Source organism: Reyranella sp., assembly GCF_044224635.1.
Taxonomy (GTDB): Bacteria; Pseudomonadota; Alphaproteobacteria; order Reyranellales; family Reyranellaceae; genus Reyranella.
Window position 1 is genome coordinate 56,708 of the sequence record NZ_JBGAKA010000027.1, and the last position, 50,518, is coordinate 107,225.

49 protein-coding genes (1 of these 49 only partly in view) are annotated in these 50,518 nt (G+C 66.7%); 23 read left to right on the forward strand and 26 right to left on the reverse strand.

The genetic code is table 11. The features are described 5' to 3' along the window. The 4 genes in view from ACILR9_RS22320 to boxC are tightly spaced (at most 52 nt apart) and all read right to left on the reverse strand, a layout consistent with a single transcriptional unit that may run on beyond the window. On the reverse strand, positions 1 to 13 hold the beginning of the coding sequence (locus ACILR9_RS22320; RefSeq protein WP_395712158.1) for a Bug family tripartite tricarboxylate transporter substrate binding protein. Its footprint begins 959 nt before the window's first position; only the first 13 of its 972 coding nucleotides appear in the window; the start codon lies at positions 11 to 13; its stop codon lies beyond the left edge, outside the window. A 52-nt stretch (positions 14 to 65) separates the two neighbouring features. Continuing rightward, a complete protein-coding gene (locus ACILR9_RS22325) occupies positions 66 to 422 on the reverse strand; it encodes a hydroxyisourate hydrolase (RefSeq protein WP_395712159.1) in 357 nt (118 codons plus the stop codon). 7 nt (positions 423 to 429) lie between these two features. Continuing rightward, complete coding sequence (gene boxB / locus ACILR9_RS22330; protein ID WP_395712160.1) at positions 430 to 1,848, reverse strand: benzoyl-CoA 2,3-epoxidase subunit BoxB; 1,419 nt, start codon at positions 1,846 to 1,848, stop codon at positions 430 to 432. A 10-nt stretch (positions 1,849 to 1,858) separates the two neighbouring features. Then, on the reverse strand, positions 1,859 to 3,520 hold the full coding sequence (boxC, locus tag ACILR9_RS22335; RefSeq protein ID WP_395712161.1) for a 2,3-epoxybenzoyl-CoA dihydrolase: 1,662 nt from the start codon (positions 3,518 to 3,520) through the stop codon (positions 1,859 to 1,861). Positions 3,521 to 3,601: 81 nt separating this feature from the next. On the opposite strand from boxC, the gene ACILR9_RS22340 reads away from it, so the two are divergent. From ACILR9_RS22340 to ACILR9_RS22355, 4 genes are read left to right on the forward strand one after another with little or no spacing between them, the layout of a single operon-like run. Next, positions 3,602 to 4,039 (forward strand): GNAT family N-acetyltransferase, encoded by a 438-nt coding sequence (locus tag ACILR9_RS22340; protein ID WP_395712162.1) that lies wholly within the window; start codon positions 3,602 to 3,604, stop codon positions 4,037 to 4,039. A gap of 24 nt (positions 4,040 to 4,063) precedes the next feature. Beyond that, positions 4,064 to 4,459: an Rrf2 family transcriptional regulator gene (locus ACILR9_RS22345; RefSeq protein WP_395712163.1), complete on the forward strand. Its 396-nt coding sequence runs from the start codon at positions 4,064 to 4,066 to the stop codon at positions 4,457 to 4,459. Then, a complete protein-coding gene (locus ACILR9_RS22350) occupies positions 4,459 to 5,121 on the forward strand; it encodes a hypothetical protein (protein ID WP_395712164.1) in 663 nt (220 codons plus the stop codon). Before ACILR9_RS22345 ends, ACILR9_RS22350 begins: the two co-directional genes overlap by 1 nt. Further along, positions 5,118 to 5,561: a hypothetical protein gene (locus tag ACILR9_RS22355; protein ID WP_395712165.1), complete on the forward strand. Its 444-nt coding sequence runs from the start codon at positions 5,118 to 5,120 to the stop codon at positions 5,559 to 5,561. Before ACILR9_RS22350 ends, ACILR9_RS22355 begins: the two co-directional genes overlap by 4 nt. Positions 5,562 to 5,731: 170 nt before the next feature. On the opposite strand, the gene acdA is transcribed toward ACILR9_RS22355, so the two are convergent. From acdA to ACILR9_RS22395, 8 genes are all read right to left on the reverse strand, one after another. Next, complete coding sequence (gene acdA, locus ACILR9_RS22360) at positions 5,732 to 6,928, reverse strand: 3-sulfinopropanoyl-CoA desulfinase (protein ID WP_395712166.1); 1,197 nt, start codon at positions 6,926 to 6,928, stop codon at positions 5,732 to 5,734. Continuing rightward, a complete protein-coding gene (locus ACILR9_RS22365) occupies positions 6,925 to 8,439 on the reverse strand; it encodes an adenylate/guanylate cyclase domain-containing protein (protein WP_395712167.1) in 1,515 nt (504 codons plus the stop codon). Before ACILR9_RS22365 ends, acdA begins: the two co-directional genes overlap by 4 nt. Positions 8,440 to 8,556: 117 nt before the next feature. Further along, the gene (locus ACILR9_RS22370) at positions 8,557 to 9,645 is read right to left on the reverse strand and encodes a transglutaminase family protein (RefSeq protein WP_395712168.1); all 1,089 of its coding nucleotides are present in this window, start codon (positions 9,643 to 9,645) and stop codon (positions 8,557 to 8,559) included. Positions 9,646 to 10,118: 473 nt separating this feature from the next. Then, a complete protein-coding gene (locus tag ACILR9_RS22375) occupies positions 10,119 to 10,835 on the reverse strand; it encodes an ABC transporter ATP-binding protein (RefSeq protein ID WP_395712169.1) in 717 nt (238 codons plus the stop codon). Next, positions 10,832 to 11,563, reverse strand: a complete 732-nt coding sequence (locus ACILR9_RS22380; RefSeq protein WP_395712170.1) for an ABC transporter ATP-binding protein — start codon at positions 11,561 to 11,563, stop codon at positions 10,832 to 10,834. The genes ACILR9_RS22375 and ACILR9_RS22380 overlap by 4 nt, the downstream gene beginning before the upstream one ends. Next, the gene (locus tag ACILR9_RS22385) at positions 11,560 to 12,561 is read right to left on the reverse strand and encodes a branched-chain amino acid ABC transporter permease (protein ID WP_395712171.1); all 1,002 of its coding nucleotides are present in this window, start codon (positions 12,559 to 12,561) and stop codon (positions 11,560 to 11,562) included. The genes ACILR9_RS22380 and ACILR9_RS22385 overlap by 4 nt, the downstream gene beginning before the upstream one ends. After that, on the reverse strand, positions 12,558 to 13,439 hold the full coding sequence (locus tag ACILR9_RS22390; RefSeq protein ID WP_395712172.1) for a branched-chain amino acid ABC transporter permease: 882 nt from the start codon (positions 13,437 to 13,439) through the stop codon (positions 12,558 to 12,560). Before ACILR9_RS22390 ends, ACILR9_RS22385 begins: the two co-directional genes overlap by 4 nt. A gap of 140 nt (positions 13,440 to 13,579) precedes the next feature. Further along, entirely contained in the window at positions 13,580 to 14,830 is a 1,251-nt protein-coding gene (locus ACILR9_RS22395) for an ABC transporter substrate-binding protein (RefSeq protein WP_395712173.1), read from the reverse strand. 66 nt (positions 14,831 to 14,896) lie between these two features. Here ACILR9_RS22395 and uraD point away from each other — a divergent pair, with 66 nt between their 5' ends. Then, positions 14,897 to 15,778, forward strand: a complete 882-nt coding sequence (gene uraD, locus ACILR9_RS22400; protein WP_395712174.1) for a 2-oxo-4-hydroxy-4-carboxy-5-ureidoimidazoline decarboxylase — start codon at positions 14,897 to 14,899, stop codon at positions 15,776 to 15,778. A gap of 32 nt (positions 15,779 to 15,810) precedes the next feature. Further along, a complete protein-coding gene (locus ACILR9_RS22405; RefSeq protein ID WP_395712175.1) occupies positions 15,811 to 17,247 on the forward strand; it encodes an NAD-dependent succinate-semialdehyde dehydrogenase in 1,437 nt (478 codons plus the stop codon). 144 nt (positions 17,248 to 17,391) lie between these two features. Here the strand turns inward: ACILR9_RS22405 and ACILR9_RS22410 are convergent, their stop codons facing one another. Together ACILR9_RS22410 and ACILR9_RS22415 are read right to left on the reverse strand one after the other, a co-directional pair. Continuing rightward, on the reverse strand, positions 17,392 to 18,387 hold the full coding sequence (locus tag ACILR9_RS22410) for a Bug family tripartite tricarboxylate transporter substrate binding protein (RefSeq protein WP_395712176.1): 996 nt from the start codon (positions 18,385 to 18,387) through the stop codon (positions 17,392 to 17,394). 148 nt (positions 18,388 to 18,535) lie between these two features. Further along, on the reverse strand, positions 18,536 to 18,994 hold the full coding sequence (locus tag ACILR9_RS22415) for a serine hydrolase (protein ID WP_395712177.1): 459 nt from the start codon (positions 18,992 to 18,994) through the stop codon (positions 18,536 to 18,538). Between the two features lie 112 nt (positions 18,995 to 19,106). Here ACILR9_RS22415 and ACILR9_RS22420 point away from each other — a divergent pair, with 112 nt between their 5' ends. From ACILR9_RS22420 to ACILR9_RS22440, 5 genes are all read left to right on the forward strand, one after another. Continuing rightward, positions 19,107 to 20,924: a CocE/NonD family hydrolase gene (locus tag ACILR9_RS22420; RefSeq protein ID WP_395712178.1), complete on the forward strand. Its 1,818-nt coding sequence runs from the start codon at positions 19,107 to 19,109 to the stop codon at positions 20,922 to 20,924. Between the two features lie 200 nt (positions 20,925 to 21,124). Next, complete coding sequence (locus tag ACILR9_RS22425; RefSeq protein WP_395712179.1) at positions 21,125 to 21,682, forward strand: TRAP transporter small permease subunit; 558 nt, start codon at positions 21,125 to 21,127, stop codon at positions 21,680 to 21,682. After that, positions 21,679 to 22,983, forward strand: coding sequence for a TRAP transporter large permease (locus ACILR9_RS22430; protein WP_395712180.1), 1,305 nt, complete (start codon positions 21,679 to 21,681; stop codon positions 22,981 to 22,983). The genes ACILR9_RS22425 and ACILR9_RS22430 overlap by 4 nt, the downstream gene beginning before the upstream one ends. A 72-nt stretch (positions 22,984 to 23,055) precedes the next feature. Continuing rightward, on the forward strand, positions 23,056 to 23,415 hold the full coding sequence (locus ACILR9_RS22435; protein ID WP_395712181.1) for a response regulator: 360 nt from the start codon (positions 23,056 to 23,058) through the stop codon (positions 23,413 to 23,415). A gap of 95 nt (positions 23,416 to 23,510) precedes the next feature. Beyond that, the gene (locus tag ACILR9_RS22440) at positions 23,511 to 25,445 is read left to right on the forward strand and encodes a sensor histidine kinase (protein WP_395712182.1); all 1,935 of its coding nucleotides are present in this window, start codon (positions 23,511 to 23,513) and stop codon (positions 25,443 to 25,445) included. A 263-nt stretch (positions 25,446 to 25,708) separates the two neighbouring features. On the opposite strand, the gene dctP is transcribed toward ACILR9_RS22440, so the two are convergent. Then, entirely contained in the window at positions 25,709 to 26,758 is a 1,050-nt protein-coding gene (gene dctP, locus ACILR9_RS22445; protein ID WP_395712183.1) for a TRAP transporter substrate-binding protein DctP, read from the reverse strand. A 160-nt stretch (positions 26,759 to 26,918) separates the two neighbouring features. On the opposite strand from dctP, the gene ACILR9_RS22450 reads away from it, so the two are divergent. Genes ACILR9_RS22450 through ACILR9_RS22460 form a run of 3 tightly spaced genes read left to right on the forward strand, consistent with a single transcriptional unit; the run spans position 26,919 to position 29,428 of the window. Continuing rightward, positions 26,919 to 27,905: a Bug family tripartite tricarboxylate transporter substrate binding protein gene (locus ACILR9_RS22450; RefSeq protein ID WP_395712184.1), complete on the forward strand. Its 987-nt coding sequence runs from the start codon at positions 26,919 to 26,921 to the stop codon at positions 27,903 to 27,905. Between the two features lie 3 nt (positions 27,906 to 27,908). Continuing rightward, entirely contained in the window at positions 27,909 to 28,886 is a 978-nt protein-coding gene (locus ACILR9_RS22455; protein WP_395712185.1) for a Bug family tripartite tricarboxylate transporter substrate binding protein, read from the forward strand. A gap of 38 nt (positions 28,887 to 28,924) precedes the next feature. After that, the gene (locus tag ACILR9_RS22460) at positions 28,925 to 29,428 is read left to right on the forward strand and encodes a flavin reductase family protein (RefSeq protein ID WP_395712186.1); all 504 of its coding nucleotides are present in this window, start codon (positions 28,925 to 28,927) and stop codon (positions 29,426 to 29,428) included. Between the two features lie 86 nt (positions 29,429 to 29,514). On the opposite strand, the gene ACILR9_RS22465 is transcribed toward ACILR9_RS22460, so the two are convergent. The 3 genes from ACILR9_RS22465 to ACILR9_RS22475 form a co-directional block, all read right to left on the reverse strand. Next, on the reverse strand, positions 29,515 to 30,264 hold the full coding sequence (locus ACILR9_RS22465; protein WP_395712187.1) for an SDR family NAD(P)-dependent oxidoreductase: 750 nt from the start codon (positions 30,262 to 30,264) through the stop codon (positions 29,515 to 29,517). Next, a complete protein-coding gene (locus ACILR9_RS22470) occupies positions 30,264 to 31,472 on the reverse strand; it encodes a CaiB/BaiF CoA transferase family protein (protein WP_395712188.1) in 1,209 nt (402 codons plus the stop codon). The genes ACILR9_RS22465 and ACILR9_RS22470 overlap by 1 nt, the downstream gene beginning before the upstream one ends. A 146-nt stretch (positions 31,473 to 31,618) precedes the next feature. Further along, positions 31,619 to 32,407, reverse strand: coding sequence for an enoyl-CoA hydratase (locus tag ACILR9_RS22475; protein ID WP_395712189.1), 789 nt, complete (start codon positions 32,405 to 32,407; stop codon positions 31,619 to 31,621). A 78-nt stretch (positions 32,408 to 32,485) separates the two neighbouring features. On the opposite strand from ACILR9_RS22475, the gene ACILR9_RS22480 reads away from it, so the two are divergent. From ACILR9_RS22480 to ACILR9_RS22495, 4 genes are all read left to right on the forward strand, one after another. Beyond that, the gene (locus tag ACILR9_RS22480; protein WP_395712190.1) at positions 32,486 to 33,553 is read left to right on the forward strand and encodes an ABC transporter ATP-binding protein; all 1,068 of its coding nucleotides are present in this window, start codon (positions 32,486 to 32,488) and stop codon (positions 33,551 to 33,553) included. Between the two features lies 1 nt (position 33,554). Further along, on the forward strand, positions 33,555 to 34,616 hold the full coding sequence (locus tag ACILR9_RS22485) for an extracellular solute-binding protein (protein ID WP_395712191.1): 1,062 nt from the start codon (positions 33,555 to 33,557) through the stop codon (positions 34,614 to 34,616). Positions 34,617 to 34,618: 2 nt separating this feature from the next. Further along, positions 34,619 to 35,659 (forward strand): ABC transporter substrate-binding protein, encoded by a 1,041-nt coding sequence (locus tag ACILR9_RS22490; protein ID WP_395712192.1) that lies wholly within the window; start codon positions 34,619 to 34,621, stop codon positions 35,657 to 35,659. Between the two features lie 196 nt (positions 35,660 to 35,855). Beyond that, complete coding sequence (locus ACILR9_RS22495) at positions 35,856 to 37,538, forward strand: ABC transporter permease (protein WP_395712193.1); 1,683 nt, start codon at positions 35,856 to 35,858, stop codon at positions 37,536 to 37,538. Between the two features lie 116 nt (positions 37,539 to 37,654). Here ACILR9_RS22495 and ACILR9_RS22500 read toward each other — a convergent pair whose 3' ends face one another. Beyond that, complete coding sequence (locus ACILR9_RS22500; protein WP_395712194.1) at positions 37,655 to 38,638, reverse strand: ABC transporter substrate-binding protein; 984 nt, start codon at positions 38,636 to 38,638, stop codon at positions 37,655 to 37,657. A gap of 14 nt (positions 38,639 to 38,652) precedes the next feature. Continuing rightward, positions 38,653 to 40,248: a hypothetical protein gene (locus tag ACILR9_RS22505; protein WP_395712195.1), complete on the reverse strand. Its 1,596-nt coding sequence runs from the start codon at positions 40,246 to 40,248 to the stop codon at positions 38,653 to 38,655. 210 nt (positions 40,249 to 40,458) lie between these two features. Between ACILR9_RS22505 and ACILR9_RS22510 the strand changes: the two genes are divergently transcribed. Both ACILR9_RS22510 and ACILR9_RS22515 read left to right on the forward strand, forming a co-directional pair. Then, positions 40,459 to 40,965: a tetratricopeptide repeat protein gene (locus ACILR9_RS22510; protein WP_395712196.1), complete on the forward strand. Its 507-nt coding sequence runs from the start codon at positions 40,459 to 40,461 to the stop codon at positions 40,963 to 40,965. Between the two features lie 81 nt (positions 40,966 to 41,046). Then, positions 41,047 to 42,252, forward strand: a complete 1,206-nt coding sequence (locus tag ACILR9_RS22515; RefSeq protein ID WP_395712197.1) for a M23 family metallopeptidase — start codon at positions 41,047 to 41,049, stop codon at positions 42,250 to 42,252. Here the strand turns inward: ACILR9_RS22515 and ACILR9_RS22520 are convergent. The 4 genes from ACILR9_RS22520 to grrA form a co-directional block, all read right to left on the reverse strand. Then, positions 42,238 to 42,372 carry a hypothetical protein gene (locus ACILR9_RS22520; protein ID WP_395712198.1) on the reverse strand — a complete coding sequence of 45 codons (135 nt, stop codon included), beginning with the start codon at positions 42,370 to 42,372 and terminating at the stop codon, positions 42,238 to 42,240. The two genes, ACILR9_RS22515 and ACILR9_RS22520, sit on opposite strands and share 15 nt — an antisense overlap. A gap of 56 nt (positions 42,373 to 42,428) precedes the next feature. Next, complete coding sequence (locus tag ACILR9_RS22525) at positions 42,429 to 43,166, reverse strand: hypothetical protein (protein WP_395712199.1); 738 nt, start codon at positions 43,164 to 43,166, stop codon at positions 42,429 to 42,431. After that, positions 43,163 to 44,362 (reverse strand): cyclophane-forming radical SAM/SPASM peptide maturase GrrM/OscB, encoded by a 1,200-nt coding sequence (gene grrM / locus ACILR9_RS22530; protein WP_395712200.1) that lies wholly within the window; start codon positions 44,360 to 44,362, stop codon positions 43,163 to 43,165. Before grrM ends, ACILR9_RS22525 begins: the two co-directional genes overlap by 4 nt. A gap of 112 nt (positions 44,363 to 44,474) precedes the next feature. Beyond that, positions 44,475 to 44,885, reverse strand: coding sequence for a GrrA/OscA1 family cyclophane-containing rSAM-modified RiPP (grrA, locus tag ACILR9_RS22535; RefSeq protein WP_395712201.1), 411 nt, complete (start codon positions 44,883 to 44,885; stop codon positions 44,475 to 44,477). An 83-nt stretch (positions 44,886 to 44,968) separates the two neighbouring features. On the opposite strand from grrA, the gene ACILR9_RS22540 reads away from it, so the two are divergent. Beyond that, complete coding sequence (locus ACILR9_RS22540; protein ID WP_395712202.1) at positions 44,969 to 45,172, forward strand: hypothetical protein; 204 nt, start codon at positions 44,969 to 44,971, stop codon at positions 45,170 to 45,172. Positions 45,173 to 45,261: 89 nt separating this feature from the next. On the opposite strand, the gene ACILR9_RS22545 is transcribed toward ACILR9_RS22540, so the two are convergent. After that, the gene (locus tag ACILR9_RS22545; RefSeq protein WP_395712203.1) at positions 45,262 to 46,713 is read right to left on the reverse strand and encodes a multicopper oxidase family protein; all 1,452 of its coding nucleotides are present in this window, start codon (positions 46,711 to 46,713) and stop codon (positions 45,262 to 45,264) included. Between the two features lie 46 nt (positions 46,714 to 46,759). After that, positions 46,760 to 47,692: a hypothetical protein gene (locus ACILR9_RS22550; protein WP_395712204.1), complete on the reverse strand. Its 933-nt coding sequence runs from the start codon at positions 47,690 to 47,692 to the stop codon at positions 46,760 to 46,762. 385 nt (positions 47,693 to 48,077) lie between these two features. Between ACILR9_RS22550 and ACILR9_RS22555 the strand changes: the two genes are divergently transcribed. Both ACILR9_RS22555 and ACILR9_RS22560 read left to right on the forward strand, forming a co-directional pair. Beyond that, a complete protein-coding gene (locus tag ACILR9_RS22555; RefSeq protein WP_395712205.1) occupies positions 48,078 to 49,181 on the forward strand; it encodes an ABC transporter ATP-binding protein in 1,104 nt (367 codons plus the stop codon). Continuing rightward, complete coding sequence (locus ACILR9_RS22560) at positions 49,178 to 50,248, forward strand: ABC transporter substrate-binding protein (protein ID WP_395712206.1); 1,071 nt, start codon at positions 49,178 to 49,180, stop codon at positions 50,246 to 50,248. The genes ACILR9_RS22555 and ACILR9_RS22560 overlap by 4 nt, the downstream gene beginning before the upstream one ends. Positions 50,249 to 50,518: the final 270 nt, after the last annotated feature.

Below are 50,518 nucleotides of genomic sequence, written 5' to 3' on the forward strand. Positions count from 1 at the left end.
TGCGTGCGATCATGCGTTCCCCCATCGGTTCCATGCCGCAAGCAAAGCAATCGGCATGCCCGAGGTCACGCGCCGCCACGAAAAAGTGAAAAGCCCCACGGCGTCATCTTGAGCGGCAGGTGGTAGTGCTGCCCCAGATCGGCGATGCCGAAGCGGTAAGGGACGATTTCGAGAAAGGCCGGTATCGGCAGCACCACGCCCTGGCTGCGATACCAGGCGCCGATGTGGAAGAGTGCCTCGTACAGCCCGGTCTCGCGCAAGCCTTCGCCGCGCACCGTCGGATGATCGAAAGCGCCGGTCGCGCCGACGGTGCCGGCGGCGAGCGTGGCGCCGTCCGGCCCTTTCAGCTCGACCTGCAGGCCGGCTGCCGGAACGCCGCGCGAGACGTCATAGACATGAATGGAAATGCCGCCGGCCATCATCTGGCTGTCAGTTGAACCGCACGTACTCGAAGTCCGTCGGCTGGCCGTTGATGCCGCGGGCCGGCGGGGCGATCCAGTTGGCGTACTTGCCGGGCTCGACCACCGCGCCGCCCATCAGCGAGATCACGAAGGCGCGGTCCTCGTCGGTCGGCAGCCACCTGGCCTCGTTGGCCTGCCAGTCGGCCTCGCTCAGCACCTTGCCGTCGGGCGAGACGCGCAGGCCGGCGAAGGCGCCGATGCGGCGGTTGAAGGCGCGGTGCGGCAGCTTCATCTCGAAATCGATGCCGGCCTTCTCGATCATCTTGTTCCAGCGCAGCACGCCGCGCGCACAATCCTCGATGTAGTCCTGGCGCAGCCGCTCGTTCAGCGCCTGCAGCGCCGGCACGGTCTTCCGCACGATGCGGCCATCCGCGACGCTGTCGATCTCGAAGGTCGCGCTGGTCAGCAGGTGATCGTCGTCGATGCGGGTCTCGAGGAAGCGGCCCTTGACGCCCATCGTGTAATAGTTGGCGGCGTTGGTCGACGCTTCCTGGCCGAACAGGTCGAGCGACACCGAGTAGTGGAAGTTCAGATACTTCTGGATGGTCGCGAGATCGATGCCCCCCAGGCTGCGGACGTCGTCGGTCTTGTGCTCCGTCATGAGCTCGCAGGTACGCTGGATGATGCGGCCGACGCCGGTCTCGCCCACGAACATGTGATGCGCTTCCTCGGTCAGCATGAAGCGGCAGGAGCGCGACAGCGGGTCGAAGCCCGATTCGGCCAGCGAGGCGAGCTGGTACTTGCCGTCGCGGTCGGTGAAGTAGGTGAACATGAAGAACGACAGCCAGTCCGGCGTCTTCTCGTTGAAGGCGCCGAGGATACGCGGCTTGTCGGGATCGCCGGAATGGCGCTCCAGCATCGCTTCGGCTTCTTCGCGGCCGTCGCGGCCGAAATAGGCGTGCAGCAGGTAGACCATCGCCCACAGGTGACGGCCTTCCTCGACATTGACCTGGAAGAGGTTGCGCAGGTCGTAGAGCGAGGGCGCGGTCTTGCCGAGCAGGCGCTGCTGCTCGACCGAGGCCGGCTCGGTGTCGCCCTGGGTCACGATCAGGCGGCGCAGGGTCGAGCGCAGCTCGCCCGGCACGTCCTGCCACACCGGCTTGCCCTTGTTGTCGCCGTAGGCGATCACGCGGTTGGGGTCCTGCTCGGCCAGGAAGATGCCCCAGCGATACTCCGGCATCTTGACGTAGCCGAAATTGGCCCAGCCGTTGGCGTCGGTCGACACGGCGGTGCGCAGATAGACGTCGAAGGCGCTGGTGCCGTCCGGCCCCATGTCCTTCCACCAGTCGAGGAAGCGCGGCTGCCAGTTCTCCAGAGCGCGCTGCAGGCGTCGGTCGCTCGCGAGATCGACGTTGTTGGGAATCAGCTGGCTGTAGTCGATGGCCATTGTTGCCTCCTCAGGCCCGCTTGCGGTCGAACTTGCTCTGCTTGCCGGTGCCGTACAGTTTCAGCGCACCCTCCGCACCGGTGGCGTTGGGACGCTGGAAGATCCAGTTCTGCCACGCCGAGAGGCGGGCGAAGATCTTGGTCTCCATCGTCTCGGGACCGGCGAAGCGCAGGTTGGCCTCCATGCCGATCAACCCGTCGGGCGAGAAGCCGGCGCGCTCCTCGATGGCGAGGCGCACCTCGTCCTCCCAGTCGATGTCGTCGGGCGTGAAGGTAACCAGGCCGAGCTCGTCGGCCGCCTCGGCATCGAGTGCCTCGCCGATCTCGTCCTTCAGCGTGTCGAGGTGCTTGGGCACGGCGAGAAAGCGCGTCGCCAGCCGGGTCAGGCCGTTGCCCATCGGATAGGGACCGAAATTCATCGCCGTCAGCGCGACGGTGGCGGCCGGCAGGTTTGAGCCGTCGAAGGTGCCGTCGAGCATGTAGGAACGGTCGGCCGCCAGTACCAGCTCGAACAGCGTGCCGGCGAAGCATGAGCCTGGCTCGACCAGGGCGATCAGGCTGCGTGAGCTCACATCGAGGCGTTTCAGGACGCGCTTCCAGTAAAGCATGATCTCGCGCACCAGCCAGTTGACGCTCTCGCGCGCCAGCAGGTCGTCATAGGCCTCGACCAGCGCGGCATCGCCCTGGCTCTGCAGCACCCAGGTACCGATCTCGGTCTCGTTAAGACGCAGATGCATCATCGCGTCGTCGAGGTCGCGGGCCAGCGCCAACGGCCAGAAGGCGGCGCCTTGGGCATGGATCGCCGCCGCATCGGCCGGCGGCGCGGCGGCCGGGCCATTGACCCGCAGGCGCGCGGCACGGCGCTCGCGGTCGATCTCGACGGTGAGCATGCCGTAGCGGATCGTGTCGCCGTCGATACGGCGGTCGATCGGAGCGAGGGCGATGCCCTTGGCATCGGCCGGCCGCCGCGACTTGCCCGCGACCTCTTGGGCGATCCTGCGCGTCTCGTCGGCGAGCTTGCTGGGCGGGATCAGCTTGTCGACCAGGCGCCAGTCGCGCGCCCGCTTGCCGCGAACCCCCTCGGCGGTGGTGCAGAAGAAATCGGCGTGGTCGCGCCGCACCAGGCGCTTGTCGACCAGGCGTGTCAGCCCGCCGGTGCCCGGCAGCACGGCGAGCAGCGGCAGCTCGGGCAGGGACACCGCGCTCGAGCCATCGTCGGCCAGCAGGATGTGCTCGCAGGCCAGCGCCAGCTCGTAGCCGCCGCCGGCGGCGATGCCGTTGATCGAGCAGATGTAGGACTGTCCCGAATGCTCCGTTGCATCCTCGATGGCCAGACGCGTCTCGTTGGTGAACTTGCAGAAATTCACCTTGTGATCGTGGCTGCTGAGACCCAGCATGTTGATGTTGGCACCGGAGCAGAAGATGCGCTCGCGTTGGGAGCGAATGACCACGGCGCCGATCTCGGGATGCTCGAAGCGCAGGCGCTGCACGGCATCAGCCAGCTCGATGTCGACGCCGAGATCGTAGGAGTTGAGCTTGAGCTTGTAGCCTGGCTTGAGCCCGCCATCCTCGTTCACGTCCATGGTGAGGTAGGCGACGCCGCCTTCGAACGCGAGCTTCCAGTGGCGGTAGCGGTCGGGCGAGGTGCGGAAATCGACGGTTGGCTCGGCCATTGGCGATCCCTGTTTAAATCCGTAATTCGGTACTGAAATACCTATTTACTTTTCCCGTGGCAAGCTCATTCTTGGCCAGCGATGCCCCTCGTCAGACCCGCCGAACCCGTCGACCTGCCGGCGATTTCCGCCCTCGATGCCCGTCTGACCGGCGAGGCCAAGGCGGCCTACTGGCAATCAATGCTGGAGCGCTACGCCGGTGGCCCGCCGGACCGGCATTTTCTCGTGGCCGAGAGCGAGCGCGGCGCGCTGGCGGGGTTCATCGTCGGCGAGGTCCGTGCCTGGGAGTTCGGCCAGCCGGCTGCCGGCTGGGTGTTCGCCATCCAGGTCGATCCCAGGCTCCGCCTGAAGGGCACCGGCAGCGCCCTGTTCGAGACTCTGGTCGGCCGCTTCAAGGCCCAGGGGGTGACGCGGGTCCGTACCCTGGTCGACCGCCGGGACAATCTCATCCTGTCGTTCTTCCGCGCCCAGGGCATGGTGGCGGGACCCTCGCTGCAGCTCGACATGGAGCTAGCGTGAGGGAGCTAGCGTGAGGGAGCTTCCGTGAAGCTGCAGACGGCAACCAGGCTTGGCCTCTACGCCACGCTCGAGCTGGCGCGCGCGCCCGAGCGCATGCTCTCCGCCGCCGATCTCGCCGAGCGCTTCGGCGTGTCGGCGCACCACCTTGCCAAGGTCCTGCGCACCCTGGCAACGGCGGGGCTGGTGCGTGCCGAGCGCGGCGCCGCCGGCGGCTATCGCTTCATCGCCAACCGCCGCCGCACCACCTTGATGGATATCGTCGCCCTGTTCGAGCCGGCCCCCGGGCAGCGCGCCGGCGAGCCCGGCGAGGACACCGACATCGGCCGCGCCCTGCAACGCGTGTTCAGCGAGATCGACGAGATCGCCGAAGCCACCTTGCGTTCGATCAGCCTGGAGACCATGCTGAAATCGAGGCGGTGATGCGCACCCTCGTGGTCATGTTGTCGGTCGTGGTCAGCCTGCTGGCGTCGGCGGCGGGCGCGCAGACGGCCTGTGTGCCGGGCGATCGTCCGATCGATCGCCACTATGAGAGCGATACCGCCGATGAATGGCCACGCGAGGCGCGGCGCATCAAGGCCAACGAGCAGTTGGTGTCGCGCGAGCACGACCGGCTGCGGCTGGCGCTCGATGGCGGCAAGTCGATCGAGCTGGTCGACTGTCCCTACGGCGACGACGGCTACCATTATCTCTACGAGCGTTACGATCAGGCGGGACGGTTCTACGTCGTGCGCCAGTCGGCGCCCGACAAATTCTCCTACGCGCTGGTGATGCTGCCGACCGGCCGACTGTTCCCGGTCGACGGCGCGCCGGTGTGGGCCTCGGAAAAGTCGAGGTTCCTCACCATCGGCTGCTCGCTCCAGCCGCCGCGCGGCACCCTGGTCATCCACGCGCCGGACGGCGTGGAAGTCGCGAAGGAAGCCGAGTTCGAGCTGCCGTGCGACAGTGAAAGCTGCGCGGCGCGTTGGGATCACCAGTCGTGGATCTCGGTCAGCTGCACGCCGCGCGACGGTGGTGGCAAGAAGGGCAAGGAGTTCGTGCTGATGCGCTCCAACAACGGTTCCTGGAGCAGGTTCGGGCGATGAAATCGAAGGTGTTCGTCCTTGCCGCACTCTTGCTCGCGGGGCCGTCCGCGATCGCGCAGAGCTCCGGCAGCATAGAGATCCTCGACGCAATGGCTCCGGGCGAACGTCGTCGCGTGACCCCCGACTGGGCAGCGATCAACGCCGAGCCGCTCGGCTCGGCGGGCAATCCGGTGCGGGTCCACCAGCCGGCCGGACAGCGCGCCTACCTGCAGAGCCTGGTCTGCGCCGACGGACTGCGCCCGGCCTTCCGGCGCATCGGCAATGTCGGACCAGGCCCCTACGGCTCGATCGTCGACGCCTACGAGGTGCGCTGCGAGACCGCCTCTTGCCGGGTCATGCTCGACATGTACCACCCTGGCTACGTCGAACGCCGCGCCGTGCCGGGCTTCACCCTGCGGCCTCCGACCAAGGAAGAGCAGTTCATCCGCCGGTCGCAGTAGGGCTCGGGCGACAAAGCCGCCTCATCCCGAGCGAGTCCCCTGTGGCGTCGTCCTGAGCGCAGAGAAGGACCTCATCGCCGCCTGCTGCGGGAGTGCTTGTAACTTCTGGCGATGAGATCCTTCGCTGCGCTCAGGATGACAGAAGAGACGCCGTACAGGTTCCACGTGTATCACGCTTTCGCTGCCCACCCGTCGCGCGTCTGCGGCAGCTTCTTCTTCAGGAGTGCGCCCGCCACGACGTTGCGCAGCACCTCGGCGGTGCCGCCGCCGATGGTGAACATGCGGACGTCGCGCGCCATGCGCTCAAGCGGCAGCTCGCGCGAGTAGCCGCGGGCGCCGAAGAATTGCAGCGCATCGTTGACGATCTGGATGGCGCTTTCCGAGGTGAACACCTTGGCCTGGGCAGCGAGCAGCATGTCGGGGAAGCCGCCTTCGCCCGAGCGTGCCGCGCCGTAGACCAGCGCCTGTGCCGCGGCGAGCTTGATCGACATGTCGGCGAGCTTCCATTGCAGGCCCTGGAATTCGTTGATCGGCCGGCCGAATTGGTGACGTTCCTCCGACCAGTCGAGCGCCAGCTTGTAGGCGCCCTCGGCGATGCCCAGCGCCACCGTCGCCGCGCCGACGCGCTGGCTGTTGTAGGCGTTCATCAGGTCGGCAAATCCCTTCTTCAGGCCGCGCGGCGGGATGACCAGTGCCGACGGCGGCAGCTCCATGTCCTCGAAATCGATCACCGCCTCGGGAATGCCGCGCAGGCCCATGGTCGGCTCGCGCTTGGTGATCTTCAGCCCTTGCGTCTCGTCGCGAATGGCGAGAAAGCCGCCGATGCCTTCCTCGTTGCCGCGCTCGTCGTAGACCTTGGCGAAGATCAGGTGCAGGCGCGAGACGCCGCCGCCGGTGATCCAGTGCTTGCGGCCGTTGACGACGTAGCGGTTGCCCTTCCTGTCGGCCCGAGTGGTCATGCCGTTGGCGTCCGATCCGGCGTCGGGCTCGGTGATGCAGATTGCCGGCTTGTCGCCCGCCAGCACCATGTCGGCGGCGAGCTTCTTCTGCTCTTCCGAGCCGTAGGCCATGACCGCGCTGATCGCGCCCATGTTGGTCTCCACGGCGATGCGGCCGGTGACGGCGCAGGCCGACGACAGCGCCTCGATGACCAGCACGGCGTCGAGCCAAGTCCTGCCCTGTCCGCCGTACTGGCGAGGGATCGTCATGCCGACCAGCTTGGCGTCCTTCAGGAGATCGACATTGTCCCACGGGTATTGCTCGGTGCGGTCGACCTCGGCGGCGCGTTTGGTCACCGGGCCGGCGGCGAGCTCGCGGGCGCGCGCCTGCAGGCCGGCCTGATCGGTCGTGAGTCGGTTTGCATTCATGATTTCCTGTCCTGGCCGTGAGGGTCGATGCTGAAGACGGTGACTTTGTCGCTACGGCCGCGCACTGCGACATTGCCCAAGGCGGCGTACACGAATGCATCGCCACAGGCCTCGCGCGTGCTCTGCGAGACCAGAATGCGCGTGCCGTGTTCCTTGTTCAACTCCTCGAGCCGGGCGGCGAGATTCACGGTGTCGCCCAGCAAGGTGAAGGTCAGGCGCTGGCCGGCGCCCACCGAACCGCCGATCACGTTGCCCGTCGAGATGCCGATGCGGGTGGCGAAGGCGATGCCGGGATCGCCGAAGGTCCTGCTGCCGACGGCGCGCTGGATATCGATGGCGGCGCGCACCGCCGCGACGGCATGGCCGTCGCAGGAAAGCGGCATGTTGAAGGAGGCGAACAGGCCATCGCCGATGAAGGTGTTGACGACGCCGCCATGCGCCCGAATCGGTTCCAGGACAGTCTCCAGGTACTCGTTCAGCGCCGTCACCAGCTCGTGCGGGGCGAGATATTCGGCGATGGTGGTGAAACCGGCGATGTCGGTGAACAGGATCGTCGCATCGCCGGTCTCGCCCGCCAGCGCGCCGTCGCCCTGCCGCCGCAGGATGGTCGACGCCACGCTCTCGTCGACGTAGCGCCCGAACGTCTCGCGGATCTGCTCGCGCTCGCGCAGGCCTTCGACCATCTTGTTGAACTGGCCGGTGAGGGCGCCGATCTCGTCGTTGGACGTCACCGGCGCGCGCACCGTGAGGTTGCCGCCTGCCACCTTGCCCATGGCGAGCGAGATGATGCGGATCGGCCGCAGCAGGGAGCGGCCGATGAAGAAAGCCGACACGGCGATGCCCATCAGCGCCACCACGACGTCGTTGACGATCTCGAGGCGCAGGCGATCGCCTTCGTAGGAAAACAGATCGACGACGATTGCGGCGAGGGGCGCCAGCGAGATCACCACCAGGGCAACGGTCAGCTTCGACGTGTAGGTGCCGAAGAACAGCTCGAGGTTACGACCGTGATGACGGTAGATGAAGCCCAGGAGCCCACCCAGGTAGTCGCTGACCACGAAGTAGGTGTAGGTGAAGTAGAAGACCGGCAGGATGATGCAGAGCGTCACGAGGTCGGGCAGCGTGACGGGCGGCAGGTCGGTATTGAGATTGCCGGTGACGAGGCGAAAGACGATCAACACAGCCGCGAGGATGGCGACATTGCGGGCGGTCAGGATGGGAAGCTGGGTGATGCGGCGTTGCGTCTCTTCGAACCTCGCATTGCCTGCAAGATAACGCTCGATCGGCGCAAATAGTCGGCTGGACAGGAAGTAGTTCACGCCGAGAAAGACCAGCAGCCCGGTGCCAATGGAGCGGGGTGCCGAGCTCCAGACACCATTCAAGGCGTAGAACACCAGGGAAAAAGCCACGTCGATGCCTGCGCACGACGTCGCCATGAGAAGATAGCGGCGGCGAATTGCGGCGACTGCCGTGGCGCTGGCCAGCTCGCGTCGGGTCTTCGGATCGCTCATCGGGCGGCGCTTTCCTCATTGACCGCCACGATACCTTGATAGCCGCAGATTTCCACGCCGTGCGGGGGCGAGGGAGATCGGCTCGCCCCCAACGGTGCCGTGCAATGATCGGTTGTCTCAGGCCGTCAGCTCGCGCGCGGTGATGCGGTACTTGAACTTGTCCGGATCGAGCGAATCGAGAAAGCCGCTCTTGGTCTCGCCCTGCGGATACATCAGGAAGCCGATGGCCGGTTCCTTCGAGCCCGGCAGCTTGACGTCGTGGGCGGTGTTGAAGGCAAGCCAGTTGCCTTCCCAGGAACCGAACAGCGCCTGGCGCGCCGCCACCACCTTCGGGTCCGTCAGGGCGAGCTTGCCCGGCGGCTCCTCGAGCACGACCTTGCGCACGTCGGCCGGGTCGACCGGCGTCCAGCCGCTGCCGGGCAGCCACACTTCGGCGCGGCAGTGCTGTGCCTTGGTGACGTTCTCGGAGCCCGCGCCAAGCGCCTTGAAGCCGAATTGCGAGGGCACCACCCGGATGCCGTAGACGTCGCGCGCCGGCAGGCCGACCGAACGCGACAGGCCGACGAACAGCGCATTGAGGTCGGCGCACTTGCCGTTCAGGTTGCCGGTGCGGATCATCGTGGTGATGTCGCCGACGCCGCAGCCTAGCGTCGCCGGGTTGCGGAACGTGTTGTCGACCACCCATTCGTAGATCGCGCGCGCCTTGGCGAGGTCGTCCTTCTGGCCCTTGACGATGCCCTCGGCGGTTTCCTTCACCAGCCCGTCGGTCGGCAGCAGCTCGGTGGCGGCAAGATTGAGCTTGCGCTCGGCGTCGCTGAGCGGCGCGGCGCTGCCCCGGCCGGGCTGCAGCGCGCGATCCTGCGTCTGGACCTGGGTGACGACCTCGATCACCGGCGACTGCTGGTCGGCTGCCCATTCGACCTTGAGCATCTCCGCCCCGTACTTGGGATCGCGCACCCGCTCGGCCACCGTGGCGTTGCCGGTCCACGACACGTTGCCCGGCCGCTGCCAGTCGGCCGCCTCGAAGGTCGGCAGCGGAATCCACACCAGGGTGGCGCCGTTGGCCGGCTCGATGCGGGTGGTCAACTGGTAGGTGCGCCAGCCCTTTGGCATTGGTGTGTAGGTGGCTTGTGCCGATGCCAGGCGCGGCGCAAAACCGAGAGCGCCGGCCGCCAGGCCGGCCTTGAGCATGTCGCGACGGTTCATGTTTTTCCTTCCACACCGGAAAGACCGGACATCCCGACGACGGCAGTCCCAAGTCCTCCCGGACCAAAATCGCACCGCACGCGGCAGCGGCCTTCCGTGAAGGTCGGTAGAGTTGCAGGCGGGACGCGAAGCCGTCAACTGTTCGGCTTGTTCGATCTCGTTTCTCCCGGGCAGCTGGCACAGGGTTCCGGCCGAAGGGCGCAGTCCGGGGAACGCCGAGCACATGAAGTCGATACTGGTCACGGAGTTCGACGCCTTTGGACACACGCCCGTCAATCCGGCCGAGCTGGTGGCGCGGCGTCGCGACGGCTGGAAGGTCGACGGGCGCGACGATCGTGGCGCGGGTCGTTCCGAACTCCTTCTTCATGTGCATCGGACGTCGTCCGCGCGATGGCCGGGAGCGCGCCACTTGACCCCTTGTGTCGCCGTAAGACGGCGACACCTCCCCACGCGCGGCGCGGGGAGGGGAGCCCCTACAGCCCCAGATACGCCTGCCGCACCCGGTCGTTGCCCAAGAGCTCGGTGCCGCTGCCGGCGAGCTCGATGCGGCCGTTTTCCAGGACGTAGCCTCGATGGGCGAGCTTCAGGGAGGCCATGACGTTCTGCTCGACCAGCAGGATGGTGATGCCTTCGTCGTTGAGCAGACGGACGATGCGAAAGACTTCCTGGACGATGGCCGGGGCGAGGCCGAGCGAGGGCTCGTCGAACATGATCAGTCGTGGCTGGCCCATCAGGCAGCGGCCGATCGCCAGCATCTGCTGCTCGCCACCCGACAGGGTGCCGGCGGCCTGGCGGCGCCGCTCGGCGAGGCGGGGGAACAGCTCGAACACGCGCGCCAGCGTTTGCTTCTCGGCAGACCGGGCGCGGCGCGGCGTGGCGCCCATCTCGAGATTGTCGAGCACCGACAGGTTGGGGAACACCTGCCGGCCCTCGGCGACGTGGCCGATGCCGGCCTCGCAGACCCGGTAAGACGGCCATCCGGTGATGTCGACGCCGTCGAAGCGCACGGTACCGCGCGCCAGCCTCTCGATGCCGTGGATGGCGCGAATGAGGGAACTCTTGCCGGCGCCGTTGGCGCCGACGATGGCCACGATCTCGCAACAGGCGATGTCGAGCGCGACCCGGCTGAGCGCCTGGGCGTCGCCGTAGAAGAGATCGAGATCGCGGACCTCGAGCAGCGGCGCGGTCATGAGGCTTCCGGCTCGCCGAGATAGACGTCGAGCACGGCGCGATGGCGCGTGATCTCCTGCGGCGTGCCCTGGGCGATCGTCTCGCCCGAGCTCACCACCACGACCTCGGCGGCGAGCGCCATGACCGCGCGCATGACGTGCTCGATCAGCAGGATGGTGAGGCCGGTCGCCGCGTTGAGCTCGCGCAGGAACGCCACCATGACGTCGACCTCGGTCGGCCGCAGCCCCGCCATGACCTCGTCGAGCAGCAGGAGCTTGGGCTCGGTCGCCAGCGCGCGCGCCACCTCGAGCCGCTTGCGGTCGGGCAGGGTCAGGCTCTCGGCGAGCTGATGGCGGCGGTCGTGCAGGCCGAGCTGGTCGAGGATGCGCGCGGCAACGTCGCGCGCTTCGGCGAGCTCGCGGTGGCGATGCAGGGCCCCCACCGTGACGTTCTCCAGCACGCTCAGCCCCTTGAACGGCTTGACCAGCTGGAAGGTGCGGCCGACGCCGGCATCGCACACATGGTCGGGACGAAGGCCGGAGATCGTGCGGCCGTCGAGCCGGACCGCCCCGGCGTCGGGCGCGAAGACGCCGGCGATCATGTTGAAGATCGTGGTCTTGCCGGCACCGTTGGGGCCTATCAGGGCATGGATGGCACCGGCCGGCACGGCGAAGCTCACCTGGTGCACGGCGCGCAGGCCGCGAAAGCGCTTGCCCAGGCGATTGATCTCGAGACGGGCGCCGCTCACGGGTGCCGCTCCGAGAAGCCGAGCCTGGCCGCCAGCCAGGGCCACACGCCGGCCGGGCGGTACATCACGATCACCAGCAGGGCGAGGCCGTAGAAGATCTGCTTGATGCCGGGGATGCCGAGCGCGTCGCCCGCATCGGTAAAGGCCTCGCCCAGCCCGGTGAGAACCACGGCGCCGACGATCGGCCCGAACAGCGTGCCCAGCCCGCCGATGATCGGCGCCAGGGTGATCTCGATCGAGCGGCCCATCGCGAAGGCGGTCTCGGGAAACAGGTTGTTGTAGTAGAACGCATTCCACACGCCGGCCAGCGCGGTCAGCGCGGCAGAGATCACGATGGCGATCATCTTGCAGCGCAGGACCGGCACGCCGACCGCCTGGGCGGCCTCGGCGTCCTCGCGGATCGCCAGCCAGTAGCGGCCGAGCCGGCTTTCCAGCAGGGCGCGGCAGAGAAGGAAGGCGCCGACCGCGAGGGCCAGGATTACATAGTAGAAGAGAACGGCGCCGCCGCGCAGGTTGGCGATGTCGGTGCCGGCTTCGACCTTGAGGAACAGTCCGCCCGAGCCGCCGGCCCACGGCCAATGGTCGAAGGCGACGCGGGTGAACTCGCCGAAGGCGATGGTGAGCAGCGCGAAGTAGACGCCGGCGAGCGAGAAGCGGAAGCCGAGATAGCCGACGATCGCGCCGGCGAGGGCCGCTGCTGCGACGGCCGCGAACAGGCCGGCCCACGGCCCGATGCCGTAGTGGAAGAACAGCCCTGCCGCGATGTAGCCGCCCAACCCGGCATAGAGTGCATGGCCGAGCGAGAGCTGGCCGGCGAACCCCATCAGGATGTTCCACGCCTGGCCGACATAGGCGAAGTAGAGCACCAGGATCAACACCGAGAGCCAGTACTTGCCGAGCATCGCCGGTGCGGCGAGCAGCAGGACGAGCAGCACGCCCAGGCTCCACAAGGTGCGCGGCGCCGCCGCGCCGACCAGGCGGCGCATCAGGCCGGTCACGGATTGCCCTTGCCGAACAGTCCCTGGGGCCGCAGCAACAGCACCAGGATCAGGAGGCCGAAGCTCACCATGCTCTTGAGCGACGGCTGCACCAGCAGGCCGGCGACGGCCTCGCTGACGCCGATCAGCAGGCCGCCCAGCAGGGCGCCGGTCATGCTGCCCAGCCCGCCAACGATCACGATCACGAAGGCGAGCAGGGTGTACTCGGCGGCGAGGAAGGGCGTTACTGGGATGATGGTGATCATCAGGGCGCCGGCCGCGCCGACGCAGGCGGCGCCGACGCCGAAGGTGAGGGCGTAGAGGCGGCGCACGTCGAGGCCAACCACCAGCGCGCCCATGTTGTTGTCGGCGGCGGCGCGGATCGATTTGCCGGTGCGTGTCCGGGTGAAGAACAGCCAGAGCAGGAGGGCAATGGCGACGGCGATCAGCGCGGCATGAAGCCGAACGGCGTCGAGCACCAGCGGCCCCAGCTCGTAGGAATCGAACTGCGAGTCCATCTGCACGCCGCGCGAGTCGGGGCCGGCGATGGCGAGGCAGCCATTGACCAGCAGGATCGCAACGGCCAGCAGCAGCAGGAACTGCTGATGCTCGGGCCGGCCGATGAAGGGCGATATCAGCCCGCGCTGCAGGATGTAGCCCGCGCCGAAGAACAGGGCGGCGATCACCGGCAGGCTGAGGACCGGCGAGAGGTTCAAATAGTCGAAGCCCATCCAGGCGAGATACATGCCGACGACCATCATCTCGCCGTGCGCGAAGTTGACGACTCGCATGACGCCGAAGATCACCGACAGCCCGAGCGCCATCAGCCCGTACACCATGCCGGTCAGCAGCCCCTTGGTGATGGCCTGCGCGAGCGCGAGGAGGAAGTCGGAGGTCACCACTGCTCCTCCCCAGCTTTGCTGGGGAGGTGTCGCCGTCTTACGGCGACGGAGGGGTCATGAGCCATGGCCCCGCTGCTGCCTTCCGTGACTCATGACCCCTCCGCCCCGTATGATGGGGAAGGAAAATGAATCGCCCATCACGTCCGGCGCTTGTCGTTCCAACCGGGCATCGGGAAGACGAGGGGCGCGCCGGCGGAGTTGAGCGGCAGCACGACGGTGGGCTTGCGCTTGAAGTTCTCGACCGCGGCCGCCTTGATGTCGACGTTCTGGCCCTTGGCGTCGAACTGGATCGGGCCACCCACCATGACGTGCTGCTCGATCTTGATTCTGCGCAAGGCGTCCAGCAGGTCGCCGGGCTTGGTCGACTTGGCGGCCAGCCAGGCATGGGCCGCAATCAGCATGCCCTCGAAGGTGAAGCCGCCATTGAGGTCGAGCTGGTCGTTGGGAAACCTGGCCAGGTGGCGCTTCTCCAGCGCCTTGGTCATGTCGGTTCGCGGATCGAGCCACGGCACGTTGGAGATCAGGAAATCGCTGTACTTGCCCATGGTCTTGAGGAAGTCCTGCTCGTACAGGCCGGGCGCCCCGGGATTCATGACGCCCATCGGTTCCCAGCGCTGCTTGACCATCTCCTGCACCAGGAGCTTGGCGTCGTTGAGCCGGCTGACCGGCAGCAGCAGCTCGGCTTTGGTGGCCTTGGCCTTGGCGACCTCGACCGACAGGTCCTTGGCCGCCGGGTCGTAGGTGATGGTGTCGAGCAGCTCGTAGGGCATGTCGAGCTTGGGGAACAGCGCCTTGATGCCGTTCACCATCGAGGTGCCGAACGTGTCGTTGACGCTCATCAGCACCGCCGTCTTGGGCGTCGTGCCCGAGGCCTTGAACACTTCCTTGTGCAGCGCCAGCGCACCGGTGATCAGCATCGGCGCGGTCGGGAAGTTGCGGACGACGAACTTGTAGCCCTGCTCGGTGATCTGCGGCGCCGCGGCGATGTTGACGATCAGCGGAATGCCGCGCTGCTCGGCAACCTGGGCGATCGCGATGGTCTGGCCGGAATCGAAGGCGCCGACCAGCAGGTGGGCGCCGGCATCGATCGCCTTCTCGGCCTGGGTACGCGCGACGTCGGGCTTGGTCTCGGTGTCGTAATTTACGATGTCGAGCTTCACACCCATCTTCATGTCGGCGAACACGTCGTTGGCGACCTCGGCGCCGCGCCGGCAGGCCTGGCCGATCTGAGCCTGCAGGCCGGAGGTCGGCAGCAGCAGCGCGACCTTGAGGTTGGCGGGTGCCTGCGCCGCCGCGTGGCGCAGCGGCAGCGGCGCGCCGAGCAGCGCGGTGCCGGCAAGTGCTGCCGTGCCGAGACGGCGGCGGGTGACGCGATCGTCGCGGGTCATGCGAACCTCCCTGAAAATCCGGGCGGACTATAGAGACGGTGCTCCGGCCGTGCTAGGTCGGCCGCCATGACGCTGGCCCTGTCCGAGCTGAACAAGATGAGCGCTGCGGCCTTTGGTGCCGCGGTGGGCGACACTTTCGAGCACGCCCCTTGGGTGGCAGAGGCTGCCGCGACCAAACGTCCTTTCGCCACGGTAACCGCCCTTCACGACGCGATGATGGGCGCGGTCCGTGCGGCGCCGCGCCCACAGCAGCTCGCCTTCCTGAACGGCCATCCCGATCTCGCCGGCAAGGCGGCGCGCGCCGGCGCGATCACCGACGACTCCCGGAGCGAGCAGGCGAGCGTCGGCCTGGATACCTTGAGCGACGAGGAGTTCGATCGCTTCCATCGCCTGAACGACGCCTACAAGGCCAAGTTCGGCTTTCCCTTCATGATCTGCGTGCGCCGCCACACCCGGGATTCGATCCTGACACGTTTCGAGCGCCGGCTCGCCAACGCCGCCGCCGGCGAATTCGCCGCCGCCCTGCAGGAAGTCTTTTACATTACGCGGCTTCGGATCGCCGCCAAGGTGACGGGCGAGGGCATGCCGCAGGTCAACGGGCGGCTCAGCACCCACGTGCTCGACACCCATGCCGGCCGGCCGGCCGTCGGCATCGCGGTCGAGCTTTGCGAGTTGGCTGGCGGCCGCGCTCATCGCATCGCCAGCGCCGTCACCAATGCGGATGGCCGCACCGCCAGTCCCTTGATCGGCGGCCGTCCATTGCCAATTGGTCGTTACGAGCTGCGCTTCGCGATCGGCAACCACTTCCGCAGCAGGGGCATCGACAGCGGCGATCCGCCGTTCCTCGACATCGTCCCTTTGCGCTTTTCCATTGCCGAGCCCGAGGGGCATTATCACGTGCCGCTGCTTTGCACGCCCTGGAGCTACTCGACGTATCGCGGTAGCTGACGGCAACACTCTTGGAGGAGAAGGAGAATTCAATGACCTACAGCGACGTCTCCCTGATGATTGATGGCGCCTGGACCAAGGGCGCCAACGGCCGGACCATCCCGGTTATCAATCCGGCGACCGAGGAAGTCATCGGCCAGGTGGCGCACGCCGAGAAGAGCGATCTCGATCGCGCGCTCGCCGCCGCCGACAAGGGCTTCAAGCAGTGGCGCAAGGTCTCGGCCTACGAGCGCTACAAGATCATGCGCAAGGCAGCCGACCTGATGCGCCAGCGTCTCGACGAGATCGCCACCATGATGACCACGGAGCAGGGCAAGCCGCTCTACGAGGCCAAGATCGAGACCAACCTCGCCGCCGACATCATCGACTGGATGGCCGAGGAAGGCCGGCGCACCTACGGCCGCCTCGTGCCGGCGCGCGCCGAGAACGTGTACCAGATGGTGATCAAGGAGCCGGTCGGCCCGGTCGCCGCCTTCACGCCATGGAATTTCCCGATCAACCAGGTGGTGCGCAAGGCCTCGGCGGCGCTCGCCACCGGCTGCTCGATCATCGTCAAGGGACCGGAGGATACGCCGGGTTCGTGCGCCCAGCTCATCAAGGCGTTCGTCGATGCCGGCGTGCCGGCCGGCGTCATCCAGCTGGTCTATGGCGTGCCGTCGGAGATCAGCGAGTACCTGATCCCCCATCCGGTCATCAAGAAGGTGACCTTCACCGGCTCGACTCCCGTCGGCAAGCAGCTCGCGGCGCTGGCCGGCGCGCATATGAAGCGCGTCACCATGGAGCTGGGCGGCCACGCGCCGGCGATCGTGTTCGAGGACGCCGACCTCGAGCAGGCGGTGAACGTGCTGGGCGCCAACAAATTCCGCAATGCCGGCCAGGTCTGCGTCGCGCCGACGCGCTTCCTGGTGCACGAGAAGGTCTATCCCGAGTTCGTCGAGCGCTTCACCGCCTTCGCGAAGAACATGAAGGTGGGCAACGGCCTCGAGGTCGAGACCAAGATGGGCCCGCTGGTCGCCGAGCGCCGCCTGCACGCCATGGACTCGTTCGTCAGCGACGCCATCGCCAAGGGCGCCAAGATCCAGACCGGCGGCCAGCGCAAGGGCAACAAGGGCTACTTCTACGAGCCGACCGTCATGACCGACGTGCCGCTCAATGCCAGGATCATGAACGACGAGCCGTTCGGCCCGCTGGCGCCGATCACGCCGTTCAAGGATTTCGACGGCGTGGTCAAGGAAGCCAACCGGCTGGCCTGGGGCCTCGCCGCCTACGCCTACACCAGGAACACCAAGACCGCGGCGCAAATCGGCGCGGCCTTCGAGAGCGGCATGGTGTCGATCAACCACCACGGCCTGGCCCTGCCGGAAGTGCCGTTCGGCGGCGTCAAGGATTCGGGCTACGGCTCGGAAGGCGGCGTCGAGGCGCTCGAGGGCTACCTCAACACCAAGTTCGTCAGCCAGCTCGGGATGTGACGAGCGGCGCAGCCGCTCGTCATCCTGAGCGAAACGAAGGATCTCTTCATCCTCCTCCTCCCCAGCGTCGTCGCTGGGGACGTGCATGGGAGGCGGGACACGAGATCCCTCGCTGCGCTCGGGATGGATTGATCGCGGGCGCGATCAATCCACCTTCGCGCCCGATGTCTTGATGATCGGCGCCAGCATCGCTTCCTCGGAGCGGCGGAAGGCCACGGTCTCGGCCGGGGTCTTGTAGAACGTCGTCCCGCCGTGCGTGAGGAATGCCGCCTTGAGAGCCTTGCTCTCCAAGGCCTGCCTCACCAGCGCGGACGCTTTCTCGACCATCGCCGGCGGCAAGCCTGCCGGGCCACACAGGCCGCCCCACGACGTCATCTGGAAACCGGGCATGTATTCCGACATCGTCGGTACCTCGGGCGCGATCGGGCTGCGCTCGCTCGTCGTGACGGCGAGTGCGCGCACCTTGCCGGCGCGGACTTGCACGATCGGTCCCGGGATGTTGTCGAACATCATGTCGATCTGGCCCGCCAGCATGTCCTGCATCGCCGGCGCGCCGCCGCGATAGGGCACGTGGAACATGTTGAGTCCGGCGCGCTGCTTGAACATCTCGCCGCAGATGTGGGGGCTCGTGCCCGAGCCGCCCGACGCGAACGAGTACTTGCTGGGGTTGGCCTTCACCAGCGCGATCAGCTCGGGGACCGTGGTGGCCGGAATGTCGAGCTTGACGACCAGAAGGTTCGGCACCGCCCAGAACATGCTGATTGGCGTGAAATCCTTCTCGGGGTCGAACGGCAGCCTGGAATAGAGCGTCGGCGCGATGGCATGCGGCGCGATGCTGAACAGGCCGACCGTGTAGCCGTCGGGAGCCGACTTGGCGATGGCGTCGGCCCCGGCATTGCCGCCCGAGCCGCCCTTGTTCTCGACGATGAATTGCTGGCCGGTCAGCTCGCTCAGCTCCTGGCAGACGATGCGCGACATGACGTCGGTGGCGCCGCCCGCGGGGAACAGGTTGATGTAGCGGACCGACTTGGTGGGCCAGTTGGCCTGCGCCCGGGCGATGCCCGAGGCGATCATTGGACTGCTGAGCGCCCCCGCCATGCCGGCAAGCGCCCGGCGACGGGGCAAAATACGCCTGATCATTCAAAAGCCTCCCTGATACCTTTTCTTGATTGACGGCATCCCGGGCTGTCAGGCGGTCTCGCTGGCCTCCTGCTCGATTGGTACGCGAACGGAGCCTTGACCACCGGAACATGCCGAGGACACGCACGCACGCGACGCGACGCTTACTCTACATCACTTTCGCCGCGCTGAACGGCGCGACGCGCGGGCTTTGCCGCCGAATCGTCGCTCGACCTCGGCGACAGCGACCGCCTTGGCGACCATGCGATCGGCGCCGACCGATCTCCCGCCGGCTGGCGACCGACAGCACGCTCTTGGCCGTATCGGGCGAGAGCTGATTGAAGAAGCGCGCCGTGGCGGCCGCGGTGCTGACGAAGCCGCCGGCCGAGGCGAGCGCACCCAGGCTGTCATCGCGCCAGCAAGTGCGCACTGTCGGGATAGGGCGGAAGCGATGGCGCGGCGTCAGGGCGGCGCCGGTGCCGAGATCGGCCTGACCGAACGCTGTTTCCAGCACCACCTTGCCGCGATGCACGATGGCGAGCAGGCAGCCCGGCTGCTGCCGCTGAGTCACCTGATGGTCGAGCCAGGTGGGTATGTAGTCGAGCGCGGCGTTCAGCCAGCGGTCCATGCTGCTGCCTCCCTTTGCCCTGTGTCGAGGGCGCGCGAGCTTATCAGCGCGCTTGATCGCTGCACGGCGAATCGCGAGACTTGATCGACATTGCCAGAAGAAAGGACCGATCATGCCGGATCGTGACGACCTCGGTTCGGCCTGGAAGGTGCCGCCCAGCCGTTACCTCGCAAGCCGGCCCGCCGAGCACCGGGTGCCGACGCCGAGCTCGGTCTACGTGACCATGCCCGACGGCTGCCGGCTCGCCGTCGATGTTCATCTGCCCGACGGCGATGCATCGAGGCGCTGGCCGACGGTGCTGATCCTCACGCCCTATGTCCGGCGCTTCGCCGTGACCGCCGGCAGCAACGTCGAGCCGTCGCCCAACAGCTTCAAGTATCGCGACATGTTCGTGCCGCGCGGCTATGCCGTGGTGGTGGTCGATGCACGCGGTACGGGAGCGAGCTTCGGCACGCGCGATTCCTTCCGCTCGCCGCGCGAGCGCGCCGACTATCGCGCCATCGCCGACTGGATCGTGGCGCAGGCCTGGAGCGACGGCAGGATCGGCGCCACCGGCATCTCCTATCTCGGCGCGGCCTGCGATTTCCTGGCCAGCACCGGCCATCCCGCGGTCAGGGCGATCGCGCCCCTGTTCGCCGTCTGGGACACCTGGGCCGACAACTATTATCCCGGCGGCATGCTGATCAAGCGCCTGGCGCTGGTCTACGACGAGCTGATGCTGGCGCTCGACCATGACCGGCGCGATCTGCGGGCGAAGTTCGGCTACTTCGCCGATCCGGCGCTGCTCGGACCGATACCGGTGGATGACGACAAGGACGGTGCGTTGGCGCGCGAGGCGGTGAAGGGCCATCTCGCCAATTTTCGCATGCCCGACTTCATCGGCGAGTTCAAATTCCGCGACGACACGCTGCCCTACGATCCGGCCTTCAACGGCACGTCGTTCAGCCCGTGCACCTATCTCGACGAGATTCCCAAGGATGTCGCGGTGTACGCGATCTCGGGCTGGATGGACGGCGCAGGCTACGCCAACGGCACGCTGTCGCGTTTCCTGACGCTGCCCAATAGCGAACGGCGCGTCATGCTGGGCCCGTGGGACCATGGCGCGCGCGTCAACGCCTCGCCGTGGCGGGCGCGGGTCGAGCCCGAGCTGCCGGTGCTGGGCGAGGTGCTGCGCTTCTTCGACCAGCATCTTGCGGGCCGGGAAACCGGGCTCGCGGCGGAAGACCCGATCCACTATTTCACGGTGCATGCCGAGGAATGGCGGGCCGCCAAGGCGTGGCCACCCGTCGGTGGCAACCGGCAGTTCTTCACCGCGGCCGGCCGCGACCTTGTCGCCGATCGACCGGTGCAGGCGACGTCGGACTCGATCCAGTCCGACTATTCGCTCGGCACCGGCGGCGCGACGCGCTACGAACGCATCGCCGGCATCGACGCGACGTCCTACTATGCCGACTGGACCGAGCGCGAGGGCAGGCTCGCGGGCTTCACGAGCGCACCTCTCGCCGCACCGGTCGAGATCGCCGGTCATCCCGTGGTGACCTTGTGGCTGGCGTCGAGCGAGCCGGATGCCGCACTGTTCGTCTATCTCGCCGAGGTCGAGGCTGACGGCACCTCGCGCTATGTCACCGAAGGCGTGCTGCGCGCCATCCACCGCGCCGAGCAGCCGGCGCCGCGCAATTACAAGACCACCTGGCCGTGGCGCAGCTATGCCCGCAAGGATGCGCGGCCGATGCCGGTCGGCGAGCCTCAGATCGTGCGCTTCGCCCTGTTGCCGACCGCGTGGCGCTTCGCTGAGGGCAGCCGTATCCGCCTGTCGATCGCCGGCAGCGACGCCGACCATTTCGTCCAGACCCCGCACGGCCGCCCGCCGCTGCTGACGCTGCTGAGCGGTGGCGATCGCGCGACCATGCTGGAACTGCCGACGGGGTGACTCGTATCCTCCTCTCCAACGAAGTTGGGGAGGAGGAGAACAAGCGTGCCCGGCTACGATTGAACCTAGGCCTCACCGGCGGTAGCCTCCCGTCAAAGCCGGCGACGCATACGACCGGGTGTCTGGGAGGCAAGATGCAGGGAGACGGCACCGCCGCGATCGCGGCAGCGCATCGGCTTTGGTCGCGTCTGGAAGACGGCATGAATCTCGTCGCCGCGGCGGCGATCTTCTTCCTGATGTTCGTCGGCGTGTTCCAGGTGATCGGGCGCACGGCCTTCAACACGGCCATTCACGGCTACATCGACTACATGGAGCAGGCCAGCGCGCTGTTCGCCTTCCTGGGCATCTCCTACGCCCAGCGCGTCGGCGCCCATATCCGCATGGACCTGCTGCTGCGCGGCTTCTCGATGCGCTTCATGTGGGCGATGGAGCTGTTTGCCGTGCTGGTCGCCCTGGTGGCGATCACGGTGCTGGTCGAGACGACATGGGAGAACTTTCTGCGCGCCTGGCAGCTCGGCGATTCGACCATCGACATCAAGCTGCCGATCTGGCCGACCAAGCTGCTGGTGCCGCTGGTTCTCGCCGTCCTCTGGGTGCGGCTGGTCATCCAGTCGATCGACTACCTCAGGCTGATCCGCCATCCCGATGCCGTCCCGATCGCCGTGCCGGTCATCGAGACCATCGAGGTGCAGGCACAGAACGAGATCGAGGAGGCCCTCGGACGTGAAGAGGGCGGCCGCGAGGAGAAGCGGCCATGAGCATCGAACCGCTGACCCTCGGCATCATCGGCTGCGGCCTCCTGATTCTGCTCTGCGTGCTGGGCGTGCGGATCGCCTATGCCGCAGCGATCATCGGTGCCTTCGGGCTTGCCGTTCTGTCGGGCTTCGGTCCCGGCCTGCGCACTGCCGGCGTCGTGCCCCATGCCTCGGTGGTGAACTACACGCTGAGCGTGCTGCCGATGTTCATCCTGATCGGCTATCTCGCCTATTACGCCGGCATCACGCAGGCCGCCTTCGAGGCGGCGCGGCGCTGGCTCGGCTGGCTGCCGGGCGGGCTGGCGATCGCCACCGTCTATGCCGTCGCGGGCTTTTCCGCCGTGTCGGGCGCTAACACCGCGGCAGCGGCCGTGTTCGCCAAGGTGGCCATCCCCGAGATGCTGAAGGCGGGCTACAACAGGCGCCTGGCGGCCGGCGTCGTCGCCGCCGGGGCCACGCTCGATTCGCTGATCCCGCCCAGCGCCCTGCTGGTGGTCTACGGCATCATTACCGAGCAATCGGTCGGCAAGCTGCTGGTGGCGGGCTTCGCACCGGGAATTTTCTCGGCTTTCGTCTACACCGCCATCATCCTCGTCATGTGCTGGCGCAACCCCGAGTATGGCAAGCCGATTCGCGGCTACACTTGGCCGCAACGCTTCCAGTCGTTGCCGGGCACGCTGCCGATCGTGCTGGTGATTGCCATCATCTTCTACAGCATGCTGTTCGGCTGGGCGACACCGACCGAGGCCGGTGCGCTGGGCGCACTCTGCGTCTTCGTCATCGCCCTCGCCCATCGCATGAAATGGGCCGAGCTGCGCGGCGCGCTGCTCGAGACGGCGCGTCTCACCGCGGTGATCTTCACCGTGGTGTGGGGAGTGCTGATCTTCGTACGCTTCCTCGGCTTCGCCGGCCTGCCCGAGCAGCTCGCGGAATGGGTGACGTCGCTCAAGGTGCCTCCGCTTGCCATCCTGCTGGCGATCTATGCGATCTATCTGATCCTGGGCACCATCCTGGAAGGCGTCGGCATGTTCCTGCTGACCCTGCCAGTGGTATTCCCGGTGGTCGAGGCGCTGGGCTACGATCCGATCTGGTTCGGCATCATCCTGGTCAAGCTGAACGGTATCGCCACCCTCTCGCCGCCGGTCGGCCTGGTGGTGTTCGTGGTCAACGGCGTGCGGCCGGATATCTCGGTCGCCGAGATCTTCCGCGGGATCTGGCCCTTCATCTTTGCCGACATCATCACCATCGGCTTCCTGACGGCCTTTCCGGAGATCGTGACTTTCATTCTCGAAGCGGCGGGATGAGATTCGGCTCGGGCCGATGGCGCGACTCCCGCCGAGCCGATAGGATCAGGATACGATCGGAGGAGCCCCGACTTGTCCTTGGCCGGTACGCGCGTTTTCATCGTCGAGGATGAGGCACTGATCCTGTCAACCCTTCAGGACATGCTGGAGGACCTGGAATGCCAGGTGGTCGCGAGTGCCGTCCGCCTCGATGAAGCTCTGGCCATGGCGCGGGAGCTGTCTTTCGACATCGCCATACTCGACGTCAACATCGCAGGACGACGGATCGATCCCGTGGCCGATCTGCTGGCAGCCCGCGGTCTTCGCTTCTTCTTCGCCACCGGTTACGGCCACACATCGCTGCCCGACAATCATCGCGACCGGGTCGTCCTTGCCAAGCCCTATCGGAAGCGCGACCTCGAGGCAGCACTCGCAGCCGTCGCGCTGGCGTAATGGAAAGAGGCGCCCCTCCTGCGAACAAGGGCCACTCCGCAGCCGTCCACCTCGTCGTCCTTGCCCTGGTCGTTGCTTCGCCGTTGCTGTTGCTCGTGAGCGTCCTGCTCTACCGGTCGGTGGCGCTGGAGCAGGAGCAGGTCGAGCAGCGCATCGGCCAGGTTCTGGAGGACCTGATCGGTGATGTCGACCGCGACATGGAGCGGCGCATTGCCGTACTGGAGACGCTGTCCACGTCGCCCCTGCTGGAAGCCGAGGATTGGCCGGCTTTTTACGCCCAGGCCAAGGACGCCTTGCGCGGCCGTGCCTACCTGGTGCTGGTCGATGCCGAGGGCCGCCAGATCTTGAACACCTATGTGCCTTACGGCGAGGCGCCAAGACTGACCGGCGATCCGGCGACGGTGCAGGCGATGCGTCAGGCCCGCCGCCCGATCGTATCCGATCTGTTCACCAGTTTGGTGGTGAAGCAGCCGGTCTACAACGTTTCCATCCCCGTGATGCGAGGCAAGGAGTTGCGCTTCGTGATGAGCCTCGGCTTGTTGCCCGAGGACCTTCGCGCCCTCCTGCTGAGCCAGGGCCTGCCGTCGGAATGGTCGGCCGCGATCTTGGACACCAAGGGGATCACCATGGCGAACACGCACGACCAGGCGAGGTTGTTGGGCACGGCCGCTCCGTCCCGTCTGGTCTACCAGCCTTCAGGTGCGGTGATGCGGACCACGAACATCGACGGCGAGGAGGCCTTGATCGCTGTCGGTCGCAGCCGGCTGTCCGGCTGGACCATGGCCGTGACCTTCCCGGCGGCGCAGCTCGATCGTGAGTTGAGGAACTCCTTGGTGCTCTGGGGCGCCACCATTCTGCTCGTCGGTGGCCTAGTCGGCGTCCTTGCCTTCCTGTTCGGCAGGGCGCTCACCCAGCCGCTCGCGGCAGCCACCGCTGCGGCCCGCGCACTCGGCCGGGGCGAACCCTTCGACATTCGCCAGTCGACAATTCGGGAGGTCAACGCCGTGGGTGCCGCGCTCAAGCGGGCCCGGCGCGATATCGACCAGGGCTCGGCGGAGCTGCGCAAGAGCGAGGAGCACCTCCGCGCCGCCGCGGAAGCCGCCCAGTTCGGTACCCACGAGTACGATGTCGTCAACGATCGCACCATGCGATCGTCGCAGTTCCTGGCGATCCTCGGCGCCGATCCTGCGGATGCCACGGCGACGTTCGAAACCGGCCTTGATTTCGTTCATCCCGACGATCGTGAATCGACCAGGGGACGCAAGCGACAGATCCTGGATGGCGCCGGTGGCCGCTATGAGCTCGAATACCGCCTCCGTCGTCGCGACGGGCGAGTGCGTTGGGTCATGGATCGCGGCCGGGTGATCCGGGACGACGCCGGCAAGGCGCTGCGCGTGATCGGCGTCGTCCTGGACATCACCGACAAGAAGGAAGCCGAGCAGCGCCAGTTTCTCCTGTTCGACGAATTGAATCATCGCGTGAAGAACACGCTGTCGATCGTCCAGGCGCTCGCCCAGCAGACTCTGCGGACGAAGCCCGATCCTGAGCAGTTCGCCGACGCCTTCACCGACCGGCTGGATTCCCTGGCGCGCGCGCACAGCCTGCTGACCAACGATTCGTGGCGCGGCGCTAGCCTGTACGACATCGTCACGACCGCGCTCGCCGCCTTCGTCGACGAAGGCATCCCGATCGACATCAGCGGCGGTCCGGTGCTGGTCCCGGCCAACACGACGATTACCCTCAGCCTGATGCTGCACGAACTCGCCACCAATGCTGCGAAGTACGGCGCCCTGTCGACGTCAGGAGGAAGGCTGTCGATCGGCTGGAACGTCGTCCCCTCCGGGTCGAGCATCGGGATCGACTTGCACTGGCGGGAAGAAGGCGGGCCGCCTGTCGCGCTGCCAAAGAGCCGTGGTTTCGGCTCGCGCCTGCTCGCCACCAGCGCCCAGCAGATGGGCGCGCTGCTCGAGGTCGAGTACATGGCGCCGGGCTTCCGTTGCAGCCTTCGCTTCACCGTGCCTGGCGGCTGAAAGGGGCGCACTCTTTGCCGGAGCGCGCCGCTGGCAAAAAACAAGCTCTTCCGCTGGGACCGCGCCACTCCGATGGCGCTCATATGATGTGTGATCGACAGGATGAGTGCCGTCGGAGTGGCGCGGCCCCAGCACATGATCCTTCTATCGGCGAAGACCTCGACGACGCATCTCATGTTCCTCTCCCCCTATCGGGGGAGGAACATGATGTGAGATGAGCCGACACCTCCCCAGCGGAGCTGAGGAGGGCGTGATGCGACCGCCTACGACCTCGGCGCGCTGCCGGCCTGGGTCAGCAGGTAGTTCAGCAGTTCCTTGGCCGGGATGCCTTGGGCGTCGCGCTCCTTGATCCATTCGTTCCACACCGGTTCGCCGCCGGCCTTGCGGAAGGCTGCGATCTCGTCGGGCGTGAACTTGATGAATTCGAGCTTCTTCTTGAAAAGCGGGATGTTCTTGTCGTCGGCAGCGCGGTAGGCGGCCTTGGCCGCATTGTGCGCGATCGGCTGCGCCTCGATCATCAGATCCTTGTATTGCTGCGGCAGGGCCGCCCAGCGCTCGGTATGGATCAGGGTCGGGCAGGCGACATTGCCGAGGTTCATGTTCTCCGTGTACCACTTGCCGACTTCGTAGGTGCGGTAGGACTGGTGTGCGTACGTGGTCGGGAAGGCGGCGGCATCCACCGTGCCGCGCTCGAGCGAGGTATAGACCTCGGTGGCGTCGACCGAGGTCGGCACGGCCCCGAGTTTGGTCATGGCCGCGCCGATGCCCGCCAGCGCGCGTACGCGCATGCCCTTGAAGTCCTCGATCTTCTTCGGCGGCTTGCCGCGGCCGACGAACTCGTTGGTCGGCAGGATCGCCGTGAGGTACGGGATGGCGTTCCAGCCGGCGAACTCCTTGGCGATGACCGGATGCTTGTAGAACGCCAGATGCACCTTCTCCTGCGCGTCGAGGTCGGCGATCGGCAGGAACGGGAGGTCGAGCGCCGAGAAGGCCGGCAGCTTCTCGGGGTGATAGGAGGCGCAGATGTTGGTCATCTCCAGGCTGCCGACCTTCAGGAGATCGAGCAGCTCCTTGGGCTGGCCAAAGCTCTCGTAGCCGATCTGGATCTTGAACTTGCCGCCGGTTCGCTCATCGAGAAATTTGCGCAGTGTCTCGACGTTCGCGGTTCCCGCGCGCGGCTTGCCCCACGCTGCGAGCTTCCATCTCACCTCCGGCCCGTCGACGATCTTCGCCTGGGCAAACGCAACACTCGACCACGCGACAACGCCTGTGGCCATCGCGAGCGCGATGGCCATGCCTCTGCAACGACGCATGATTGCCTCCTGAGCTTTCCTCCCGAACACACCTTTTCGATCGGCCGTCTGCGGGCCGATGGAGCGACAATACCGCGTCACGCGGGATGAGGAGAAGGAGAACGTGGCGGTGCCGCGACCCCTCGACTAGACTGACGGGACAGGGAGCGCGCCAGCCGCCATGACCGACCTCCGACGACGCTCGACGCTCGCGGGACTGCTCGCGCTGGCTGGCGCCACCGCCATTCGCGACGAGGCATGCGCCGCCGACTGGCCGGACCGCCCGATCACCCTGATCGTGCCGTTCCCGGCCGGCGGCGGATCCGACCTGTTCGCCCGCCCGATCGCTGCCCGGATGGCGACGGCGCTCAGCCAGACGATCGTGGTCGACAACCGCAGCGGCGCCGGCGGGACGATCGGCACGGCAGTCGCCGCCCGCGCGGTGCCGGATGGCTACACGCTGCTGCTAGGCGACACGGGGCTGGTCTATGCACCGACGATCTATCAGAAACCCGGCTTCGACTTCGGCCGTGATTTCGCTCCCTTGAGCGCGCTCGCGCGTGTCCCTTACGTCCTGGTGGTGAACCCGGCCAGACTCGACGTCTCCACCCTTGCCGAATTCATCGTCGCCGCCAGGAAGGCTCCCGGCGGGATCGATATCGGTTCGGCGGGCGTCGGCACCCTCACGCATCTCGCGATCGGTCTGTTCGAGGAACGGACGGGCGTGCGTCTCAATCACGTTCCCTATCGGGGCGGCGCGCCGATGCTGCAGGATCTGCTGGCCGGCCAGATTTCCGCCGCATTCGTGCTGTCTGGCGTCGTGGCGCCGCACGTCGCCGACGGCAAGCTGCGCGGGCTGGCCATTGCCAATCGCCGGCGCGAGCCGATTCTCGCCAACGTTCCCACAATGCATGAGGCGGGGGTCAAGGAGTTGCGTACCGCCATCTGGTTCGGCCTGTTCGCGCCGGCCGCCACGCCCGGCCCAATCCTCGATCGCCTGCATGGCGCGGCGCAGAACGCCTTGCGCGATCCCGAGATCCGACGCCTGTGGGCGGAGCAGGGGGCCCGCGTCGAGCTCGAGAGCCGCGCCGAGTTCGCCTCCTTCGTCGCCCGTGAATCCGAACGTTGGAACCGGGTCGCCAAGGCGGCGAACGTTCGCCTGGAGTAGCCGATGAAACTCTATCGCCGTGCCGCCCTGGGCGGACTCGTGCTGTCAGTTGCCGCTGTCCCGTTGCGTGCCGCCGACGATTGGCGGCCGTCGCGGTCGATGACCTGGATCGTGCCGTTCCCGCCGGGCGGATCGAACGACATTTTTGCCCGCCCGGTCGCCGCCCAGGTCGGCCAAGCCCTGGGTCAGGCCGTGGTCGTGGACAATCGCGCCGGTGCCGGCGGCACGCTGGGCGGCATGATCGCAGCGCGCGCGGCGCCCGACGGCTGTACCTTGCTGGTCGGCAACACTGGCCTCACCTTCGCCCGAATCGTCTACGACGAGGGCGGCTTCGACCTCTCGCGCGACTTCGCCCCGGTGAGCCTGCTGGCCCGCGTGCCGGTCGCGCTGGTGGTCAATCCGACGACCGTGCAGGCCAGAGACCTCTCAGGCTTCCTGGCGGCGGCGCGCAAGGCGGCGGGAAGCGTCACGATCGGGTCGTCGGGTCTCGGCACCATTCCGCACCTCGCCATCGAGCTGCTGCAGCAGCGCACCGGCATCAGGTTCACGCACGTGCCCTATCGCGGCGGCGGCCAGGCGCTGCAGGACGTGGTGTCGGGCACCATCGATGCCTTGATCACGCCGCTCAGCACGGTGGTGTCGTATGTCCAGTCGGGACGCTTGCGCGCGCTCGCCGTCGCTTCGACCAATCGGCAGCGCATCCTGCCCGAGCTCCCGACCTTCGCCGAGGCCGGCCTTGCCGATTTCCGCGTCAGCAGCTGGTACGGCCTGTTCGCCCCCAAGGCGACGCCTGTCGTGCCCCTCGACACCTTGCACGTTGCCGTGCAGAGCGCGCTCGCGTCAGCCGAAGTCGAGCGCATCTGGGCCGAGCAGGGCGCACGCGTCGACCTGGTGAGCCGGCTGGCTTTCACCGCTTTCGTCGAGAGCGAAACTGAGCGTTGGAGCGCGCTTGCCAAGACCATCGGCATTCCGAAGGATTAGGCGGCACTGCCGGGTTTGATCAGTCGAGGAGGAAGCAGATGAACGCCGATGCGAAGAAAACCGTCCTGCGCATGATCCCCTATGGGATCTACGTGCTGACGGCCGATGACGGCAAAGGCAACGTGTCGGCGGCGACCGTCAACTGGGTGACGCAAAGCGCCTTCGCGCCGCCGCTGGTCGTTGTCGGGGTGAAGACTGATTCGGGAACCTATCAGACGATCAAGGCGGCCGGCACCTTCGCGCTCAACATGCTGGGCAAGGACCATAAGGGGCTGGCCTTCACCTTCTTCAAGCCGGGGGTGCTGGCGGACGGCAAGCTGAGCGGCCAGACCTTCCGCAAGGGCTCGACCGGCGCGCCCATCCTCGATGTCGCGCCGGGCGCCGTCGAATGCCGCGTCACTTCGATCGTCGAGCAGGGCGACCACCACGTTGTGGTCGGCGAGGTCGTCGAGGCGCATCTGCACACGCCGCCGACCGGCCGCGCCGACGCCGCCATCCTCGAGATGAAGGATCTCGGCGACAACGTGTTTTATGGCGGGTGAAGGATGAGGAAAGGTCCTCGCTAAGCTCGGGCTGACAGTATTGGTGTCATCCCGAGCGCAGCGAGGATCTTTATCTTTGTGTTCTCTCACGTCTCCGCGCCGCCGTTGACCTGGATCATCTGGCCGTTGATGTAGGCGCCCGCCTCGGAGGCGAGCAGGCGGGCGGTGGCGGCGACCTCGATCGGCGTGCCCATGCGGCCGACCGGCACCCGACCCACCGTCTGCTGGCGCTGGGCCGAGGAGTATTCCTTCTGGTTGGCGTCGTCGGCGGCGATCGGGCCGGGCGAGATCGCGTTGACGGTGATGCCGTTGGCGCCGAACTCCTTGGCCAGTGATTTGGTGAGCCCCCACACGCCGTGCTTGGCGACCGACACCGAGGCGCGTCCGCCGTGGCCCGCCATGGCGTTCATGCCGGTGAAGTTGATGACGCGGCCCCAACCTTTCTCGAGCATGCCGGGCAGGCAGGCGCGCGCGAGCCAGACCGCGGCGTCGAGGTCGACCGCCATGACGCGCCGCCATTCGTCCTCGCTGGCCTCGAGGAACGGCTTGCCCGGACGCACGGCAGCGTTGTTGATCAGCACGTCGACCGCGCCGAACTCGGCGATCGCCGCATCGGCGATGCGCTTGCAATCCTCGGCCTTGCCGACGTCGCCCATGACGACCAGGGTGCGCGCGCCGAGCCTGGCGGCCTCGGCCGCGACCTTCTCGGCGGCGGCGCGGTCGCTCGAGCCGTTGATCGCGACATCGAAGCCGTCCTCCGCCAGGCCGAGGGCGCAGGCGCGGCCGATGTTGCGTCCGGCACCGGTGATCAGGGCGGCCCGTCTCGCCTGTGCCATCAGATCACCCCGCCTGATTTGAGCTGGTCGATCGCCTTGCGATCGTAACCCAGGCTCGCCAGCACTTCCTCGGTGTGCTCGCCCAGGTCGGGTGTCGGCCGCAGCTCGGCCGGCTGGGGATTGTCGGACATGTTGATCGGCTGGCCGACCACCTTGATGTCGCCGAGCTTGGGATGCTTGACCGGCCGGGCGATGCCGAGATGCTTGACCTGCGGCTCGGCGAAGGTCTGGTCGATGGAGTTGATCGGCCCGCACGGCACGCCGGCCTTGTTGAGCGCGGCGATCCAGTGCGCGCTGGTGTTGGTGCGCGTGATAGCGGCGAGGCGCTCGTTCACAGCCTTGCGATTCTGCGAGCGCAGTGCCCCCGTCAGATGCTCGGGATGATCGATCAGCTGGGGCGCGCCCAGCGCCTGCGCGCAGCGCTTCCACAAATTCTGGCCCGAGGCGGCGATGTTGATGTGGCCGTCGCTGGTCGGGAACACGCCGGTCGGGATACCGGTCGGATGGTCGTTACCGGCCTGCTTCGGAACTTCGCCCTTGATCAGCCAGCGCGAGGCCTGGAAGTCGAGCATGAAGATCTGAGCCTCGATCAGCGAGGTGTGTACCCACTGGCCCTTGCCGGTGCGCTCGCGGTTGTAGAGCGCCAGGATGATCGCCTGGGCGAGCAGCAATCCCGACGTGAGATCGGCGATCGGGATGCCGACCCGCATCGGCCCGCGGCCCGGCTCGCCGGTGATCGACATCAGGCCGCCCATGCCCTGGGCGATCTGGTCGACGCCGGGGCGCGCCGCATCGGGGCCGCTCTGGCCGAAGCCCGCGATCGAGCCGTAGACGATGCGCGGATTGATCTTTGCCACCGTGTCGTAGTCGACCTTGAGGCGATGCTTCACGTCGGAACGGTAGTTCTCGACAATGACGTCGGCCTTCTCGGCGAGCTTCATGAAGATCGCGTGGCCTTCCGGACTCTTCAGGTTGAGCGTCATCGCCTTCTTGTTGCGATGCAGGTTCTGGAAGTCGAAGCCGTGGCGCGTACCGCCCGTGGCGTCGGTGCCTTCGCTGGCAGGCGCCTCGATCTTGATGACATGGGCGCCCCAGTCGGCGAGCTGGCGCACCGCGGTCGGGCCGGCGCGATGCGCCGTGAGGTCGAGCACGGAGATGTGTGAAAGCGGCAGGTTGGTCATGGTGTTTCCTCTGGTGTCCAAATCCATGTTCTCCTCCCCAGCTTCGCTGGGGAGGTGTCGGCGTCTTCGCCGACGGAGGGGTCATGAGGCATGGCCTCGCTGCCTTTGTGACTCATGACCCCTCCGCCCCGTATGACGGAGCACCTCCCCAGCGAAGCTGGGGAGGAAAGCGATCATCGTCCCTGGAAGGCGGGCTTCCTCTTTTCCATGAAGGCGCGGCGGCCTTCCTTGTAGTCCTCGCTGTCGAAACAGGCCTGGGCGAGCTTCTCGAGCCGCGCATGGTCCTGTTGCGATTCCGGCTTGGCGATCTCGCGCGCCGCGGCCTTGGCGAGGCCGATGGTGAGCGGCGCATTCTGGGCGATCGCCGAGGTGATGCCGTCGACCATGGCGTCGAGACCGTCGGCGGGCGCGACGCCGTGCACCAGCCCCATGTCGAGCGCTTCCTGCGCCGAGTACTGCTTGGCCGTGAACAGGAACTCCATGGCGCGCGGCAGGCCGACGATGCGCGACAGTCGTTCGATGCGCAGGAAACCGTAGCCGAGGCCGAGCCGGGCGGCCGGCACGCCGAAGCGCGCACCATCGTTGCAGTAGCGCAGGTCGCAGCAGGCCGCGAGGTTCATGCCGCCACCGATGCAATAGCCGGTGATCCTGGCGATGGTCGGCTTGGAGAATTCGTAGAGTGCTTCGTACCCGCGCCTGGAGATGGTCTCGTAGCGCGCCTGCGCCTCGGCATTGGCGCGCTCGCTCTCGAACTTGGAGATGTCGGCGCCCGAGACGAAGGCCTTGCCGCCGGCGCCGCTCACCACCACGCAGCGGATGGTCGGATCCTTCTCGTAATCGTCGAGAACGCCGACGAAGCTGTCCCACATGTCGAGCGACACGGCGTTGAGCTTGGCCGGGTTATTGAAGACGACGTGGCCTACGGCGCCCTCGCGCCGGCCATAGATTTTCTGTTCCTGCATGCTGCCGACCTTTCCGAAACGGCCGGCAATATAGCGCGCACACCGCCTTTGCCATAAGGTGGTCGGCAGGGAGGATTTGTGGCCTCAGTCGAGCTGAAGGGCCTCGGCAAGCGCTACGGCGAGGCCGTCGCGGTCGATGGCGTGTCGCTGCACATCGAGCACGGCAAGCTGGTCTGTCTGCTGGGCCCGTCGGGCTGCGGCAAGACGACCACTTTGCGCTTGGTCGCTGGGTTCATCGAACCTTCGGCAGGCGAAATCGTTGTCGGCGGCAAGGTACTCTCCTCGCCGGCCCGTACAGTGCCGCCGGAAAACCGCAACATGTCGATGATCTTCCAGAGCTACGCGCTGTGGCCGCACATGACCGTCGCGGAGAATGTTGCCTACGGCCTCAAGATTCGCCGGCTCGACAAGGCCACCATCGACGCCAAGCTCGCCGCCATCCTCTCGACGGCGCGGCTGGAGGCCCTGGCCGACCGCTATCCCGCAGAGCTGTCCGGCGGCCAGCAGCAGCGCGTGTCGCTGGCGCGGGCCCTGGTGATCGAGCCCGAGACGCTGCTGCTCGACGAGCCGCTCAGCAACCTTGATGCCAATCTGCGCGAGGAGATGCGTTTCGAGATCCGCCGCCTGCATGATCGCTATCGCTACACCACGATCTACGTGACCCACGACCAGGCCGAGGCGATGACCACCGCCGACCTGATCGCCGTGATGAACCAGGGCCGGGTGGAGCAACTCGGCCCGCCGGAGGAGATCTATGGCCAGCCGCGCTCGGAGTTCGTGGCCCGCTTCATCGGCGGCGCCAACATCCTGCGCGGCACGGCGGTCGATGAGGCGCGCGTCTCGATTGCCGGCGCGGCCCTGCGCACGACCGGACGCACGCTGCGCGCCGGTAGTCCTGTCGCCCTCTCGGTGCGCCAGCACGAGATCGCCATCACGGCTGAATTGGCGCCGCCTGCGGGCGACAATTGCTTGCCGGGCGTGATCATACGGCAGGTCTTTCTCGGTGCCGCACGCGACTACATGGTGGCGCTCGACGACAAGACCGAATTGCGCGTGACGGCGCCGCCAGGCCGCAACATCGCGACCGGCGCGCGGGTCTGGCTGCACCTGCCTGCGGAACAGGTCATGGCATTGGCGGAGGCGTGACATGGCGAGACACCTCACTCGGCGCGAAGCGGTCTTGGGTGGCACGGCCTTGGCGGGCACCTTTTCAGTCGTGACGTCGCCCAGGGCGGCGCCCGAGGCGCAGAAGATCACGCCTGATCTGCTCGAGGCGGCGAGGAAGGAGGGCAAGCTCGCGTGGTACACTTCGGTCGACCTGCCGGTCGCCGAGAAGATCGCGAAGGCTTTCGAGGCGGCCTACCCTGGCATTGCCGTGAAGGTTGAACGGTCCGGCGCCGAACGCATCTTCCAGCGCATCGGCCAGGAGTATCAAAGCAAGATCTACGTCTGCGATGTCGTGAACAGCTCCGACGCCGCCCATCTCATCATCTGGAAGCGGGCCTCGATGCTGGCGTCCTTTCTGCCCGAGGAAGTGGCGCAGCATTATCCCAAGGAGCACTGGGATCCCGACGGGATGTATGCTTCGTGGCGCATCACCCTGGCGCCGGTTGCCTACAACACCAATCTGGTGAAGCCGGAAGAGGCGCCGAAGGGCTTCGTGGACCTGCTCGACGCCAAGTGGACAGGCAAGATCGTCAAGGCGCATCCGGGCTACTCCGGCACCATCATGACGGCGACGCAGCAGCTTTCGCGCGATCTCGGGTGGGGCTATTTCGAGAAGCTCGCCAGGCAGAAGGTCATGCAGGTCCAGTCGGCGGCCGATCCGCCGAAGAAGCTGGCGCAGGGCGAACGCGCCGTGATGGCCGACGGCACGGAGTACATGGTCAACCTGCTGCGGGCGCGCAACGAGCCGATCGAGGAGGTCTACGCCGTCGAAGGCACGCCGCTGATCACCGGCCCGTCGGCGATCATGGCGCGTGCCGCCAATCCCAGCGCCGCCCGCCTGTTCTACGCCTGGTCGATGACGGCCGAGGCGCAGCAGCTCAACATCGATGTCGGCGCCCTGCGCTCGGCCCATCCGCTGGTCAGGGACCGCGCCGATCGCAGGAAGCTCTCCGACATAAAACTCCTGCGCGAGGATGCGGCGGCAGTCGCCGACCAGGCCGAGGACATCAAGGCGCGTTACACCAAACTGTTCAAGGTATGACCATGCAGCGGCGAACGATCCTGAAGGCAGCAGCGCTTCTCCCCCTGGGCGCTCGCGTCGTGTCGGCGGCGCCGCCGCCCGAGGCGATCACGCCGGCGCTGATCGAGGCGGCGAAGAAGGAGGGCAAGGTCTCCTATTACACGGCGATGGACCTCAGCGTCGCCGAGCCGCTGGCCAAGGCCTTCGAGGCGAAGTTCGGCGGCATCAAGGTCGCCGTCGAGCGGACCGGCGCGGAGCGGCTGTTCAATCGCCTGGCCCAGGAGGCCGCGAGCAACATCCGCCGTGCCGACGTGGTCAACAGCTCCGATGCGGCGCACTTCATCACCTGGAAGCGCGAGGGCTGGCTCGCGCCCTACGTCACGGTCGACATCGCCGAGAACGTCCCGGCCGACCAGCGCGACCCGGATGGCACCTTCGTGAACCAGCGCACGCACCTCTCGCCGATCGCCTACAACAGCAGCCTGGTGAAACCCGAGGATACGCCCAGGAGCTTCGCCGACCTGCTCGATCCGAAATATGCCGGCAAGCTGGTCAAGGGCCATCCCGGCTATTCCGGCACCATCATGACGGCGACGCACCAGATCGCGCGCGAGATCGGCTGGGGCTATTTCGAGAAACTCGCCAAGCAGCGGGTGCTGCAGGTCCAGTCGGCTACCGAGCCGCCGAAGAAGATCGAAGCCGGCGAGCGCGCCATTGCCGTCGACGGCAGCGACTACCTGTTCTGGATGGCCAGGGAGCGCGGCGCACCGATCGAGATCGTGCAGCCCGCGGAGGGCACGCCGCAGATCTCCAATCCGATGACCGTGTTCAAGGCGGCGCCCAATCCCAATGCGGCACGGCTGATGTTCGCCTGGATCATGTCGGCGGAAGGCCAGGCCTTCATCGTCAATCTGAGCGGCCAGTATCCCGCCAACAGGCAAGTCCGGGCAAAGGCCGGCCGCCCGCCGCTCGCCAGCATCAAGACCCTGCGCGAAGATCCTGCCGAGGTCGAGAAGATGGCCGACGAGATCAAGGCCAAATACCAGCGGACTTTCAAGGTATGAGTCATTGGCTGGGTAGGAGACCAGCAGTCATTCTCCTCCCCCAGCTTCGCTGGGGAGGTGTCGCCGTCTTCGGCGACGGAGGGGTCATGAGCCCCAGGCTCAATCCTCTCCCATGACTCATGACCCCTCCGTTCGCGAAGACGCGGACACCTCCCCAACAAAGTTGGGGAGGACCATGATTGTCGAGAATCGCAGAGTGCGTCTCCCAGACCTCTCCCGCCCCACCCTGATCGCCGTCACCGCCCTGCTGGCGGTCATGATAATCCTGCCGATGGGCTGGCTGGTGGCCTACAGCCTGAGCGACAAGGCGGGCCATCCGACCGTGGCGAACTTCGTCGCCCTGTTCACCGATCCGAGCTTCGTCGATCCGTTGATCACGACCCTGATCATCGCCTTCTCGGTGAGCACGCTCTGCTGCCTGGTCGCGGCGCCGCTCGGCTGGCTGGTGGCGCGCAGCGACATGCCGATCCGGCGCACCGTGCGCACCCTGGTGATGGCCTCGTTGGTCACGCCACCGTTCGTCGGCGCCATCGCCTGGGAGATGCTGGCCGCGCCCAACTCGGGCCTTCTCAACCAGCTGTGGCGCAGCCTCACCGGCATGCCGTCCGACGAGGCGCTGGTCGACATCTACAATCTGCCCGGCCTCATCTTCGTCATCACCTGCTACACCTTTCCCTACGTCTTCATCCTGGTCGCCAATGCGCTCGACCGCATGCCGGGCGAGCTCGAGGATGCATCGTCGATGCTGGGCGCCGGGACGTGGCAGACGGCGCGCAGCATCACGGTGCCACTCGCCTTGCCGACGCTGCTGGCGGGCGCGCTCGTGGCATTCCTGCAGGCGCTGAACCTGTTCGGCTCGCCGGCGATCCTGGCGATCCCCGCAGGGTTCCACACGCTGACGACACGCATCTGGAGCCTGTTCCAGTTTCCACCCAAGCCCGAGCTCGCGGCGGCCGCCTCGCTGCCGCTGCTCGTGCTCACCATCGCCCTGTTGCGGGTCCAGTCGCTCGCCCTGGGGCGACGCGGCTACGCGGTGCTCGGCGGCAAGTACGGCCAGCCGCGGCTGGTGCGGCTGGGCCGGTGGCGCTGGCCCGCCGCGGCGCTGGCGCTCGTGGCGCTCGCCATGCCGCTCTTTCTGCCCTATGCGGCGCTGTTCAATTCCGCCTTCTCGCGCGTCGCCTCCAGGCTCGTGACCCTGGAGACGATGACACTGCATAACGTGCGCTTCGCCTTCCTCGAGCTCAGCTCGACCATGCCGGCGCTCAAGAATACATTCCTGCTGGCGACCGCATCGGCGACGCTCGGAGCCCTGCTGGCGCTGCTGATCGCCTACATCGTCGCGCGCCGCGCCATACCCGGCCATCGCGTGCTGTCGTTCCTCGCCACCGCGCCGCTGGCCATTCCCGGCATCGTGCTGGGCGTCGGACTGTTCCTCGCCTACACGCGGCCGCCGCTGACGCTCTACGGCACGCTGTGGATCCTGCTGATCGCCTTCGTCACCATCGAGCTGCCGGTAGCCTACCAGCAGCTCTCCTCGGCCTTCCATGCGGTGCACAGCGAGCTCGAGGAGGCCGGACGCATGCTTGGTGCCACGCGGCTGCGCACCCTGGCCGACATCACCGCGCCCCTGCTACGCTCGGCCGTGATCGCGACTTGGTGCTTCGTGTTCGTGGCCGTGATTCGAGAATTGTCGGCGGCGGTAATCCTGTTCACCTCGGAAACCAAGGTCCTGTCGGTCCTGATCTTCGACCTCAAGGAAAGCGGCGACGTCGGCGCCATCGCCGTCCTGAGCCTGGTCATGATCGCCATCACGACGGTGGTGATCGTCCTCGCCAACCGGCTCGGCGGCAGTCGCTTGCAGACCCGGATGGCGGGGTGAGGGCTTTCTCATCCTCTCCAGCTTTGCTGCGGAGACCCTCAGCACGCCGGCGCGCACCACGATGCTGAGAAAATCGGGGCGGTGCCCGCCCCGATTTTCATAGGAGGAGAAAACGCTCAGACTGGGGGCAGATCGCCTGCCACCTCGTCGGGCGTCACTGGCCGGCTGAGCAGGCCGAGCCGGCCGAGCTGATCGATGGTTGCCTGCCAGCCTTCACGGGTCTGCTGTCCCAGCGGCTGGCGGCCGAGCTGGCGCACGATGACCGCCATGGCTTGCGACAGGTAGGCCCGCGAGAAATCCGGATAGAGCGGCGCGAAGGCGGCGATCGCGGCAGCCGGCGTGTATTGAAGCCGGCTATAGGCCTCCTGGACCGCTTCGGCGACGCGGGTCGCGATGCTGCGCTTGTCCGGCGACGTCCAGGCCGCTTCGCGGGCGATGATGTTGAAGCTGTAGAGCTGCACGCCAGCGTCTGCCAGGCGCAGGACCGAGATTTGCCGGCCATCGGCTCGCAGCGCCGAGGGCAGGTTTTCCTCGTAGTCGATCAGCGCGTCGACCTGGCCGTCGAACAAGGGGGCAGCGGTCGGGTCGACCGAGACGGTGGCGATGCGCGCGGGATCGAGGTTCTGGACGGCGACGAGCGCGCGAAATTCCTCGACCGTGACGCTTCCGGGCACGAGGCCGATGCGCCGGCCGTACAGGTCGGTCGGTACGACAATGCCGCGCTCGGCACGCGCGAAGATCACCGACGGCGTATTGCGGTAGAGCACGCTCAGGCTCTTGATCGGCAGACCCCGGGAGCGGCCGATGGCCGATGCGACGCCGCTCGACACGCCGATCCAGTATTCGCTGCTGTGGGCGACCATCTGGGTGGCGATGACGGCGCCGTGCCCCTCGAGGAGCGCGACCTGCAGGCCGCGCTGGGCGAACAGACCCCATTCACGGGCCAGGAAGAAGCCGGCGTATGTCGGCATCGGCTTCCAGTCGAGCAGCAGGTTGACCTGCTGCAAGCCGGGCTGGGGACGCCCGATCGCGGGGGCTGTCAGGGGAAGCGCTGCAGCGCCGGCGATGACGGTGCGGCGCGAAACGCAAGGCCGCTGCATGGGGAGGGACGATCCTAGGTTCGGGGTGGACGGCTGAGCAAGGTCCAACTTCGTGTGTCCTCGACCTTGGTATAGTGCTTCGACAGGTGCTCGGTGTAGGCCTTCACCGCACGTTCGGTCCAGGCGGCTTCGGTCGAAAACTTGGGGACCAGGACGTACTCGGCGTCGCGGAAGACCTCGTTGGCAGGGCGGATCGGCGCTCCCGTGGCGGACCACAGATTGCCGCCGCGCGGGGGAACCCAGCCGAGCATGAAGGGGAACGGGTTCACCTGGTCGAGCACGACGATACCTCCCGGACGGTGCTGACCGTCGGTCAGCAGGTCCGCCGCCTCGATGATCGTGTCGACATATTCGGTGGCCGTCAGCTCGACGTGTGGCTGCAAGGCGCGCGACCAGTTGAGCAGAGCGTGACCGGGCTTGCCGGCAGCGAAGGCGTCGAGCAGCCCGCTGCGCTCGATCGGAACCGCGAGGCCCTTGAGATTGGTCTGCGCGACAAGCTGCAGGTCGGATTTGTCCTGGGCGCGCATGTGATAGGCCCAGATGCTGATCGCCGAAGCCATCATCACGAACAGCGGAAAGATCATCAGGACCGGCGCGGCCGACGCCATGGCATCGCTGCGTCGGCGCAGATGGTCGTAGAGCAGGAAGGCGATGACGATCGCTGCCGGCAGGCCGTGCGTTTGATGATTCTGGGACAGCACGAACAGGGCGACGGCGAAGATGCCGGCAACGGCGATCGGCAGGCGCGGCGAAGCCTGGCCCCCCCACCACAGCCACGCGGAGAACAGGATGGCCGCGACATAGGCAGCACTGGCTTCGACATTGGTGAAGAAATTGTTGGTATGAAACGTCAACTTGCTGCGAACGGCACCTGCCTCAACGGCATCGAAGATGTCCGCCTGATAGGCATGATTCCACGGCGCCACGGCGTTCAGAACGATCACGGTCAATATGATCATCGGCGCGGCCGGACGGTGGCGCACATGCGGGCTGACGATCGCCGCCAAGCCGGCGAGGGCGAGGCCGGCGGCAAAATACGTGATCTTGAGATAGAAGAGCGCCGTCAGCAGCAGGCCGGCAATCGCCATGTCGAGCAGCTCGAGACGGCGGTTGTCGCGGGGCGGTATGAACAGGATCAGCGTCAGGACGGCGAGCAGGCTCCAACCATAGCGGTTGTAGGACATCGCAAACGTGTAGGCGGTCAGGCTTTCGCCGACATTGGCTGGCCGCAAGGCGAGCAGGCTGACGAAGACGACGAAGCAGGCGGCGGGTACCAGCGGCAGTCTGCGCATGGCTGCGAGCGTGGCTGTCAGGAAGGCAACCAAGGAAACCAGGCAGGCGCCTACCAGGAAAGCGGCCGGGGTCAGGCCAACGAGCTTGAAGCCAAGAAGAGTCGGGAAGAAGCTCAGGAACCCGAGCGGATCATGAAAGTCGCCATGCATAACCTGGCCATTCCACAGGTGCCAGGCGCCGGACAGATTGTAGACGAAGTCCCACGTCATGTCGTTCGACAGCACGACATCGGGACTGAGCATCGCCCAGATCGCCAGCCCCACGGGCAGAACGGAGACCAGAACGAGATGTACTGGCGACGTGCGAACGCTCGACATGGCCGCCGCCGAGTCCTCTCCGGGCGGCGCATAGATCCAGCTCGAGGATCGACGAAGCGGCTCGGAGCCGTCGTGCTTCGATATCCAGGACAACCCCAACCGCCCAAGCACGGCGAATCGTCACTCCCCACGCGACGATCACCTGCCGTGATTCCCTTTCCCACTGTGTAATATACTTGAAAGGTTGTTGTTTTGGCTAGAATGCGATTCATGAGAACGATCGTCTTCGCGTTGAGCGCGCTCCTGTGGTTTTGCGCACCGGCCATGGCTCAGGCGTCTCTAGAGGCCGACATGCGGGCCGCGGCGGCAGCCTACGAACGCAAGGACATGCCGACCGCGGTCCGGCTGTGGAAGGTATGGGCAGGCAAGGGCAATGCCGAGGCGCGCACCCTGCTTGGCGCGATGTACTGGAGCGGCGAGGGTGTGCCGCGCGACCACAAGGAAGCGGCGCGCCTTTACCTGCTGGCCGCCAACCAGGGGTATGCACGCGCCCAGAATGACATCGGCTTCATGCTGGGCTTCGGCGAAGGCATTCCCCCGCGCGACGACATCGAGGCCTACAAATGGCTCGCGCTCGCCATCAAGAGCTACACCGCCAGGAACCAGGAGCGGCTCGACCAGGCGAAGAAGGACCTCGCTACCCTCGCCAAGCGCATGAGCCCTGCGCAAATCGCCGAGGCCGAGCGTCGGGTCAAGGGCTGGAAACCGTCGCCCTGATTGGCTAGAGTGCGTCCTCCTGGCTCTCGCCGAGCGCTGTGCCGGCGCCCTATCGCGACTTTTTGATCGACCGAAGGAGCAATGAAGAAAGCTTCGCTCGCTGCGGCAATTGTCGCGTGGTTGGTCGTTGGCCCGGCATTTGCCGGTCAGCCCGACGAGGAGGCGCGTGCCGTCGAAGCCCGTGCCGCCGAGGAACTTCTTCTGGGTAGCGGCGACGAGGCGAGGCGCCTCAGCGACTACCAGATTTTCACCCGCGAGATTTCCGCTGACAGCCTGGTGCTGGACACGTTCGACGCCGCGGTGGCCGAAGCGGGCGTTGCCGCCGCGACAATGCTCGATGCGCGGCAGGCTTTGGCCAGCGCCCTCGATCTCGACCGCGACCTGCAGACCGGTGATCGCCTGTATGTGCGCTATGAGCAGGCGTTCACGGCGGAGGGCGTGGCCATCGGCATTGGCCGCGTCCTGTGGGCCGAGCTGCGCACAAGATCCAAGGGGACGATCGCCATCCATCGCTTCCGGACGCGCGAGCACGGCGAGCGATTCTGGCTCGCCAATGGTCAGGCAGCCATAGCGCCGTCCATGCGCATGCCGCTCGATGTCATCTCCATTTCGTCCGGTTTCGGCTTGCGGCCGGATCCTTTCGAGCAGCCGCGACCGCTCGCTGCAACCGGCAAGCCGGAGCCGATGGGCGGTCCAAAGCGGAGCGGCTCATCGCTGCCGCCCGGGCTGCCGACCGGCACCGTCGGCTACGGGGCGGCTCCGACACCGCCTATCGGTGCCGTGCCGATCTACATGAACCCTGATGGCAGCTGGAAGACATCGCTCACGAAGGCAACCCCCAAACGTTCGTCGGCAGGGGCGCTGTTCATGCACGACGGCGTCGACCTGGTCGCGCCAACCGGCACGCCGATTTATGCCGCGGCCGATGGTATCGTCGTCGGCGTCGGGCCCAACGGTCGCTACGGCAACTGGATCCAGGTCGACCACGCCGGCAAGCTGTCGACCGTTTATGGGCATCTTTCGCGCTTTGCCGATGGGCTGATGGTCGGCACGACGGTGTCGCGCGGTGACGTGATCGGATTCGTCGGCAGCACGGGTCGCTCGACCGGTGCGCACCTGCATTTCGAGGTCCAGAGCGAAGGCAAGGCGGTCAATCCGACGACTCATCCAGAGTTCAAGTCGGTGTCGATGCGCGGCGTCGATATCGAGCGGTTCAAGAAGCAGGTTGCGCGGTCGCTCGAGGAGCGCGAGCGCGAAGCCAAGGTCGCGGCGTCACTTCGGCGCTGACGCGCCGATCGCGAAGGCCTTCTCGGGCGCCAGCACCAGCCGATGGCGGCCGACCAGGGCGACCCAGGCGATCCCGAGCGCGAACCAGACGCCCATCCGCAGGACGCCGACCGCGAACACGGCGTCGAGCAGATTCTCGTTCCCCGCCCCAGCAAAGCCGGGGAGGATGACGATTCTCAGTCCCAGGCCGCGTCGATGATGCGGCCGTCTTCCGACAGGACCAGGGTGAGCCGGTTGGGATCGATGACGTAGCTCGCGATGCCATCGGTCGGCTTGATGACGCGGAGCGTATAGGGCAGGTCGACCTCGCGCACGGAGTTGTCAGCCGTCACGCCGGCCGGCGGGTTGGCGCCCTTGGCGATGAAGTACTTGCCCATGCACTTGGCGCAATCTTCCTTGGGGGCCGGGGTCTCGGCGTAACCCGGCAAGGTCTTGAGGGCGACCACGTTGCTGCCGCCTCGGATACGCACCCCCTTGTAGGGATGGCCCGACTCGACCGGCAGGATAGCCTCGACCGCCATGAACGATCCGAGCGAGGCGGGGGTGCCCGGAGAGCTCGCCTCGAACACCAGGTCGAGCACGCCGTCGAGCGGCTGGCCCTGGGTTATCGGCAGCAGGTGCGGCTGGCCCCACAGACCCGACGTCACCAGGCCGCGGGCGCGCACGATATCGATGCCACCGGCACGGTCCGAGCGCAGCACTTCGACGCTGGTCACGATCAGCACCGGCGCCGGAGGACCGCTGCCGGGGGGCTGACCGGCGCCCGGCCCGGAACTCGGGCCGCCGCCGTAGCCGGGTGGGGGGCCGCCCGGCTGGCCTTGAGGCGGACCGGATTGCTGCTGGCTGAAGGCAGGAACGCTCAGCAGGGTCGCGGCCAGGAGGCTCGCGAAGGACAACAGTTTCGATCGTGTCATGGCATCCTCGACGACGGTGCGGCGGCCTCGGTGGCCGTTGGGGGATTCGGTGGTACGGCCTGGTTGGCGTCGTGCGCCGCCCAATCCTCCTCGAGGCGGTCGTACGCCTCGAGGATCAGATCGGTCGGCACCATCTGCGTCAGCGTGCAGAACGACGTCGTCGTGCCGGTGAACGAGCCGTTCTCGAACAGCTTGTTGACCGGTGCGCCGGCGCCGCAGACGGCGAAATACTCGCAGCTGGCCTTGCAGGCGCGCACGCCGATCTGGATGTCGCGGTAGAGCGCCGAGCGCACGCAAGATTCGTGGATCTCGACCAGCGAGTTGACGTTGATGTTGCCCAGCAGGAAGTCGCCGTATTCCTCGTTCTTCATGCCGAGCAGCTCCGGCGAGAAGCTCGACACGTTGCCGTAGCTGTCGACATTGATCATGGCGAGCGGCTCGGTCTGGATGTTGCGTGCCGGCTCGCCATCCGGGCGGAAGATGCGGGGCAGCGTGTGGTCGATCTCGCGCACGAACTGAACCTTGCCGCTTGCCCGCGCGCGATGCCAGAAGCGACGCAGGAATGCCGCGAAACGCGTGCGCAGGTCGGCGCCTTCACCGCCTGCGGTGAACAGGTCGGAGACGTAACTGCCTTCCGACTCCTCGACATTGAAGCAGACCTTGTCGATCCCTTCGCTGATGTAGAAATCGAGCAGCTCGTCGGGCTTCGCGATCGTCTCGTTCGACACCACCGACAGCGCATGGAAGGGCACGCCGTTGGCCTGGAGGCAGTGAATGCCCGCCAGGGTCTTGTCGAAGGTGCCCTTGCCGCTGCGTGTCTTGCGTTTGGCGTCGTGCGCCTCGCGCGGGCCGTCGATGCTGACGCCGATACCGACATCGCACTCGAGGAAGAACTTGCACCAGGCGTCGTTGATCAGGGTGGCGTTGGTCTGGAAGGAATGCTTGACCGTGACCGACGGCGGCCGCAGCCGCTCGATCGTGGCGAAGGCCTCGCGATAGAACGAGAGCGGCGCGGCGAGCGGCTCACCGGCGTGCCACAGCACGATCATCTGCGTATCGCACCAGCCCGAACCGAACACCTCGCTGAACAGCCGGGCGACGGTCGATTGCTCCATGACGTGCTTGTTGGAGCGGTCGGGCAGGTAGCAGTAGATGCAGTCGATGTTGCAGAATCCGGTCGGCTGCACCACGACCATGCTGATTCCTGGCCTGTTGACCTCGGGCGTGTTGATTCTCGGGCCGTTGATTTCTGGCCGATCGGACACGCTCGACCGCGGTTCCGAGACAGATGACGCTTCGGTCACGGGCCTACCAATTGTGCCAGCCGTTGCCCCAACCGCCATTGTGCCAGCCGTTGCCCCAGCCGCCATTGTGCCAGCCGTTGCCCCAACCGCCATTGTGCCAGCCGCCGTTGTGCCAACCCCAGCCGCCATGCCAGCCCCAGCCGCGATGCCAGCCATTGCCCCACCAGGCGAGTTGGCTTTCGGGATCGACGGCGACGAACGGCTTGCCGTCGCGACCATACTGCTCAAGGGTATCGGAGACGGAGCCGCGGATGGTCTCCAGTCGCTTGGCGACATCGCCCGGCTTCCTGGCCTTGGGCTCGCTGGAGGACAGCGCCGCCGTGGCATCCACGGCGGCCAAGCTGACCGACATTCCGAGCGCCCCGGCCGGAAGCAACGCAGCCAGGTAGCGGGTCGAACGACGATCCTGGGCCATGCAATTTCCTCCTTGGGAGCGTACGTTACCTGTACCTGCGAGATGCTCGCAAACAAAAATAGCGACTTCCGGGAGAGCAAGCGATGTCCGATGTGCAGGCGTTACACTTCGACGATGATGGCGAGACTCCCAACAACCCGCGATTGCCCTTGCTGCTCTATCGCGCCGCTGTGAAGGTTGCCGTCGATCACGCTGCCGTCGTTGCCAACATCGCCAGGGTGCCGATCCCCGACTGCGATCCGGTGCACGGCCCGGACGGACCGCTAACCGAGCTGTGGTCGAAGTGACTCACCTCATGTTCCTCTCGGCGCGCTCGGGGGAGAGGAGCCTGAAACTGAGGTGCTCGCGGATCGGGCACGCTCGATGACCCGCACCTTCAGCTGAACCCGCGATAGACCATGGTAGCGAACATGCCCGCTTCCATGTGGTAGAGATTGTGGCAGTGGAATGCCCACATGCCGGGATTGTCGGCGTCGAAGGCGACCTTGACAGTTGCCAGTGGCGGCACCAGCAGGGTGTCGCGCATCGCCCCCGCGATCCGCTGGCCGTCGATCTCCACCACCTGGAAGGAGTGACCGTGCAGATGCATGGGATGCGACATCATCGTGGTGTTGCGCATCACCAGCTCGATCCGCTCACCCTTCTCGACGGTGACCGGCAGCGCCTCGACGCCGTGGATCGTGATGCCCCAGATGTAGGCTCCCATGTTGCCGGTCAGGTCGACCGGCACGGAACGATCGACGGAGCGGCTGGCGAGCGGCTCGCTGGCCCGCAGGGCCTTCTCCAGCGCCAGGCCGACCTCCGCCGCCGCCGTAGCGCCGTTCGTCGGGATCTTGGTCACGGCGGCCCCGGCGGGCCGCAGGATCACGCCGGTCTGCAGCGTACGGCCCTCTCCGCGCGCCACGATGGGCACGGCGCGTTTGTCGTCGGGCATGCGCAGCATGACGTCGGCGCGCTGGGCGATGGCAAGCGGCAGGGCGGTGAGCTTGACCGGCATCACGGGATTGCCGTCGACCGTCAGCAGCGTGACCTCGATGCCGCCGAACTCGACCACGAAGTTCGACGATGCCGCCCCGTTGATCAGGCGCAGGCGAACGTCGGCGCCCGCCTCGACGGTGAACATCTCGGGGTCGGCCAAGGTGCGGTCGTTGGCCAGATAGGCGTCGTAGGTGACGTCGTTGAGGTCAGGCTTGGGCGCAACGCCGCCCGAGGCCATGGTGCCGCCGCGCGCCATGGTCGTCGAGCCGCCCGTCATCGCCATGCCGCCGCCCATCGCCATGGCCGGCTTCGGCTTGCGCAGTTCGACGAAGATCTCCTCAGGCTGGCGCCAGGAGAAATCCTCGAACATGACGACCACTTCCTGAACGCCGCTCTTGATGGCGTCGGTCTCGCGGATGATCAGCGGCGCCGCCGCCAGGTTCTGTTCCTGCAGGCCGAAATGCGAATGCATCCAGCGAGTGCCGGTCGGCTGGGCGGGAAAGCTGTAGTCCGCGAACTTGCCGGGCGCGATCGGGGGCGTCGAGAGGTAGGGGACGCCGTCCTGCCGCCACGGCGGATTGAGGCCGTGCCAATGCAGGCCCGACAGCACGTCGAGATTGTTCTCGAGCCGGACGTCGAACATGTCGCCCTGCTGGAGGGTGAGGCCCCATTCACCGGAGGGCTGCGAGACGCGGTAGCGCCTGGCCGGCTTGCCGTCGACCTCGATGGTCCGGTAGCTCAGCCTCAGGATCTTGCGATTTGCCGCCCGGGCCATTCCGGCGGCCAGGGTGACGCCCACCGCGCCGGCGAGGGTCGTGCCGACCAAGAGGGACCGTCTGGACGGGCTCATTGCTTGGATCTCCTTGGATCGACGCTGGTCGACACGGTAGCGGCGGCTATTCGTGGGCGTTCGGCGGGTTACCTTTCAGCCGGTACACGATGCCGGTCTTGGTGGCGCCGAGCTTGATCCAGTCGCGAGCCTCCTGCTGCAGGGCGAGGAAAAAGGCCTCGGCGCGTGCCAGCGCCTCGTCGGTCATGTCCTCGCGCCGCCGGAACTTGAGCTGGTAGGCGAACTCGCCGACCAGCGGGCTGTGGTCGCCGCGGTTGCGCCATAACGCGACGTTGGAGACGGTGCGGATGTTGTTGCCGAAATCGAGCTCGCCCACGTCCTGCAGCACTTCCTCAACGATGGTGCCGTTCACCAGGTCGAGTTTCTCGTGATGGCCGTGCTTCAGCGTCTCGAGTGCCGGGAGGATGTGCACCATGTTGTCGAGCGACAGCCGTTCGCCCGACGCCATCGACGGCAGGTGGAACTCGACATTGTGCGAGTACAGCATGCGCAGGCCATCCAGGCCGTCCTTCAGTGGCAACGCCTCGGCCTTGAACTTGATGCGGTAGTCGGTGCTCACCTGCGGCCGCACATCCATCTCGGCCGCCTTCTGCAGATCGGGATGGCGATACTTGAAGACGATCTCGGGCTCGCCGACGGGAAAGCCGTCCCGGTACGGGATGCGCCGGCGCAGGATGAAGGCGTTGTTGTAGAGGCGGTAGTCGTGCGTATCGACGAACAGCACCTCGCGGATCTGCAGCGGCTCGAGATCGTAGCCCGACGGATCGAAGCGAACGCCGGTCTTCTTGGCCGGCCGGCGCATCACCTTGGCGAAGTCGAACAGGCTCTGGCGCGACGTGAAGTGGTTCGGCTTGAGGATGATCTTGCATTCGAGGTAACGAAGCTCGTCGAGCGGCATGCCGTCGGCGTACTTGCCGGGCTTGATCTCGGGCAGATGTCTTGCCCGCAGCGCGGGTTGGGTCTTGGTCTTGGTTGCCATCGAACGAAGCTCCCCCGATTTGATCCCAGTATAGTCCACGACCGGGGCGAGGGCGAACGGCGGGCGGCGACTTGGAACGGCGATTGCAGAGGAAGGCCGTTGCAGGCTGGCCTGCAGGTGAGGGGCAGGGCATTCGCCTATGGACAAAGATTCCGTCATCCCGAGCGAAGCCGCCCCAAGGGCGGCGCAGTCGAGGGACCTTGTCTTGCTGAATCTGCAACAAGAAAGGTCCCTCCACTGCGTCGCGCGTCGCGCGGCTCCGGTCGGGATGACGGAATCTTTGTCCATAGACGAATACCCTGGGATGAGGGGCAGCCTTGTCGAGGTGCAAGCGGCGCTGGCATGATGGCGAAAGGGAGCGACATGGCGCGTACGAGGACCTGAAATGGCTGCACTTCTGCAGGCCCTGACGCTCGACCGGGTGAGCAAGACCTACGGCGCGACCAAGGCCCTCGACGAGGTTTCCCTCACCATCGGGCGCGGCGAGTTCCTGACCCTGCTGGGTCCCTCTGGCTCGGGCAAGACGACCATGCTGATGTCGATCGCGGGCTTCGTCGCGCCGAGCAGCGGCGAGATCCGGCTCGACGGCGCGCCGATCCAGCACCTGCCGCCCGAGCGGCGCAATTTCGGCATGGTGTTCCAGGGCTACGCGCTGTTTCCCCATCTCACGGTGGCGCGCAACATCGCCTTCCCGCTCGAGGTGCGCGGCCTGCCGCGCGAGGAGATTGCCCGCAAGGTGCGCGAGGCCGTCGAGCTGGTGCAGCTCGACGGCCTGGTCGAGCGCCTGCCGCGCCAGCTCTCGGGCGGCCAGCAGCAGCGCGTGGCGCTCGCCCGCGCCCTGGTCTTCGCGCCGCATCTGCTGCTGCTCGACGAGCCGTTGAGCGCGCTCGATCGCAAGCTGCGCGCCGACATGCAGGTCGAGCTCAAGGAATTTCACCGCCGCGTCGGCCTCACCTTCATCTACGTCACGCACGACCAGGAGGAGGCGCTGTCGATGTCCGACCGCGTCGCCATCCTCAATCACGGCCGCCTGCTGCAACTCGGGCCGCCGGCCGAGCTCTACGAGCGGCCGGCGACGCGCTTCGTCGCCGAGTTCCTGGGCAAGAGCAATTTTTTGCGTGGGCATGTCGAGCAGAGCAGTGCTGGCGGATTCGCGCTGCGGTCGGGCGGCGCGCTGTTCCAGCAGAGCGGGCAGGGGCCGGCGCCCAGGGTCGGCGAGAAGCTCCTGCTGGCGCTGCGGCCGGAGCGCATCGCCATCGTCGGCGAGGGGCCGCCGCCGGCCAATGTGATCGACGGCACGATCGCGAGCTGGAGCTATCTCGGCACCGCCTTCCACCTTCTGGTGGACACCAGGGATGCCGGCCGCTTTGCCGTGACCGTGCCGACCTGGCGCCACGGCACGCCGCCCGCGGTCGGCACCGCCATCAGATTGGGTTGGGACCCGGACGCATCGATCCAGGTCGAGGACGACAAAGGGAGTACGACATGACGACCAGGCTTCAGACTTTTGCCGAGGACCGCGCCGAGATCCTCCGCCTGACGCGGCGCGGCGCGCTGGCCGGTGCCGCCGCGCTCGGCCTTGCCGGCACCGCGCGTGCCCAGGCCAAGGAGGTCGTGCTGGCCAATTTCGGCGGTGATGCCGTCAAGGCCATGAACGAGGCCTTCGTCGTGCCCTACGAGAAGAAGACCGGGGGCAAGATGGTGATCGACGGCTCCGGTCCGTCGAACGGCAAGATCAAGACCATGGTGCAGGCGCGCAACGTGACCTGGGACGTGGTCGATTCCGGCCTCGGCGGCACCGGCGAGCTGGGCCCGCTCGGCCTGCTCGAGGAGATCGACTACTCGGTCGTCGACAAGAGCAAGGTGACGGCGGGCTTCGCCTACAAGTACGGCGTCTGCAACTACATGTTCAGCACCGTGCAGGCGTGGGACAGCTCGAAGATCAAGGACAAGCCGACCTTGGCCGATTTCTTCGACTTCAAGAAGTATCCGGGCAAGCGCCTGATGCGCAAGGACAGCCAGGCCATGTACGAGCTCGCGCTGATGGCCGACGGCGTGCCGAAGGACACGCTCTATCCGCTCGACACGGCGCGCGCGCTGAAGAAGATCGCCGCCATCAAGAAGGACCTCTTGTTCTGGAGCTCGGGCGCGGAGAGCCAGACCATGCTGCGCGACGGCGAGGTGGTGATGGGCTGGCTGTGGCACACCCGCGCCAACCTGCTGCGCCGCGACACCAACAAGAAGATCACCTTCAGCTTCGACGGCGGCCTGCTGCAGCCCGGCCTGTGGGTGGTGCCCAAGGGCAATCCCGCCGGCAAGCAGGTTATGGCCGCCATCGCCTCGATGCAGGACCCCGAGGGCCAGGTGAAGCTGCTCGCCTCGATGGGCAACGGCCCGGCCAACCCGGCCGCCGCGTCGATGGTCCCCGCCGAGCTCAAGGAGGTCGATCCGGGCGCCCCGGCCAACGCGGCGGTCCAGGCCAAGATCGACGCCGAGTGGTACGAGAAGAACTACAGCAGGGCGCGGCAGGAATTTTTGGACATGATCGCGTCGTGAGGAATTCCTCCTCCCCAGCTTTGCTGGGGAGGTGTCCGCGTAATCGCGGACGGAGGGGTCATGAGCCCCAGGCTCAACCCTCTCCCATGACTCATGACCCCTCCGTCGCCGTAAGACGGCGACACCTCCCCAGCAGAGCTGGGGAGGTGAATGATCGGTCCGCACCCGCATGAGCGAGCGCGGCAAAGCCTGGCTGTTCATCGCGCCGGCGCTGGCGATGGTCGTGTTGTTCTATTTCACGCCGCTGGTGCGCGTGCTGTGGGTCAGCGT

Excerpts from the sequence above, each read along its gene's own strand:
- ACILR9_RS22455 (WP_395712185.1), top strand. The coding sequence starts at position 27,909 with ATGAAACTCTATCGCCGTGCCGCCCTGGGCGGACTCGTGCTGTCAGTT.
- ACILR9_RS22550 (WP_395712204.1), bottom strand. The coding sequence starts at position 47,692 with ATGGCAACCAAGACCAAGACCCAACCCGCGCTGCGGGCAAGACATCTG.
- ACILR9_RS22450 (WP_395712184.1), top strand. The coding sequence starts at position 26,919 with ATGACCGACCTCCGACGACGCTCGACGCTCGCGGGACTGCTCGCGCTG.
- ACILR9_RS22470 (WP_395712188.1), bottom strand. The coding sequence starts at position 31,472 with ATGGATTTGGACACCAGAGGAAACACCATGACCAACCTGCCGCTTTCA.
- ACILR9_RS22410 (WP_395712176.1), bottom strand. The coding sequence starts at position 18,387 with ATGATCAGGCGTATTTTGCCCCGTCGCCGGGCGCTTGCCGGCATGGCG.
- ACILR9_RS22415 (WP_395712177.1), bottom strand. The coding sequence starts at position 18,994 with ATGGACCGCTGGCTGAACGCCGCGCTCGACTACATACCCACCTGGCTC.
- ACILR9_RS22505 (WP_395712195.1), bottom strand. The coding sequence starts at position 40,248 with ATGTCGAGCGTTCGCACGTCGCCAGTACATCTCGTTCTGGTCTCCGTT.
- ACILR9_RS22355 (WP_395712165.1), top strand. The coding sequence starts at position 5,118 with ATGAAATCGAAGGTGTTCGTCCTTGCCGCACTCTTGCTCGCGGGGCCG.
- ACILR9_RS22375 (WP_395712169.1), bottom strand. The coding sequence starts at position 10,835 with ATGACCGCGCCGCTGCTCGAGGTCCGCGATCTCGATCTCTTCTACGGC.
- ACILR9_RS22490 (WP_395712192.1), top strand. The coding sequence starts at position 34,619 with ATGCAGCGGCGAACGATCCTGAAGGCAGCAGCGCTTCTCCCCCTGGGC.
- ACILR9_RS22540 (WP_395712202.1), top strand. The coding sequence starts at position 44,969 with ATGTCCGATGTGCAGGCGTTACACTTCGACGATGATGGCGAGACTCCC.
- ACILR9_RS22430 (WP_395712180.1), top strand. The coding sequence starts at position 21,679 with ATGAGCATCGAACCGCTGACCCTCGGCATCATCGGCTGCGGCCTCCTG.
- boxC (WP_395712161.1), bottom strand. The coding sequence starts at position 3,520 with ATGGCCGAGCCAACCGTCGATTTCCGCACCTCGCCCGACCGCTACCGC.
- boxB (WP_395712160.1), bottom strand. The coding sequence starts at position 1,848 with ATGGCCATCGACTACAGCCAGCTGATTCCCAACAACGTCGATCTCGCG.
- ACILR9_RS22525 (WP_395712199.1), bottom strand. The coding sequence starts at position 43,166 with ATGACACGATCGAAACTGTTGTCCTTCGCGAGCCTCCTGGCCGCGACC.
- ACILR9_RS22370 (WP_395712168.1), bottom strand. The coding sequence starts at position 9,645 with ATGAACCGTCGCGACATGCTCAAGGCCGGCCTGGCGGCCGGCGCTCTC.
- ACILR9_RS22555 (WP_395712205.1), top strand. The coding sequence starts at position 48,078 with ATGGCTGCACTTCTGCAGGCCCTGACGCTCGACCGGGTGAGCAAGACC.
- acdA (WP_395712166.1), bottom strand. The coding sequence starts at position 6,928 with ATGAATGCAAACCGACTCACGACCGATCAGGCCGGCCTGCAGGCGCGC.
- ACILR9_RS22515 (WP_395712197.1), top strand. The coding sequence starts at position 41,047 with ATGAAGAAAGCTTCGCTCGCTGCGGCAATTGTCGCGTGGTTGGTCGTT.
- ACILR9_RS22420 (WP_395712178.1), top strand. The coding sequence starts at position 19,107 with ATGCCGGATCGTGACGACCTCGGTTCGGCCTGGAAGGTGCCGCCCAGC.
- ACILR9_RS22460 (WP_395712186.1), top strand. The coding sequence starts at position 28,925 with ATGAACGCCGATGCGAAGAAAACCGTCCTGCGCATGATCCCCTATGGG.
- grrM (WP_395712200.1), bottom strand. The coding sequence starts at position 44,362 with ATGGTCGTGGTGCAGCCGACCGGATTCTGCAACATCGACTGCATCTAC.
- ACILR9_RS22395 (WP_395712173.1), bottom strand. The coding sequence starts at position 14,830 with ATGACCCGCGACGATCGCGTCACCCGCCGCCGTCTCGGCACGGCAGCA.
- dctP (WP_395712183.1), bottom strand. The coding sequence starts at position 26,758 with ATGCGTCGTTGCAGAGGCATGGCCATCGCGCTCGCGATGGCCACAGGC.
- ACILR9_RS22545 (WP_395712203.1), bottom strand. The coding sequence starts at position 46,713 with ATGAGCCCGTCCAGACGGTCCCTCTTGGTCGGCACGACCCTCGCCGGC.
- ACILR9_RS22485 (WP_395712191.1), top strand. The coding sequence starts at position 33,555 with ATGGCGAGACACCTCACTCGGCGCGAAGCGGTCTTGGGTGGCACGGCC.
- ACILR9_RS22560 (WP_395712206.1), top strand. The coding sequence starts at position 49,178 with ATGACGACCAGGCTTCAGACTTTTGCCGAGGACCGCGCCGAGATCCTC.
- ACILR9_RS22365 (WP_395712167.1), bottom strand. The coding sequence starts at position 8,439 with ATGAGCGATCCGAAGACCCGACGCGAGCTGGCCAGCGCCACGGCAGTC.
- ACILR9_RS22510 (WP_395712196.1), top strand. The coding sequence starts at position 40,459 with ATGAGAACGATCGTCTTCGCGTTGAGCGCGCTCCTGTGGTTTTGCGCA.
- ACILR9_RS22465 (WP_395712187.1), bottom strand. The coding sequence starts at position 30,264 with ATGGCACAGGCGAGACGGGCCGCCCTGATCACCGGTGCCGGACGCAAC.
- ACILR9_RS22405 (WP_395712175.1), top strand. The coding sequence starts at position 15,811 with ATGACCTACAGCGACGTCTCCCTGATGATTGATGGCGCCTGGACCAAG.
- grrA (WP_395712201.1), bottom strand. The coding sequence starts at position 44,885 with ATGGCCCAGGATCGTCGTTCGACCCGCTACCTGGCTGCGTTGCTTCCG.
- ACILR9_RS22475 (WP_395712189.1), bottom strand. The coding sequence starts at position 32,407 with ATGCAGGAACAGAAAATCTATGGCCGGCGCGAGGGCGCCGTAGGCCAC.
- ACILR9_RS22425 (WP_395712179.1), top strand. The coding sequence starts at position 21,125 with ATGAATCTCGTCGCCGCGGCGGCGATCTTCTTCCTGATGTTCGTCGGC.
- ACILR9_RS22500 (WP_395712194.1), bottom strand. The coding sequence starts at position 38,638 with ATGCAGCGGCCTTGCGTTTCGCGCCGCACCGTCATCGCCGGCGCTGCA.
- ACILR9_RS22325 (WP_395712159.1), bottom strand. The coding sequence starts at position 422 with ATGATGGCCGGCGGCATTTCCATTCATGTCTATGACGTCTCGCGCGGC.
- uraD (WP_395712174.1), top strand. The coding sequence starts at position 14,897 with ATGACGCTGGCCCTGTCCGAGCTGAACAAGATGAGCGCTGCGGCCTTT.
- ACILR9_RS22340 (WP_395712162.1), top strand. The coding sequence starts at position 3,602 with ATGCCCCTCGTCAGACCCGCCGAACCCGTCGACCTGCCGGCGATTTCC.
- ACILR9_RS22350 (WP_395712164.1), top strand. The coding sequence starts at position 4,459 with ATGCGCACCCTCGTGGTCATGTTGTCGGTCGTGGTCAGCCTGCTGGCG.